The sequence below is a fragment of the Mesorhizobium sp. KACC 23794 genome (assembly GCF_052180275.1).
In the GTDB taxonomy this organism is placed as follows: Bacteria; Pseudomonadota; Alphaproteobacteria; order Rhizobiales; family Rhizobiaceae; genus Kumtagia.
The window spans coordinates 4,411,039-4,466,966 of the sequence record NZ_CP197465.1 but is presented as its reverse complement, the minus strand read 5'-3'; the positions used below and the strand labels follow the sequence as shown (position 1 = coordinate 4,466,966).

At 64.2% G+C, this 55,928-nt stretch carries 53 protein-coding genes and 1 tRNA gene (1 of these 54 running past the window's edge); 29 read left to right on the top strand and 25 right to left on the bottom strand.

Features of this window, described 5'->3' with window-relative positions:
* Positions 1–93 precede the first annotated feature (93 nt).
* The 8 genes from ACSBOB_RS21920 to ACSBOB_RS21885 form a co-directional block, all read right to left on the bottom strand.
* Positions 94–339, bottom strand: a complete 246-nt coding sequence (locus tag ACSBOB_RS21920) for a hypothetical protein (protein WP_442583794.1) — start codon at positions 337–339, stop codon at positions 94–96.
* Between the two features lie 109 nt (positions 340–448).
* On the bottom strand, positions 449–826 hold the full coding sequence (locus ACSBOB_RS21915; RefSeq protein ID WP_442578191.1) for an enolase C-terminal domain-like protein: 378 nt from the start codon (positions 824–826) through the stop codon (positions 449–451).
* Positions 827–999: 173 nt separating this feature from the next.
* Complete coding sequence (locus tag ACSBOB_RS21910) at positions 1,000–1,467, bottom strand: cupin domain-containing protein (protein WP_442578190.1); 468 nt, start codon at positions 1,465–1,467, stop codon at positions 1,000–1,002.
* 27 nt (positions 1,468–1,494) lie between these two features.
* The gene (locus tag ACSBOB_RS21905; RefSeq protein ID WP_442578189.1) at positions 1,495–1,920 is read right to left on the bottom strand and encodes an OsmC family protein; all 426 of its coding nucleotides are present in this window, start codon (positions 1,918–1,920) and stop codon (positions 1,495–1,497) included.
* A 39-nt stretch (positions 1,921–1,959) separates the two neighbouring features.
* Positions 1,960–4,122, bottom strand: coding sequence for a molybdopterin cofactor-binding domain-containing protein (locus ACSBOB_RS21900; RefSeq protein ID WP_442578188.1), 2,163 nt, complete (start codon positions 4,120–4,122; stop codon positions 1,960–1,962).
* Between the two features lie 2 nt (positions 4,123–4,124).
* Positions 4,125–4,589 (bottom strand): (2Fe-2S)-binding protein, encoded by a 465-nt coding sequence (locus tag ACSBOB_RS21895; protein WP_396646021.1) that lies wholly within the window; start codon positions 4,587–4,589, stop codon positions 4,125–4,127.
* Between the two features lie 109 nt (positions 4,590–4,698).
* The gene (locus tag ACSBOB_RS21890; RefSeq protein WP_442578187.1) at positions 4,699–6,030 is read right to left on the bottom strand and encodes an epoxide hydrolase family protein; all 1,332 of its coding nucleotides are present in this window, start codon (positions 6,028–6,030) and stop codon (positions 4,699–4,701) included.
* 33 nt (positions 6,031–6,063) lie between these two features.
* Positions 6,064–7,119 carry an alpha/beta fold hydrolase gene (locus ACSBOB_RS21885; RefSeq protein WP_442578186.1) on the bottom strand — a complete coding sequence of 352 codons (1,056 nt, stop codon included), beginning with the start codon at positions 7,117–7,119 and terminating at the stop codon, positions 6,064–6,066.
* Between the two features lie 293 nt (positions 7,120–7,412).
* Between ACSBOB_RS21885 and ACSBOB_RS21880 the strand changes: the two genes are divergently transcribed.
* The 6 genes from ACSBOB_RS21880 to ACSBOB_RS21855 all read left to right on the top strand — a co-directional run bounded on the left by ACSBOB_RS21880 (position 7,413) and on the right by ACSBOB_RS21855 (position 14,945).
* Positions 7,413–8,126, top strand: coding sequence for a type 1 glutamine amidotransferase domain-containing protein (locus ACSBOB_RS21880; RefSeq protein WP_442578185.1), 714 nt, complete (start codon positions 7,413–7,415; stop codon positions 8,124–8,126).
* 155 nt (positions 8,127–8,281) lie between these two features.
* A complete protein-coding gene (locus ACSBOB_RS21875; protein WP_442578184.1) occupies positions 8,282–8,701 on the top strand; it encodes a GlcG/HbpS family heme-binding protein in 420 nt (139 codons plus the stop codon).
* A 26-nt stretch (positions 8,702–8,727) separates the two neighbouring features.
* Positions 8,728–9,297, top strand: a complete 570-nt coding sequence (locus tag ACSBOB_RS21870) for a VOC family protein (protein WP_442578183.1) — start codon at positions 8,728–8,730, stop codon at positions 9,295–9,297.
* A 49-nt stretch (positions 9,298–9,346) separates the two neighbouring features.
* Positions 9,347–10,303: an alpha/beta fold hydrolase gene (locus ACSBOB_RS21865; RefSeq protein ID WP_442578182.1), complete on the top strand. Its 957-nt coding sequence runs from the start codon at positions 9,347–9,349 to the stop codon at positions 10,301–10,303.
* Between the two features lie 393 nt (positions 10,304–10,696).
* Positions 10,697–12,430 carry a ubiquinone-dependent pyruvate dehydrogenase gene (poxB, locus tag ACSBOB_RS21860; RefSeq protein ID WP_442578181.1) on the top strand — a complete coding sequence of 578 codons (1,734 nt, stop codon included), beginning with the start codon at positions 10,697–10,699 and terminating at the stop codon, positions 12,428–12,430.
* Between the two features lie 403 nt (positions 12,431–12,833).
* Positions 12,834–14,945 carry a catalase gene (locus ACSBOB_RS21855; protein ID WP_442578180.1) on the top strand — a complete coding sequence of 704 codons (2,112 nt, stop codon included), beginning with the start codon at positions 12,834–12,836 and terminating at the stop codon, positions 14,943–14,945.
* Positions 14,946–15,020: 75 nt separating this feature from the next.
* Here ACSBOB_RS21855 and ACSBOB_RS21850 read toward each other — a convergent pair whose 3' ends face one another.
* From ACSBOB_RS21850 to ACSBOB_RS21835, 4 genes are all read right to left on the bottom strand, one after another.
* On the bottom strand, positions 15,021–16,178 hold the full coding sequence (locus ACSBOB_RS21850) for an extracellular catalytic domain type 1 short-chain-length polyhydroxyalkanoate depolymerase (protein WP_442578179.1): 1,158 nt from the start codon (positions 16,176–16,178) through the stop codon (positions 15,021–15,023).
* A 416-nt stretch (positions 16,179–16,594) separates the two neighbouring features.
* Positions 16,595–16,669 (bottom strand) — tRNA-Glu (locus tag ACSBOB_RS21845).
* Between the two features lie 74 nt (positions 16,670–16,743).
* Positions 16,744–17,934: a YcbK family protein gene (locus ACSBOB_RS21840; RefSeq protein ID WP_442578178.1), complete on the bottom strand. Its 1,191-nt coding sequence runs from the start codon at positions 17,932–17,934 to the stop codon at positions 16,744–16,746.
* A gap of 320 nt (positions 17,935–18,254) precedes the next feature.
* Positions 18,255–20,081, bottom strand: coding sequence for a PHA/PHB synthase family protein (locus ACSBOB_RS21835; protein WP_442578177.1), 1,827 nt, complete (start codon positions 20,079–20,081; stop codon positions 18,255–18,257).
* Positions 20,082–20,307: 226 nt separating this feature from the next.
* Here ACSBOB_RS21835 and ACSBOB_RS21830 point away from each other — a divergent pair, with 226 nt between their 5' ends.
* The 6 genes from ACSBOB_RS21830 to recJ all read left to right on the top strand — a co-directional run bounded on the left by ACSBOB_RS21830 (position 20,308) and on the right by recJ (position 26,448).
* The gene (locus ACSBOB_RS21830; protein ID WP_442578176.1) at positions 20,308–20,556 is read left to right on the top strand and encodes a hypothetical protein; all 249 of its coding nucleotides are present in this window, start codon (positions 20,308–20,310) and stop codon (positions 20,554–20,556) included.
* A gap of 69 nt (positions 20,557–20,625) precedes the next feature.
* Positions 20,626–21,843: an LL-diaminopimelate aminotransferase gene (locus ACSBOB_RS21825; protein WP_442578175.1), complete on the top strand. Its 1,218-nt coding sequence runs from the start codon at positions 20,626–20,628 to the stop codon at positions 21,841–21,843.
* Between the two features lie 44 nt (positions 21,844–21,887).
* The gene (locus ACSBOB_RS21820; RefSeq protein ID WP_442578174.1) at positions 21,888–23,201 is read left to right on the top strand and encodes a homoserine dehydrogenase; all 1,314 of its coding nucleotides are present in this window, start codon (positions 21,888–21,890) and stop codon (positions 23,199–23,201) included.
* Between the two features lie 117 nt (positions 23,202–23,318).
* The gene (gene glpX / locus ACSBOB_RS21815; protein WP_442578173.1) at positions 23,319–24,293 is read left to right on the top strand and encodes a class II fructose-bisphosphatase; all 975 of its coding nucleotides are present in this window, start codon (positions 23,319–23,321) and stop codon (positions 24,291–24,293) included.
* A gap of 79 nt (positions 24,294–24,372) precedes the next feature.
* Complete coding sequence (locus tag ACSBOB_RS21810; RefSeq protein ID WP_442578172.1) at positions 24,373–24,597, top strand: DUF6434 domain-containing protein; 225 nt, start codon at positions 24,373–24,375, stop codon at positions 24,595–24,597.
* Between the two features lie 39 nt (positions 24,598–24,636).
* Positions 24,637–26,448: a single-stranded-DNA-specific exonuclease RecJ gene (gene recJ, locus ACSBOB_RS21805; RefSeq protein ID WP_442578171.1), complete on the top strand. Its 1,812-nt coding sequence runs from the start codon at positions 24,637–24,639 to the stop codon at positions 26,446–26,448.
* Positions 26,449–26,536: 88 nt separating this feature from the next.
* Here recJ and ACSBOB_RS21800 read toward each other — a convergent pair whose 3' ends face one another.
* The 4 genes from ACSBOB_RS21800 to folE form a co-directional block, all read right to left on the bottom strand.
* Positions 26,537–26,980, bottom strand: a complete 444-nt coding sequence (locus ACSBOB_RS21800) for a hypothetical protein (RefSeq protein ID WP_442578170.1) — start codon at positions 26,978–26,980, stop codon at positions 26,537–26,539.
* Positions 26,981–27,159: 179 nt separating this feature from the next.
* The gene (locus ACSBOB_RS21795) at positions 27,160–28,134 is read right to left on the bottom strand and encodes a patatin family protein (RefSeq protein ID WP_442578169.1); all 975 of its coding nucleotides are present in this window, start codon (positions 28,132–28,134) and stop codon (positions 27,160–27,162) included.
* A 94-nt stretch (positions 28,135–28,228) separates the two neighbouring features.
* Positions 28,229–28,612: a phosphoribosyl-AMP cyclohydrolase gene (gene hisI, locus ACSBOB_RS21790; protein WP_442578168.1), complete on the bottom strand. Its 384-nt coding sequence runs from the start codon at positions 28,610–28,612 to the stop codon at positions 28,229–28,231.
* A 100-nt stretch (positions 28,613–28,712) separates the two neighbouring features.
* Positions 28,713–29,351: a GTP cyclohydrolase I FolE gene (folE, locus tag ACSBOB_RS21785; protein ID WP_442578167.1), complete on the bottom strand. Its 639-nt coding sequence runs from the start codon at positions 29,349–29,351 to the stop codon at positions 28,713–28,715.
* Positions 29,352–29,821: 470 nt separating this feature from the next.
* On the opposite strand from folE, the gene ACSBOB_RS21780 reads away from it, so the two are divergent.
* On the top strand, positions 29,822–30,268 hold the full coding sequence (locus tag ACSBOB_RS21780) for an iron-sulfur cluster assembly scaffold protein (RefSeq protein WP_442578166.1): 447 nt from the start codon (positions 29,822–29,824) through the stop codon (positions 30,266–30,268).
* Positions 30,269–30,299: 31 nt separating this feature from the next.
* Here ACSBOB_RS21780 and ACSBOB_RS21775 read toward each other — a convergent pair whose 3' ends face one another.
* Both ACSBOB_RS21775 and ACSBOB_RS21770 read right to left on the bottom strand, forming a co-directional pair.
* Positions 30,300–32,615, bottom strand: a complete 2,316-nt coding sequence (locus tag ACSBOB_RS21775) for an NADP-dependent malic enzyme (RefSeq protein WP_442583793.1) — start codon at positions 32,613–32,615, stop codon at positions 30,300–30,302.
* A gap of 104 nt (positions 32,616–32,719) precedes the next feature.
* Positions 32,720–33,499 carry an SDR family oxidoreductase gene (locus tag ACSBOB_RS21770; RefSeq protein ID WP_442578165.1) on the bottom strand — a complete coding sequence of 260 codons (780 nt, stop codon included), beginning with the start codon at positions 33,497–33,499 and terminating at the stop codon, positions 32,720–32,722.
* Positions 33,500–33,623: 124 nt separating this feature from the next.
* Between ACSBOB_RS21770 and ACSBOB_RS21765 the strand changes: the two genes are divergently transcribed.
* Positions 33,624–34,442, top strand: coding sequence for a UDP-2,3-diacylglucosamine diphosphatase (locus ACSBOB_RS21765; RefSeq protein WP_442578164.1), 819 nt, complete (start codon positions 33,624–33,626; stop codon positions 34,440–34,442).
* Positions 34,443–34,966: 524 nt separating this feature from the next.
* Positions 34,967–36,172 (top strand): MFS transporter, encoded by a 1,206-nt coding sequence (locus ACSBOB_RS21760; protein ID WP_442578163.1) that lies wholly within the window; start codon positions 34,967–34,969, stop codon positions 36,170–36,172.
* Between the two features lie 51 nt (positions 36,173–36,223).
* Here ACSBOB_RS21760 and ACSBOB_RS21755 read toward each other — a convergent pair whose 3' ends face one another.
* On the bottom strand, positions 36,224–36,520 hold the full coding sequence (locus tag ACSBOB_RS21755) for a GIY-YIG nuclease family protein (RefSeq protein ID WP_442578162.1): 297 nt from the start codon (positions 36,518–36,520) through the stop codon (positions 36,224–36,226).
* Between the two features lie 176 nt (positions 36,521–36,696).
* The gene (gene dgcA / locus ACSBOB_RS21750; protein ID WP_442578161.1) at positions 36,697–37,680 is read right to left on the bottom strand and encodes an N-acetyl-D-Glu racemase DgcA; all 984 of its coding nucleotides are present in this window, start codon (positions 37,678–37,680) and stop codon (positions 36,697–36,699) included.
* A gap of 77 nt (positions 37,681–37,757) precedes the next feature.
* On the opposite strand from dgcA, the gene ACSBOB_RS21745 reads away from it, so the two are divergent.
* The 4 genes from ACSBOB_RS21745 (at position 37,758) to ACSBOB_RS21730 (ending at position 41,843) form a co-directional block, all read left to right on the top strand.
* The gene (locus tag ACSBOB_RS21745; RefSeq protein WP_442578160.1) at positions 37,758–38,927 is read left to right on the top strand and encodes an ABC transporter permease; all 1,170 of its coding nucleotides are present in this window, start codon (positions 37,758–37,760) and stop codon (positions 38,925–38,927) included.
* Positions 38,928–38,951: 24 nt separating this feature from the next.
* Positions 38,952–39,767 carry an ABC transporter ATP-binding protein gene (locus ACSBOB_RS21740; protein WP_442578159.1) on the top strand — a complete coding sequence of 272 codons (816 nt, stop codon included), beginning with the start codon at positions 38,952–38,954 and terminating at the stop codon, positions 39,765–39,767.
* Positions 39,768–39,781: 14 nt separating this feature from the next.
* Positions 39,782–41,155, top strand: a complete 1,374-nt coding sequence (locus tag ACSBOB_RS21735) for an MlaD family protein (RefSeq protein ID WP_442578158.1) — start codon at positions 39,782–39,784, stop codon at positions 41,153–41,155.
* Positions 41,156–41,246: 91 nt separating this feature from the next.
* Positions 41,247–41,843 (top strand): ABC-type transport auxiliary lipoprotein family protein, encoded by a 597-nt coding sequence (locus ACSBOB_RS21730; protein ID WP_442578157.1) that lies wholly within the window; start codon positions 41,247–41,249, stop codon positions 41,841–41,843.
* 85 nt (positions 41,844–41,928) lie between these two features.
* Here the strand turns inward: ACSBOB_RS21730 and ACSBOB_RS21725 are convergent, their stop codons facing one another.
* Together ACSBOB_RS21725 and ACSBOB_RS21720 are read right to left on the bottom strand one after the other, a co-directional pair.
* Positions 41,929–43,290: an MATE family efflux transporter gene (locus tag ACSBOB_RS21725; protein ID WP_442578156.1), complete on the bottom strand. Its 1,362-nt coding sequence runs from the start codon at positions 43,288–43,290 to the stop codon at positions 41,929–41,931.
* A 30-nt stretch (positions 43,291–43,320) separates the two neighbouring features.
* Positions 43,321–43,737 carry a VOC family protein gene (locus ACSBOB_RS21720; RefSeq protein ID WP_442578155.1) on the bottom strand — a complete coding sequence of 139 codons (417 nt, stop codon included), beginning with the start codon at positions 43,735–43,737 and terminating at the stop codon, positions 43,321–43,323.
* 121 nt (positions 43,738–43,858) lie between these two features.
* On the opposite strand from ACSBOB_RS21720, the gene ACSBOB_RS21715 reads away from it, so the two are divergent.
* The 6 genes from ACSBOB_RS21715 to lpxK all read left to right on the top strand — a co-directional run bounded on the left by ACSBOB_RS21715 (position 43,859) and on the right by lpxK (position 49,481).
* Positions 43,859–45,202: a TldD/PmbA family protein gene (locus tag ACSBOB_RS21715; protein WP_442578154.1), complete on the top strand. Its 1,344-nt coding sequence runs from the start codon at positions 43,859–43,861 to the stop codon at positions 45,200–45,202.
* Positions 45,189–46,013, top strand: coding sequence for a 3'(2'),5'-bisphosphate nucleotidase CysQ (locus tag ACSBOB_RS21710; RefSeq protein WP_442578153.1), 825 nt, complete (start codon positions 45,189–45,191; stop codon positions 46,011–46,013). Before ACSBOB_RS21715 ends, ACSBOB_RS21710 begins: the two co-directional genes overlap by 14 nt.
* 86 nt (positions 46,014–46,099) lie before the next feature.
* The gene (locus tag ACSBOB_RS21705) at positions 46,100–46,354 is read left to right on the top strand and encodes a DUF4170 domain-containing protein (RefSeq protein WP_442578152.1); all 255 of its coding nucleotides are present in this window, start codon (positions 46,100–46,102) and stop codon (positions 46,352–46,354) included.
* Complete coding sequence (locus ACSBOB_RS21700; protein WP_442578151.1) at positions 46,354–47,142, top strand: lysophospholipid acyltransferase family protein; 789 nt, start codon at positions 46,354–46,356, stop codon at positions 47,140–47,142. The genes ACSBOB_RS21705 and ACSBOB_RS21700 overlap by 1 nt, the downstream gene beginning before the upstream one ends.
* The gene (gene waaA, locus ACSBOB_RS21695; RefSeq protein ID WP_442578150.1) at positions 47,139–48,455 is read left to right on the top strand and encodes a lipid IV(A) 3-deoxy-D-manno-octulosonic acid transferase; all 1,317 of its coding nucleotides are present in this window, start codon (positions 47,139–47,141) and stop codon (positions 48,453–48,455) included. Before ACSBOB_RS21700 ends, waaA begins: the two co-directional genes overlap by 4 nt.
* Entirely contained in the window at positions 48,456–49,481 is a 1,026-nt protein-coding gene (gene lpxK / locus ACSBOB_RS21690; RefSeq protein ID WP_442578149.1) for a tetraacyldisaccharide 4'-kinase, read from the top strand.
* On the opposite strand, the gene ACSBOB_RS21685 is transcribed toward lpxK, so the two are convergent.
* The gene (locus tag ACSBOB_RS21685; protein WP_442578148.1) at positions 49,474–49,713 is read right to left on the bottom strand and encodes a DUF2093 domain-containing protein; all 240 of its coding nucleotides are present in this window, start codon (positions 49,711–49,713) and stop codon (positions 49,474–49,476) included. The two genes, lpxK and ACSBOB_RS21685, sit on opposite strands and share 8 nt — an antisense overlap.
* 91 nt (positions 49,714–49,804) lie before the next feature.
* On the bottom strand, positions 49,805–51,634 hold the full coding sequence (gene mutL / locus ACSBOB_RS21680; RefSeq protein WP_442578147.1) for a DNA mismatch repair endonuclease MutL: 1,830 nt from the start codon (positions 51,632–51,634) through the stop codon (positions 49,805–49,807).
* Between the two features lie 229 nt (positions 51,635–51,863).
* Between mutL and ACSBOB_RS21675 the strand changes: the two genes are divergently transcribed.
* Positions 51,864–52,178, top strand: a complete 315-nt coding sequence (locus ACSBOB_RS21675) for a hypothetical protein (protein ID WP_442578146.1) — start codon at positions 51,864–51,866, stop codon at positions 52,176–52,178.
* A 69-nt stretch (positions 52,179–52,247) separates the two neighbouring features.
* On the opposite strand, the gene ACSBOB_RS21670 is transcribed toward ACSBOB_RS21675, so the two are convergent.
* Entirely contained in the window at positions 52,248–53,144 is an 897-nt protein-coding gene (locus tag ACSBOB_RS21670; protein ID WP_442578145.1) for a LysR family transcriptional regulator, read from the bottom strand.
* 86 nt (positions 53,145–53,230) lie between these two features.
* Here ACSBOB_RS21670 and ACSBOB_RS21665 point away from each other — a divergent pair, with 86 nt between their 5' ends.
* The 3 genes from ACSBOB_RS21665 to ACSBOB_RS21655 all read left to right on the top strand — a co-directional run.
* On the top strand, positions 53,231–54,208 hold the full coding sequence (locus tag ACSBOB_RS21665) for an NAD(P)H-binding protein (protein WP_442578144.1): 978 nt from the start codon (positions 53,231–53,233) through the stop codon (positions 54,206–54,208).
* Positions 54,209–54,297: 89 nt separating this feature from the next.
* Positions 54,298–55,860: a trimethylamine methyltransferase family protein gene (locus ACSBOB_RS21660; RefSeq protein ID WP_442578143.1), complete on the top strand. Its 1,563-nt coding sequence runs from the start codon at positions 54,298–54,300 to the stop codon at positions 55,858–55,860.
* 24 nt (positions 55,861–55,884) lie between these two features.
* Positions 55,885–55,928 carry the 5' portion of a DUF3828 domain-containing protein gene (locus ACSBOB_RS21655; RefSeq protein ID WP_442578142.1) on the top strand. 421 nt of this gene lie beyond the right edge of the window, so only the first 44 of its 465 coding nucleotides appear in the window; the start codon lies at positions 55,885–55,887; its stop codon lies beyond the right edge, outside the window.

Below are 55,928 nucleotides of genomic sequence, written 5' to 3'. Positions count from 1 at the left end.
GGTTGTCCTCCAACGTTATCCATTTGGTGCGGCCGAGCCCTGCTGCCTTCGGCTTTCATACCAATATGGGCGTTCCCGCGGCGAGAGTCTTCGCTACCTCCTCGTCAGCGGCCTTAAATGCTCCAGCCGGTAGTCGAGGCGGCTCTTTCCGTCGGCATCGCGCCAGGAAAGTGAGTGCCTCAGCCAGATATTGTCATCCCGTTTCGGAAAATCCCCTCGCGCATCTGAACCATGGCTTCGGTCCGCCCGATCGCCGATCGCTTGTTGAGCGGCGCGGTCGTGCCACCTGCGCGGCGACCGTATTGCTGCGCGTCGGAACACGTTTGCGACACAAGCCATTCGCAGTCTCGAATCGGTTATCCCGGACACGGCGCCCCGACAGGCTTCGCGGCACCGACGATGATGACGTCATGGCTGTGATCGACGATCCCGTGGGCTTGGGCATGCTTTATGCCCGGCGGTAGACCTTGATGAAATCAGGATCCGGATCAAGACCCAATCCCGGTCCATGTGGAACAGCAATGCCGCCGCCCTCGGTGCTCAGTTCGCCACTGTAGATCGTCGCCTCCAGATCGAACCACCGCCACTCGATCATCGAGTCGGCCGTGCCCAGCGCAGCTGTCGCATGGACGGCAGCGAGCAGGCCCGGGCCGTCGTAGAAGGTGTGAGGCATGACCGTGGTGTGTGGACGGCTGCAAGCGCAAACACTTTGCGCGTTCAGCGTCCCAATTTGCGTCGCGTCCTTACCGATGCAAAGCGGTGTGATCAGTTGGTCGACTGCGAGCGCTGCCGATGCAACCGCTCGAAAGCCGAAGGCTCGCCCCATCCCACCAATCCCTCGTCAGTTGTCACCTTCACGAGCAGCGCGTCTGCTGCCGGCAGATTGCTGTCACCCCACGCGGATGCATCAGAACTCGTTCCCGTCTTGAACGGGACCCGGAGCGGAATGGTCTCGATGCGTGAAATGATCATGGTTCGACGGCCTTTTTTCGTGTGGCTCTAGTGGGCAGTTCGCCGGCTGACGGGGTCGATGGCGACATTGGCGTGCTGATGACGCGGGTCATCCTGCAGATCGTGATATTCGAGGCCGAGCGGACCGATCGCTGTCACCTGCGTGACGTATTCGCCGGATTTCGCCCAATGGAAATGCCAGGTGTCACCAGGGAGAACGATGACGCTTCCTGGCGGATAAGCGTTCACCTTGTCCCCATTGAAGGTGTCGCCAAGACCAATGTAGAACACGCCTGACATCACGGTGTAGATTCGGTCTTCCGGATGTTTGTGGGGCATCAATTTCGTGCCGCCGGGCACCTTGACCCTGACGACGTAAGGGCCGGCTTGTGCTGGATGGCCGACAACTACAGCGAGACGAGCTCCGGATGGAAACGCGGGGAATGGCTTCCAAACGATCTCTTCAGGGAGGATCGCTCTGAACTCGGCCTGGTCGGGTTGATGATCGCGGGCCATGGGTTTGGACCTTTCCTCTTGAAGCATTCACGCGATCAAATTTGCGTCCAGCGTGATGGTGGCGTTGAGAACCTTCGACACCGGGCAATTCTTCTCGGCGTCGCCGGCGATGCGAGCGAATCCCGCTTGATCCAGGTCTGGCACCTTGGCGTGCAAAGTCAGAGCCGAACTGCCGATTTTGAATCCCTTGCCATCCGGCTCGAGGGCGACCGCGGCTTCCGTGACAAGCTCGGTGGGGGTGAAGCCGGCAAGCTGAAGGCCGAAGGCCAGCGCCATCGTGAAGCAACCGGCGTGCGCGGCAGCGATCAACTCTTCCGGGTTGGTCCCCTTCTCATTCTCGAAGCGAGTCTTGAACGAATACGGCGTATTGGCAAGCACACCGGATTCGCTCGATAGATGACCATCGCCCTCGCGGCCGGTTCCATGCCAAACAGCCTTTGCCTTGCGGATCATATCTTTGTCCTCTCATTGGTTCTGTTGCTCGTTACGGGGTCACGTCTTCAGAGCGTCGGGATCGATCGGCATTTCCCGCAATCGCTTCCCGGTGGCGGCGAACACCGCGTTGGCTATCGCCGGCACGATCCCCGACGTGCCAGCCTCGCCCATTCCACCCGGCAGCTCCGAGCTCTTGACGACGTAAACCTCGATGGCCGGCGCCTCGTTGATCCGCAGCATTTGATATGTGTCGAAATTGCTCTGTTCGACACGCCCATTCTTCAGGGTGATCTTGCCGTACAGCGCCGCGGTCACGCCGAACATGACCCCGCTCTGGATCTGCGCCTCGACCGTATTGGGATTGATAACCGTGCCACAATCTATCGCGCAGACGACGCGATGGACCCGCACCAATCCATCGTTGGCGACCTCCACTTCGGCGACCTGTGCGAGGTAGCTTCCGAATACGTTCTGCAACGCGACGCCACGCCCACGCCCCTCAGGCAGTTGCGCACCCCACCCCGCCTTCTCGGCGGCGAGGTTCAGCACGGCCTTCGCGCGCGGATTGTGCTCAAGCAGTGCCCGTCGATAGGCAACCGCGTCCTGTCCAGCGGCGACAGCCAATTCGTCGATGAAGCTCTCGGTGACGAAGACGTTATGCGACGGTCCGACACTCCGCCAGAACGCCGTCCGAATGCCAGGCGGCTCGACTTGCAGATATTCGACGTGGAGATTCGGCAGCGCATAGACCAGATCGATCGCGCCTTCCGTCGTATCCGGGTCGAGACCGTTCTTGAACGCGGGGGGCAGCCAACGTGCGATCACCGACGATCCGGCGAAGCAGTTGATCCAGGCGATTGGCTTCCCGTCCTTGTCGAGGCCCCCGGTGACACGATCGACCCAAAAGGGCCTATACATATCTTGCTGGATATCTTCTTCGCGCGTCCACACCACCTTCACGGGTCCATCGACCTGCATCGCGATCTGTACGGCTCGCACCGCGCCGTCAGCTTCCAGCCGCCGTCCAAAGCCGCCCCCGCTGAGATGATTATGTACGAGGACCTTATCGACTGGCAGACCGGCGGCCTTCGCCGCCATCTGCTGCACGCGCGCGATCGCCTGGGTGCCGATCCATATCTCGCACTCATCGCCCCGGAAATGCGCTGTGCAATTCATCGGCTCCATGGCGGCGTGCGCGAGGAATGGCAATCGATACGTAGCCTCCACTCTTGTCGCTGCGGTCGCGATCGCCTTCTCCGCATCGCCAATATTCTGCGCGACTGATCCTGTCTTGAGGGTGGCCTGCTCCAGCTCACGCGCAACATCTTGCGTGTCCACGGCAGCATGGATCCCGTCGTCCCACTCGATGCTGAGCGCCTCCAGCCCCTTTTTGGCCGCTCCCATGTGATCGGCCACGACCGCCACCGCGTCCTCGAGCTGGACGATCTGGCGCACGCCTTTCACGGCCTTCGCTGCGCTGTCGTCCACGCTCTTCAGCCGACCGCCGAAGACAGGCGATTGCGCCAGCGTCGCGATCTTCACGCCCGCTGGCCGCGCGTCGATCCCGTACACGGTGGAGCCATCGACCTTGCCCGCCGCGTCCAGCCGCTTTGCCGGCGTGCCGATCAACTTGTATGCGTCCGGCTCCTTCAGCGCCACGTTTTCCGGCACCGGTATGCGCGACGCATCCTCGGCAAGGTCGCCATAGTTAAAACGTCGCCCGCTTGAGGTGTGGATAATCTCGCCCGCTTCGGCACGGCACTCTGTTGCTTCGACGCCCCAACGCCTGGCGGCCGCCTCGGTCAGAACAATGCGCGCGGCCGCACCAGCTTCACGCAGCGGCTTCCAGGCGCCGCGGATGGCGTTCGAATTGCCGGTGGCCTGTACGCCCAGCATTGGATTGGCGTAGAGCTTTTCATTCGGAGGCGCATGTTCGAGCTGGATCTGGGTCAGGCTGACTTCGAGCTCCTCCGCGATCAGCATCGGGATCGAGGTGTAGGTTCCTTGTCCCATTTCAACGTAGGGCATCGTCAGCACGATCTGCCCGTCAGTGGTGATTTTGACGAACGCGTTCGGCGTAAAACCCTCGGACGCGGCTGCATGGCTGGTGCCGAGCGGCAAACTGAGACTCAACATAAAACCGCCACCGGCGGCGGCGCTGTTGATAAGGAAGCTGCGACGAGAGAGATTTTCCCGCTTTTGGCTGTGATCTATATTCACGATCAGCCTCCATTAACCTGAGCGGCGAGCTTTATCGCCTCACGAATGCGGACATAGGTGCCGCAGCGGCAGATATTTCCACCCATGGCATCGTCGATGTCTGCATCGGTGGGCTCCGGAGTCTCCGCAAGCAGTGCAGAAGCCGACATGATCTGTCCGGATTGGCAGTACCCGCACTGGGCGACTTCATGATCGAGCCACGCTTTCTGGATCCTGGCGCCTGCGGGCGTTGCACCGATCGCTTCAATCGTCGTGACCTTCGAATCCCCGATGCTGTCGATGGTGGTGATGCAAGAACGAACCGCCGTTCCGTCGAGATGAACGGTGCACGCACCGCACAACGCCATGCCGCAACCGAACTTGGTGCCGGTCATGCCCAGGACGTCCCTCAACACCCATAACAGGGGCGTGTCGCTATCGACGTCGACGCTTCTCTGACTTCCATTGATGTTGATCGAAAAGGCCATCGTGCAATTCCTTGTGTTCCGAAGGGATCAAAGTGACCGGGGATGTGACGGCGGGCAGAGTTCACCCGCCCAAAGCGTACTGCGTCCGCGCAAGGGGCGGTGATCCACCTCAGATCGACTGACGCAGCAAACGGAACGCCGCCCGCATTTCCGCACTGAACAGCGCAGGCTGCTCCCAGGCGGCGAAGTGGCCGCCCACCGCGAGCTTGTTGAAGTAGATCAGTTTTGGATACGCCCGCTCGGTCCAACTGCGCGGTGCAGCGTAGATCTCGTCCGGGAACACGCTGACTGCAACCGGGATCGAGACGTGTTTCGGCTCGAAGAAATTCAGCTTGTTCTCCCAGTACAGGCGCGCCGACGAGATCGCCGTGTTGGTCAGCCAGTAGAGCGTGATGTTGTCGAGGATATCGTCTCGCGTCAGCCCTGCCGGCTGGCCGTCGAAGACGTGGGCGATGAGCTCCAGGCTGCGGGCGTCGTGGTCGAGGATCCATCCCGCCAGGCCCGATGGTGAATCGACGATTCCCTGCAGGGTCTGCGGGCGGTTTGCCATCTCGATGGCGTAGCCGAGGCCATGCTTGTAGAAATCATCCAACTGGTCGAAGGCATGCTGCTCATCCGCCGACAGACCGGAAGGCCGCAAACCGCCGGGCTGGAGCGCTTTGGCAATATCGTCCGGGACTGTGGCCGGCATATTGGTATGAATGCCAAGCAGACCGGGAGGCGCCTGAAGCGCCATCTGTTCGGTTATGGCATTGCCCCAGTCGCCGCCCTGCGCCACATAGCGTGCGTATCCGAGCCGCTTTATGAGCACGATCCACGCGCGCGCGATGCGGATCGGATCCCAGCCCGTCGTGGTCGGCTTGCCCGAAAACCCGTAGCCGGGGATCGAAGGGATCACGATGTCGAACGCGTCCGACGCGCTTGCACCATGCGCCGTCGGATTGGTCAGCGGCTCGATGATCTTCAACTGCTCGATGATCGAGCCTGGCCAGCCGTGCGTCACGATCAGCGGCAACGCATTCTGATGCTTCGAGCGGACGTGGATGAAATGAATGTCCACACCGTCGATCTCGGTGACGAACTGCGGCAACCCGTTGAGCCGCGTCTCTATCGTCCTCCAGTCGTACTCCGTCTGCCAATATTGTACGAGCTTCTGCACCGTCGCCAGTCGCACACCCTGCGACTGATCTTTGACCAGTTCGCGATCCGGCCAGCGCGTCTCCTTCAAGCGGTCGCGCAGGTCGACGAGCGCGTCTTGGGGAAAATCGATGTGGAAAGGGCGAATGTCATCTGCCTTGGCCGCAAGTGCAGGGTCTCCGGACAGCACACTTGCCCCGCTTGCGAGTGCGAGACCGATCGCGGCCGTGGCGAGAAATTCGCGGCGGTCCTGACGGGTCCCGAGGGTCGTTGACCCCTGGGCCAATTGATCGAGATTGGTCATGGCTGTTGCTCCTGTCGTGAATTGGCTTGTGTATTAGGCTTTGCTGACGTCGATCACGGCTTGCGAAAAAGCCTCCGGAGCCTCCTGGGGCAGGTTGTGGCCGATGCCACCCCTCACGAGGCGATGCGCATATTTGCCGGAGAACTTGCTCGCATAAGCTGCCGGGTCCGGGTGTGGCGCGCCGTTCGCATCGCCTTCGAGCGTGATGGCCGGCACGTTGATTTCGGGTGCGGCAGCGAGTTTCGCTTCCAGCGGATCCAGCGCCGGATCGCCGCCGGCCAGGCCGAGCCGCCATCGATAGTTGTGGATCACAATGGCGACATGATCCGGATTGTCGAAAGCCGCCGCGCTTCGCGCAAAAGTAGCGTCGTCGAATTTCCATTTCGGGGACGCCAGCTTCCAGATCAACTCGGCGAACTCGCGTCGATACTTGTCGTATCCCTCGCGGCCTCGCTCCGTCGCGAAGTAGAATTGATACCACCATTGCAACTCGGCCTTCGGCGGTAGGGGTGCCTTACCCGCAGCCTGGCTTCCGATGAGGTAGCCGCTGACAGAGACGATGCCCTTGACGCGATTCGGCCACAGCGCACCAAGGATGTCCGCGGTGCGAGCGCCCCAATCGAATCCTGCGACGATCGCGTCTTTGATGCCAAGTGCATCCATCAATGCGATGGTGTCGACAGCCAAAGCCGATGGTTGCCCAGTCCTCATCGTTTCATTCGATAGGAACCCCGTCGTGCCATAGCCTCTGGTAAACGGCACGATTACGCGAAAACCTGCCGACGCCAGTCGCGGCGTAACCTCGTCGAAGCTGTGAATGTCGTAAGGCCAGCCGTGCAGCAGAATGACTGCCGGTCCGTCGAGAGAACCCGCTTCGACGTATCCGACGTTAAGCAAGCCGGCATCGATCTGCTTCAGGGACCGAATGGCCGCAGCCGCCTCGGTTTTCTCGACCTCGGCGGACTTGCCGATGATCTGACTTGCATTCGCAGCTTGGGCCGGCACGACCTGCGTCGCCACGAGTGCTCCGGCAGCAACCTCGAAGAATCTCCTCCGACCGAAGAGGTTTGGGCTGTTGTTCCCAGTCATGTGCATCATCCGTTGTTTGCCCGTATCGGAAGAGCTTTCGCGATACGAGCGTCGATCGGCTGATGATGGCCGCCTGCCGAGTTCCGAACCATTCAACGATGGGAAGACATCCCTCATCTTCACGTATTAGGGACCCGCAATCACTGGATAAGTGCGCTGCGCGCTCGGGCCGCTGAAGATGAAACATCGCTCACCTTCGCCATGTCGGAGAGCGAAATAACCAACCGCGCCGAAACATCCCCCGTCATGGAGTCTGTGGCGCTTCATCAACGACTGCACAACAGGAGACATACATGAACGTGCTGATGGTGATTACGTCACACGACCAGCTAGGCAACACCGGACGGAAGACCGGCTTCTGGCTGGAAGAGCTCGCGGCGCCCTACTACACGTTCAAGGACGCCGGCGTTGAGGTCACGCTCGCCTCGCCGAAGGGCGGACGCCCGCCGCTCGATCCCAAAAGCAACGAACCCGACTTCCTCACCGACCTGACACTGCGCTTCGAGAAAGACGCCGCAGCGGAAGCGCAGCTGGACAAGACAGTTCGCCTTGACAGCATCAGGCAGGAGGACTTCGACACGGTCTTCTACCCAGGTGGTCATGGCCCGATGTGGGACCTTGCCGAAGACAAAATCTCGATCAAGCTGATCGAGTCCTTCATTGCGGCCGGCAAGCCGATCGGCATAGTCTGCCACTCCACCGGCGCGCTGCGTCACGTCAGGACGCAGGACGGCAAGCTCCTGGTTCAGGGCAAGGAAGTGACCGGCTTCACCAACGGCGAGGAAGAGGAAGTCGGACTCACCAAGGTGGAGCCTTTCCTCGTCGAGGACGAGATGTTGAAGCTCGGCGCCGTCTTCTCGAAGACGGCGAATTGGACGTCACACGTGGTCAGCGACGGATTGCTCATCACCGGACAGAATCCGCACTCCTCCGGTCCGGCCGCAAAGACCCTGATGGCGGCGGTGATGCAGCAGACGAAGCCGGCCGTCATCGCGCGGGCTTCTTAGCTCGAATATCGACGAAACGTCGACTGCTGCGTAGCGGTCGCAACATCATTGGAGGCGCGCAGTCAGGCGCGCTTCTCCCGTCGTCTCTCATTGAAGCACTTCGCGGACTTCGGCGGCGTCGGTGGTCGATTCCAACACTCGGAGAGGACAACATCATGGATCTGCTAGCCTTTGCGAAAATCATCGCGAATCGTATCGAAACAGAGTCGGCGCGAGCCGACGTACCGGTCACGGTTTGCGTCATCGACGTTCACGGCAACAGCGTACTCATGCACCGCATGACCGGCGCACCGGCCTTCTCGATGGAGATCGCAGAGCGGAAAGCTTACACGTCCGCACTTGTGGGACTTCGCACGGCCGAGCTCTCCGCGCTCGTTCAGCCTGGGAAGGATCTCTTCCCCTTGATGGGACTGGCGGGTGGACGATTTTGCTCAATGGGAGGCGGCGCGCCACTTACGACCGATGGCCAGAGGGTCGCCGGCGTCGGTATCAGCGGCGGCACCGTCGAGCAAGACGTCTCCATTCTTGAAGGGGCCCTTCGAGAGACTCCCTCCACCCTCAACGCAGCATCGTGACCGCAGCACGCTTTAGGAGACCGAACATGAACATCACCGGATTGCCAATAGAAGCCGCAGGCGAAGCATCACTCGCAGGCGCAATCGACATGAAGCTCGAAGTCGTCGTCATCCCTGTGTCGGACGTCGATCGGGCCAAGCATTTCTATCGCGACCTCGGCTGGAGGCTCGACATCGATTACTCGGATGAGGTCGACTATCGGGTGGTTCAGTTCACGCCGCCGGGCTCCGGATGCTCGATCATCTTCGGCAGGAACGTCACCACTGCCTTCCCGGGCTCGGTGCAGGGACTGCATTTGATCGTATCCGACATCCAGGCAGCGCGCGCCGACCTGCTCGGCCGCGGCGTCGCGATTGGCGACCTGTTTCATGATGTGGATGGCATCTTCCACCATGCCAACGGTAACCGCCTGGTCGATGGCGCAAATCCGCAGCGCAAGAGCTATGCCTCATACGCCTCGTTCAGCGATCCGGACGGCAACGGCTGGGTGTTCCAGGAGATCACCGCGCGGCTGAGCGGACACATCGCGCCGGACGACACCAGTTTCACGCCCGAGCTCACCGATTTTGTCCGGCGCGCGGAGGCCGGGGCATAGCGCCCTGACGGGAACATCTTTATTCACCATGTCGAAAACGAGCGATGACATGAAATCTCTGCCCGCTTTTGCCCTGTCAGCCGCCATCGCCTGCATGAGCGTTCAAGCATCGGCGCAAGACCTGCGATCGAACCGGCGGTCGATCTCGTATCATACCGTCGAGATCGATGGGCTGAAGATTTTCTACCGCGAAGCGGGGCCGGCGGATGCGCCGACTGTGCTCCTGCTTCACGGCTTTCCGTCGTCTTCTCGCATGTGGGATTCCCTGCTGCCGCTTCTCGCCGACAGGTACCATCTCGTCGCACCCGACTATCCCGGCTTCGGCAACAGCAGCGCACCCTCGCCGGACGATTTTGCCTACACCTTCGACAATCTCGCGAACACGATGAACGCACTGACCTCGAAGCTTGGGATAACCGACTATGTGCTCTTCATGCAGGACTACGGGGGCCCGGTCGGCTTCCGCATGGCGCTCGCACATCCCGAGCGGGTCCGGGCCATCATCGTCCAGAACGCGGTCTCCCACGAACAGGGACTGAGCCCACTCTGGGAGGCTCGCCGGAAGTATTGGGCGGATCCGTCCCACGAGCTCGAGAATCTCAAGGCCAACTTCACCTCGCTCGAAGCGACTCGCCAGCGGCACATCGGATCGAGTCCAAATCCCGATCGTTACGATCCGGATGCGTGGATGGACGAGTACGCCTTCCTCACCCGTCCAGGTCAGGCCAACATCCAGGCGAAACTTTTCCTGGACTACCGGACCAACGTCGCGTCCTACCCTCGCTGGCAAAAGTGGCTGCGCGAGGGGCAGCCGAAGATGTTGGTCGTGTGGGGAAAATACGACCTTTCATTCACTGTCGCCGGCGCGACCGCCTATGGTGAAGATGTCCCCGGTGCCGAAGTACATCTTCTGGAAGCCGGACATTTTGCCCTTGATGAGGCGGCCGACGAGATCGCATCACTTGTTCTCGATTTCCTTGACCGTCTAACCAGGCACACGGAATAGTTCTACGCCCCGCGACAATGCCCCGCCGGAGCGAAAATTCTTACTTCTGGCAAAAGAATGCCGGCGGGCCTTTTCAATGAGAAGGCCACCCTCATCGGAGCGAGCGATCCTGTTGGACTTGGCCCAGGGTAAAATGCCACCAGTGCCTGCTGCCGTCCTGCACCGCCATAGGAGATGCAAGCGACCTCAACGCCGCAATAGCACGGTCCTGCCCGATAAGTTTAGTCGTTGCAGCATTGCGTGCCGGAGCACTACCTTCAAAAGGTAGCATGCAAAGTCGTGTTGGGGCGTTCGTCGAGGGTTGAATGGACTCGATTGCCGACGACGGGGTTTATGCCGAGCCAAACCGGGAAACCTGCACCGGGTGGCCGATGAGCAAGTGGAGTAAGAACGATGGTCAGGACGGTTGCGGCGCTCATAGTGGATACGCTGGGACAAGCAGGCGTAAAGCGCATCTATGGCGTGGTCGGCGACAGCCTTAATGGACTGACCGACGCTTTAAGGCAGCAAGACGATATTGACTGGGTCCATGTTCGTCACGAGGAGGTCGCGGCATTCGCGGCGGCTGGTGAATCACAAGTAACCGGGCAACTGGCAGTCTGCGCGGGATCCTGCGGTCCGGGCAATTTGCATCTGATAAACGGTCTATTCGACGCTCATCGCAGCCGCACGCCGGTTTTGGCGATTGCGGCGCAGATTCCCACCGCCGAGATCGGCGGCGGATATTTTCAGGAAACCCATCCGCAGAACCTCTTCGCGGAATGCAGTCACTATTGCGAGTTGGTGTCGGACCCGGCCCAACTTCCTTTCGTATTGGAGAATGCGATCCGGGCGGCGGTCGGCCTGCGCGGCGTGGCAGTGGTGGTGATTCCCGGTGACATCGCGCTGCGACCCGCGCCGGCCCGCGAAATATCCTCCAAGCAAAGTCTTTTGCCAGCGGCACCCATGGTGCGTCCAGCAAAGGCACTGGTCGATGCGATGGCAAAGCTGCTCGCCGATGCGTCGAAGGTAACACTGTTTTGCGGACGGGGCTGTGCCGGTGCGCATTCCCAGGTGATGGCGCTGGCCGAGGCGCTGAAAGCCCCGATCGTACATGCGCTGGGCGGCAAGGAGCATGTCGAATACGACAACCCCTACGATGTCGGGATGACCGGTTTCATCGGCTATTCATCCGGCTACGCGGCAATGCACTCCTGCGACGTGCTTGTCATGCTGGGCACCGACTTTCCGTACAAGCAATTCCTGCCCACCGATTGCAAGATCGTCCAGGTCGACATCCGGCCGGAAAATCTGGGTCGGCGCGCACGCCTCGAATTGGGGCTCGTTGGCGATGTCGGGCTTACGATCGACGCCTTGCTGCCGAAGCTGGCGAAGAAATCGGATACCGCCCATCTCGACGCGGCCTTGGCCAACTATCAGAAATCGCGCGAAGGTTTGGACAATCTCGCCAAGGGTACGCCAGGGCGACCGCCCATCCATCCGCAGTATCTGACCAAGCTGATTAGCGAGGCAGCGGTCGACGACGCCGTATTCACGTTCGATGTCGGCACCCCGACCATTTGGGCCGCACGATATCTGACCATGAACGGCAAGCGGCGCATGATTGGCTCGCTGGTTCACGGCTCGATGGCCAACGCAATGGCGCAGGCGATTGGCGTTCAGGCCGCTCAGCCGGGGAGGCAGGTCATATCGCTGTCCGGGGACGGGGGGTTCACCATGCTTATGGGCGACCTGATCACGCTGAAGCAGGAAAACCTGCCCGTGAAGGTCGTCATCCTCAACAACGGCGTGCTTGGTTTCGTCGCCATGGAGATGAAGGCTGGCGGCTTCCTGGAGACCGGCGTTTCTCTGGACAATCCCGACTTTGCCGCGATGGCCCGAGCCATGGGGATTCATGCTGTCCGGGTCGAGGACCCTGGCGACCTACCCGATGCCGTCGCTGACATCCTCGCCCACAACGGTCCGGCGGTCCTCGATGTGGTAGCGGCGAAGCAGGAATTGTCTATGCCGCCGACCATCGAGATCGCACAGGTCAAGGGGTTCGGCCTCTGGATGTTGCGCGCGGTCATGAGCGGCCGAGGTGATGAGGTGGTCGACCTTGCGAAGACCAACCTGTTACCGCGGTGAAATCTGTGGGGCTTCAAGTCCGCGGTCGCGCGGCCAACAGTAGCCGAAAAGCAAGCTTTCGAACGCTCGCCGTTAGGATCTTTCTATTGGCCTTGAGCGGGCGATAGACCGAGGATTCCGGGACGAAGAGCCCGTGATGTCGGTGAGGGTGGCCGCCAGCCCGCGGTCGCACCTCCGGCTCGCTCAGCCAGTTCGATGATCGAGTGCCGCATTCCATGGCAACCTGAACTTCAATATCACCAAATCTACAAATCTTTTTGGATCCACAGCACGCATCAGGAAGGACCACCGGGCGCCTAACGCATTTCAACGTAAGCAGCCTTGGGGCGGATGGAACGGAATGACTGGCCATCGATTGAGGGAAGAGGCGCAAGGCGCACCTCTCTTCTTTTGAGGAACTTCAATGGCCAAGAGCGCTAAACATTCTGTGGGCGCGTCCGCGACGATCCACGACCAGAAGCTAATCCGCGGCAATGGCGGGGAGCTGCACCAGGTCTCCGAGAGCAACGTGCCGGTGCTGACGACAACGCAAGGCGGTCCTGTTGGCGACGACCAGAACACGCTGAAGATCGGCGACAGAGGCCCAACTCTAATTGAGGACTTCCACTTCCGCGAGAAGATTTTCCACTTCGACCACGAGCGTATTCCCGAGCGCGTGGTCCATGCTCGTGGATACGGGGCTCACGGCTATTTCGAAACCTACGAGTCACTTGCTAAATACACCCGAGCTGACATTTTCCAGCGCGCCGGCGAGAAGACCCCGGCCTTTGTGCGTTTTTCAACGGTTGCCGGCAGCGAAGGGTCCGCTGATCTCGCCCGTGACGTTCGAGGCTTCGCCGTCAAGCTCTATACGCAGGAAGGTAACTGGGACATCGTTGGCAACAACATCCCGGTTTTCTTCATCCAGGACGCGATAAAATTTCCCGACATCATCCATTCGGTGAAGCCGGAGCCCGACAGGGGTTTTCCTCAGGCCGCGTCGGCCCATGACACCTTTTGGGACTTCATCTCGCTCACGCCAGAATCCATGCACATGGTCATGTGGGTCATGTCCGATCGGGCGATACCGCGCTCCTTCCGCTTTATGGAAGGATTCGGGGTTCACACCTTCCGGTTCCTCAATGCGAACGATGAGTCCACCTTCGTCAAATTCCATTGGAAACCAAAACTCGGCCTGCAATCGGTCGTGTGGAACGAGGCGGCCAAGATCAACGGGGCCGATCCGGATTTCCACCGCCGCGACCTTTGGGATGCGATCCAGTCGGGCAATTTTCCGGAATGGGAATTGCAGGTCCAACTCTTCGATCAGGACTTCGCCGACAGTTTCGACTTCGACGTGCTCGATCCAACCAAACTCATCCCCGAGGAGATGATCGAGCCGATCGCGGTGGGCCGCCTCGTTCTGGACCGCATGCCGGAGAATTTCTTCGCCGAGACCGAGCAGGCCGCATTCATGACGCAGAATGTGCCGCCCGGCGTGGACTTCTCCAACGACCCATTGCTGCAGGGCCGCAACTTCTCCTATCTCGATACGCAGATCAAACGGCTCGGCTCGCCCAACTTCACCCACATCCCGATCAACGCGCCAAAATGCCCGTTCCACCATTTCCAGCAGGACGGACACATGGCGATGCGCAACCCCGTCGGCCGCGTGAACTACCAGCCTAACTCGTTCGGCGAAGGCCCGCGGGAATCTCCGCAGCGCGGCTTCCGGTCGTTTTCCGATGCCGGGGGAGGCCAGAAAGTCCGGCTGCGTGCGGAAAGTTTTGCCGACCACTACAGCCAGGCGCGCCAGTTCTTCACCAGCCAGACCCCGCCAGAGCAGAAGCACATCGCCATGGCGCTGACCTTCGAATTGAGCAAGGTCGAGACTCCCGTCATTCGCGAACGGATGATTTCGCATCTCCTCAACATCGACGATGGGTTGGCCGAAATGATCGCCGACAAGCTCGGTATCAAGGAATTGCCCAAGCCGGCGGACGCGGCAGTTGCGCCACGCGACGATCTCAAACCCTCGCCGGCGCTCAGCATCGTCAAGAACAGACCGGAGAGTTTTGCCGGCCGTAAGGTCGGGGTGCTCGTCAGCCCCGGCGCGGATGCGTCATTTCTGAAGAAGCTCCGCACCGCGATTGAGCAGGAAGGAGCGGCGATGGAGGTCATCGCCCCCAAGGTGGGCGGCGTCGAGGCAGCGGATGGAACCGTCATTGCCGCGAAGCACATGATCGACGGCGGGCCCTCGGTCCTGTTCGACGCCGTGGCGCTTGTCCTTTCCGAGGAAGGTGGGGAGCGCCTCACAGGCGAAGCCGCCGCGCGCGACTTCGTTGCCGACGCCTTCGCCCACTGCAAGTTCATCGGGTTTACGCCTGGCGCCGCCCCGCTGTTGCAGAAGGCCGGCGTCGATCCGGAAGCCGATGAAGGGCTGATCGGTCTTAGCGATCCGAAGGCGATCGCCGGATTCATCGAGTCCTGCCGAAAGCTCCGCCTCTGGGCGCGCGAGATGGCTGTCAAGCTGTAGCAGGGTACCGAACGGGAACGAAGGACCCATCGGCCGCCGGCTCCTTCGTTAGCGCGTCTTCCGATACGGTAGGCGTCAGCGCATCAGCCCCGCTGCCCGAAGAGCATCCTCGATCACTTTCTCCACGCCTGACGCTGGAGACGCTTCCCGCATCCGTTTCGTGGCCGCTGACGGCTCAAGAGGCGTTGCTGTAGGCTTTGATCCGGTTTGCGCTCGGGTGGGTGGCGGAGAGTGTACAACTATGGTCCGCCTCGAACCGGCGGAAGCCGTCTTTTCCTCATCTGCGATCCCCCAACACCGCGCGATCTCCTGCGTTGAGGAAATGCCGACGTCGAGCATGTACGGCCCCGGCGCACCGAGACGATTCTTGTCGATCGGCGTGCCATGGCCCATTCCGGCGATCATGTTGACTTCCAGTACAACCTCTCCGCTGGCATCGTGCCAGGACTGCCGTGTCCTCGTGCCATCGGTGAGGGAACGCGGTGGCACGCTGAAAATTTGATGGACACCCCACCATTGGCTGGCGATCGCAGAGGCATTCGAAGCGTCGACGGTCTGGTCGCTGGTTCCCTGCCAGATCGAAATCGTGGGCCATGGCCCACGATGCTCAGACGCATCACGCAGCATACGCCGCAAATCCTCGTTCGAGGGACCGCCATGGCCCCGCATGCGGTCAAAGGCTTCCGGCACCGTCGCTGCGCTGCCGTAGGCGAGGCCGGCAATGATTGCGCCACCGGCGAAAACATCAGGGTAACAGGCAAGCATGGCGGCAGCCATGGCACCCCCGGCAGAAAGGCCCGTGACGAAGATGCGTCTCCGGTCGAGCCCATGAGCGCTCACCATCGCCTCAATCATCTGGCGTATTGAAAGAGCCTCGCCGGCGTCGCGCTTCACATCCGCGGGTTGAAACCAGTTGAAGCAGAGATTTGGATTGTTGCTTCGCTGCTGCTCCGGATAGAGCAGCGCGAAGCGAGCTTCGTCGGCAAGTTGCGACCAGCCTGAATGATGGTCGTAGCCTGCAGCGCTCTGGGTGCAGCCATGGAGCACAACTACAAGAGGCGCACCTTCCGGCAGGCTGTCAGGCAGATAGCATTTCGCTTGCAAGGCCCCGGGATTGGAGCCGAATGCGGTTAGCGCTGAGAGATGGTGAGCCGCGCCGATGTCACCGGGAGAGGCGGCGTGGCGTGCATGAAGCGTGGCAAGCCGCGCCATCGTGTCTGAGATTTTTCGCAAGGGAGCCGTCCTTGTTGTGACGCCCGGAATTGGACGGCAGTCTGTGCAACGCAACCGCGGCAATATCGTTGCTGCACTGCACAATAACAAGTGATGTGCTCGGAAAGGTGAAACGCATGGGCTGATGCCCGGAGGTCATGCAATGAGTTTGCCTCCGCGAAAGGCCGCATGTGTCCGACTGGCAGATGCTTTTGAGGCGTCACGGACATTATGGCCATCGGTGGTCATCGCAACCTGGCAGAAGTGCAAACCTGCGTTACGGCTGCGAACCGCAAACGTGCGGCTTTGGCGGCGATGGCGTCTGTCGCTCATCCGGTCCCAGAAGACGAAGAGCGAACGAACACTGTCTAACAGGCGGACACCGTTAGACAATCGGCCCGCCAAGCCGTTGAATTCCCTACACGTCTGAAGAGTGTTGGTACGCCCAAGGGGAATCGAACCCCTCTTTGCGCCGTGAAAGGGCGCCGTCCTAACCGATAGACGATGGGCGCAGACAGCGGGCTTATAGTCAGTTTGAAGCGTACGGGCAACCCGCCAATGACCACGAAATTACGCTTTTTCCACACTACTTGCGGCGGCGGCAGCGCCAGTTCCAGTCTCGCTCGGGTCCGACGTCCACATGCACCGAATCGGTGTGGCAATAGGTGCCGACGCCGCCGCGGCCGGGCATGGCGCGTGCGAAAGTGGCAAGCTCCCATTTGCTGACGCCAGGCACCTGGACGTCGGCCGCCGCGCAATACATGTGCAGCGAGTTCTTGGCGCCGCGGGCGCGGATGTTGCGCAGCCGGCTGCGGTAGCCCGACGTCACGATCAGCTTCTTGCCGTAACGCTGTTCGATGGTTTTCAGCACGCGCACCAGCGACGGCTTCAGGCAGGCGACATCGACGCTCTCGGTCTGCTTGAGCAGCCCGTTGGGGGCCAGCCGGGCCATTCCGGCAGCCGAGGCGAGCCGGACCGGGCTTTCGTCGTCCTCTTCGTGGATGTCCACGTCGCTGTCGTCGTCGATGCCGGATTTTCGCTTGATCTCGAAAAGCGCCGACTGGCGCACGCCGGGCAGGCCGTTGTCGTCGCCGCCGTAAGACGCCAGCTCGACCGGCTTGCGCAACTTTTCGGGATCAAGATCGATGATCGCCTTGGCTGGAGTTTCCTCGATCACCCGCTTGCCTGGACGATTCTCGATGAAGGCCGACGGCGTGCTGTTTTCGATGACGGCCTTGGCCGGCTGCGGCCGTTTCGCGACAGCCGCGGTGCTGCGCTCCTGATTGGCCATCGGCGCGGGCGCGGCGGAGGCCGAACCGGTGCCGAACAGCGATCCGAACAAGGTTTTCTTCTTGGGTGCGGGCTGTTCGGCCTGCGGATAGGGCGCGGCGGTAGCGATGACCTCGCCGGCGGCCGGCCGGTCATTCAGGCTGTCAGCGGCATCCGATGCGGGTTTTGCCGCCGGCGTCGGAGCGGCGGCCTGTACGGTGTCGCCGGGCTTGGTTTCCGCTCCGGCTGTCGCAGCGGCGTTCGCCGTTTCGCCGGGCTTGGTTGCCTCGGTCTGCGCAGCTTCGGCCGCCTGAGGCGCGGCGGACAACGCCGCGGCGGGATTGGCGGTTGGAAGATAGGCGACCTGTTCAGGAAGCTGTCCGTTTTCGCCCGCGGGCGTTGCCGAAGCCGTCGCGGCGGCGGAGACCTGCTCGCCCGCCTGTGCAAAGCCGGCACCCGTCTGGGCCGGGGAGGCGGCCGTCATCGCCGGTGAATTGTAACCCGGCATGCCCGCTTCGAAGTCCGGCGTTCCGGATGACGTGCAGGATGCAAGCAATATGGAAACCAACGCCCCGAGAACGCCAATGCCGACACTTGATGCGCTACGCGTTCCCCTAACTCGCAAACCGCTTCCTTCCCTCGCATCCGGCAGCGTGAACTGCTGTTACAATATCAGTCCAGACCCAAAAGCCACGCCTCCTGACGCGAGAGAGACGAAATAGGCGAATCTTAAAACCCGAAGCCCAATGTCGGGCTATGAAGGAAATAAGGCAACATCAAGGTGGATCGCCATGATTTTGCCCGCTTTCCTAACGCCGGCCGCTGTCGTCACACCCTTATCCTGACATAAGTTCCGGGCGCTTCGCCGAGCACTGTCCCGCGTTCGCCCGGCTTGCGCGCCGGCACCTTGTTGTCATCCTTGTCCTCGATCCATCGCTGCCAGTGCGGCCACCACGAGCCCGGATTTTCGGTCGCATGGGCAATCCAGTCCTCGAAAGTGCCGACCGGCTTGCCGCCCGTCCAGTGCTGGTACTTCATCTGCGCCGGCGGGTTGACGACGCCAGCGATATGGCCCGAACCGGCCATGACGAACTCCACCGGCCCGCCGAAGAAGCGGCAGCCGAGGAATACCGAACGCGCCGGCGCGATGTGGTCCTCCTTGGCAGAGAGATTGTAGACCGGGATGGTGATATCCGACAGCGACAGGCTGCGCCCGGCGATCTCCATTTTTCCCTTGGTGAGGTTGTTCTCGAGATAGCAGTTGCGCAGGTAGAACGAGTGGTTCGCCGCCGCCATGCGGGTCGAATCGGCGTTCCAGTAGAGCAGGTCGAAGGGCAGGGGCTCCTTGCCGCGCATGTAATTGTTCACGACATAGGGCCAGATCAGGTCGCCCGACCGCAGCATGTTGAAGGCGGTCGCCATCTTGGTGCCGTCGAGATAGCCCTTCTCGCCCATCGTGCGTTCGACAGCGGCGACCTGATCCTCGTCGACGAACACTTTGAGGTCGCCGGCATAGGTGAAATCGACCTGCGTGGTGAAGAAGGTGACGGACCGGATACGGTCGTCGCCTTCCTGCGCCAGGAGGGCCAGTGCGGCCGCCAGGAGCGTGCCGCCGACACAGTAGCCGATGGCGTTGACCTCGCGCTCGCCTGTCGTCGCCTCGACCGTGTCCAGCGCATATTGCAGGCCCTCGCGGATATAGGCTTCCCAGCCCTTCAGGCCGTGGCGCTCGTCCGGGTTTATCCAGGAGATGACAAACACGGTGTGCCCCTGTTCGATCGCCCAGCGGATAAAACTCTTCTGGGGATTGAGGTCGAGGATGTAGAACTTGTTGATCCAGGGCGGGCAGATCAGCAGCGGCCGTTTCAGCACCTTTTCCGTGCTCGGCGCATATTGCAGGATCTCGGCGACATCGCTGCGCCCGACTACCTTGCCGGGCGTGACGGCCAGATTCTTGCCGATCTCGAAGGGTTTGTAGTCGGCCTGCCGCAGCTTGAGGTCGCCGCCGCCGGCGGTGATGTCTTCCGCCAGCATCTTCATGCCTCGCACCAGATTTTCGCCGTTGCTGGCGACGGTCTCGCGGAAAAGCTCCGGATTGGTCAGGATGAAGTTGGAGGGCGAGATCGCGTTGGATATCTGCTTGACGTAGAACGACGCCTTGTGGCGCGTGTGGTCATCCAGCCCGTCCGCATGCTCCACCAGGTCGCCGGCCCAGCGCGAGGTGACGAGATAGGCCTGCTTCAGGAAATCGAAGAAGGCGTTGCGGCCCCATTCCGGGTCCTGGAAGCGCTTGTCGCCCTTGTCGGGCGTCACTCCGCCTTCCGTCGTCTCGCCGCCGGCGCGCTGCACGGCATTGGCCCAGACGCCCATGTAGCCGGAAAACAGCCGCGTCTGCGCCTCCAGCGCCCGCTGCGGATCCGACAGCCAGTATTCCGTCAGTTTTGAGAAGGTCTTCACCATGTCGACGACGGGCTCGGCGACGCTGTCGCGCAACTCGCCCTTCTCGCGCGGCTCGGCCCAGGCGGATGCCGCCTTTCCAGCCTGCTCGACCATGCGCGCCATGTTGAGGGCGAAGCGCTCGGGGTCCTTGACGATGTAATGCTCGACCGCGGAAGGATCGGGGCTGGTCTTGTCCGAATCGGAAGCTTTCGTCATGCTCTCCGCGATCTTCCCAAGGCTTTTTGTTGACATCTTAACATGACACGGTCGAAAGGGTCCAATACCGGCTGATCGCGGTGTTTAACGGAGCCTTGGCGGAAAGAACATGACAATCCGACACAAATCCCGGCTACCCGCCTTCGCCCGAAGAGGGTTCGCCGCTCTTGCGCTGGCCGGATGCGCGGCGGTGGCCGGATGCGCCTCGAACTCGACGGATACGGCGATGTCCGTGGGTCCCCAGTCCGGCGCCATCGACACCGGCACCTATCCCAATCTCAACGTGCCGCCTCAGGTCGCAGCCAAGCCGCTGAGCGAGGACGACAAGGCCAGGCTGACCAGCCGGATCGCTTCGGCCAAGTCGCGCCAGTCGGCCTCGGGACGGGGCGCGGGGACGAAGGGTGACCCGGCGCGGATCCAGAAACTGGCCGAAGAGCACGGCGCCGACACGCTTGAGGCCATCCAGGCCCAGTGACGCCTCGACCTCGCCTCGCATTGGGTATATACGCGCCGCCAGTCCAGCCCCCCGCTTCGTGGATCGACAATGGAAGAGTTTCATAAGGTTCGCCGGCTTCCGCCTTACGTGTTCGAGCAGGTCAACCGGCTGAAGGCGTCAGCCCGTTCGAAGGGCGCCGACATCATCGACCTCGGCATGGGCAATCCCGACCTGCCGACCCCGAAATCCATCGTCGACAAACTGTGCGAAGTGGTGCGCGACCCGCGCACGCATCGCTATTCCTCGTCGCGCGGCATTCCCGGCTTGCGCCGCGCCCAGGCCAGTTATTATGCCCGCCGCTTCGGCGTGAAGCTCGACCCGGAGACCCAGGTCGTCGCGACTCTCGGCTCCAAGGAAGGTTTCGCCAACATGGCGCAGGCGATCACCGCTCCCGGCGACGTGATCATGTGCCCGAACCCGACCTATCCGATCCATGCCTTCGGCTTCATCATGTCGGGCGGCGTCATCCGCTCGCTGCAGGTCGAGCCGGACGATGGTTTCATTCCGGCGCTGGAGCGCGGTATCCGCCATTCGATCCCGAAGCCGCTGGCGCTGATCCTCAACTACCCGTCGAACCCGACGGCGCTGGTGGCGAGCCTCGACTTCTACAAGGACGTGGTCGCCTTCGCGAAGAAGAACGACATCATCATCCTGTCGGATCTCGCTTATTCCGAGATCTATTTCGACGGCAACCCGCCGCCTTCCGTGCTGCAGGTTCCGGGCGCGATCGACGTCACCGTCGAGTTCACCTCGATGTCGAAGACATTTTCCATGCCGGGCTGGCGCATGGGTTTTGCCGTCGGCAACGAGCGTCTCATTTCCGCGCTGACACGGGTAAAGTCCTATCTGGACTACGGTGCGTTCACGCCGATCCAGGTGGCGGCGGCGCATGCCCTCAACGGCGACGGCTCGGACATCGAGGAGGTCCGCGACATCTATCACAAGCGCCGCGACGTGATGATCGACACGTTCGGACGCGCCGGCTGGACCGTTCCGGCGCCGGCCGCATCGATGTTCGCCTGGGCGCCCATTCCCGAGCCGTTCCGGCATCTGGGATCGCTCGAATTCTCCAAGCTGCTGATCGAACATGCCGATGTGGCGGTGGCGCCGGGCGTCGGCTTCGGCGAGCATGGCGACGACCATGTGCGCATCGCGCTGGTGGAGAACGAGCATCGTATCCGTCAGGCGGCGCGCAGCATCAAGCGGTTCCTCGCCTCCGCGGCGCGGCCTGCCGACAACGTCGTGCCGCTCGCCGCGCGGCGCTGACGCAATTCTCCAGTCGATTTTCGAGTTTTGAGGGCGGACCAGTCATGGCGGAAGCTTTGCGTGTCGGGATAGCCGGGCTGGGCACGGTGGGTGCGTCGGTGGCGCGCGTCATCGCGTCCAAGGGTGTGGAACTCACCCGCCAGTGCGGCCGCGACATCGTCGTGACCGCCGTCTCCGCCCGCGACCGGGCGCGCGACCGTGGCGTCGATCTTTCCGGCGCCGCGTGGTTCGCCGATCCGGTTGAGCTTGCCGCCAAGGCCGACATCGACGTGTTCGTCGAATTGATCGGCGGCGACGAAGGGCCTTCGCGTGCCAGCGTCAAGGCCGCGCTCGAGGCCGGGCGGCATGTGGTGACCGCCAACAAGGCGCTGCTTGCGAAGCACGGCGTCTCGCTGGCCGAGATCGCCGAGCGCAAGGGCGTGCTGCTCAACTACGAGGCGGCGGTGGCTGGCGGCATTCCGGTCATCAAGACGATGCGCGAGGCGCTGGCCGGCAATACGGTGAGCCGCGTCTTCGGCATCCTCAACGGCACCTGCAATTACATCCTGACCCGCATGGAGAAGGAAGGCATCTCCTTCGACGCCTGCCTTCAGGATGCGCAGCGGCTGGGTTATGCGGAAGCCGATCCGACCTTCGACATCGAGGGCCACGACACCGCGCACAAGCTCTCGATCCTGACCAGCCTTGCCTTCGGCACGAAAATCGCGGCCGACGATATCTATCTAGAAGGCATCTCCAACATCACTCAGGCCGATATTCGCGCCGCCGCCGAACTCGGCTACCGCATAAAGCTCCTGGGCGTCGCGCAGCGCACCGACAGCGGTATCGAGCAGCGCGTGCACCCGACCATGGTGCCGACCGCTTCGGTGATTGCACAGGTGCATGGCGTCACCAACGCAGTGGCGATCGAGACCGATATTCTGGGCGAACTGCTGCTCTCCGGCCCCGGCGCCGGTGGCAATGCGACGGCCTCGGCGGTGGTGGGCGACATCGCCGACATCGCCAAGAGCCGGCCGGGTTTCCAGCACGGCCCCGTGTTCGGGCGTCCCGCCAAGGAACTGAAGCCTTACAAGCAGGCGAAGATGCGTTCGCACGAAGGCGGCTATTTCATCCGCCTGACGGTGCATGACCGCGTCGGCGTCTTCGCGGCGGTTGCCAAGCGCATGGCCGACAACCAGATCTCGCTGGAATCGATCGTCCAGCGGGCCGCCGAACCCAATGGCGAGGCGATCAAGACCGTCATCCTCGTCACCCACGAGACGACGGAGGCGGCGGTGCGAAAGGCGGTCGACGGCATCATGAAGGATGGCCATCTGACCGACAAGCCGCAGGTCATCCGCATCGAGCGGGCGGATTAGGATCACTCCGATCGCCAACTGTTCGGAGTAGCGATATTCGGATGGCGACCTCCGGCCTTGCCGGGCTTCGGCTACTTTGCCACAAGTGCGATACATGCCCGCAGGGGGGAATAGCTGATGGTCAAGGGTGCCGGCGGCCTCGACCGCATCCTCGCAATGGAGATCGTGCGCGTCACCGAACGCGCGGCGATCGCGGCGGCGCGGTTTCGCGGGCGCGGCGACGAGAAGGCGGCCGACGAGGCGGCGGCCGGCGCGATGCATGCCGAACTGGACAAGCTGCCGATCAAGGGCACGGTGGTGATTGGCGAGGGCGAACAGGACGAGACCGCCAAGCTCCATATCGGCGAGGCCCTTGGCAAGGGCGGCGGCCCGGACGTCGACATCGCCCTCGACTCTCTGGAGGGCACGACGGTCTGCGCCAAGAACCTTCCCAACGCTCTGTCGGTCATCGCCGTGGCGGCCAAGGGCAGCCTGCTGTTTGCGCCCAACGTCTACATGCAGAAGATCGCCATCGGTCCCGGCTTCGCCGCCGGCACGGTCGACATCGACGCTTCGCCGCGCGACAACATCGAAAACCTCGCCAAGGCCAAGGGCGTGCCGGTCGGCGAGATCACCGCCTGCATCCTCGACCGCCCGCGCCACGCCAGGCTGATCGAGGCGGTGCGCGAGGCGGGCGCGGCGATCCGGCTGATCGGTGACGGCGACGTCGCCGCGATCATGCACACCACGGAGCCGGGCGAGACCGGCATCGACATCTATCTGGGCTCGGGCGGCGGACCGGAGGGCGTGCTTGCGGCCGCCGCATTGCGCTGCATCGGTGGCCAGATGCAGGGAAGGCTGATGATCGACACGCCGGAGAAGCGGGCGCGCGCCTCCAAGATGGGCATTAGCGATTTCGACAAGGTCTATTCGGCGGAGGACATGGCGAAGGGCGACGTGATCTTCGCCGCCACCGGCGTCACCGACGGCAACCTGCTTGCCGGCGTGCGTTTCGGCCGCGACGTGATCACCACGCATACGATCGTGCTGCGTTCATCGTCGCGCACGGTGCGCGAGATCAAGGCCAGGCACCAGGACCTTGAAAAGATGTAGGCAATGATCGGGCGCGACGTGCTCCAGCCGAATCGTCATGGGCTGCGGCTGCCCGGGCGCCTGGCGAAAGGAACGCGAGATGACGGTCTTCGACTGGCATGCTGATGAAATCTCGCGCGCCACGCCGATCACGAAATCCTATCGCAACACCCAGAACGTGCGGCGCTTTTTCCAATCAGAGTGTGGCGATGATTTCAAGTTCGACAGGCCCTTCATGACCTGGCTTAAGGACGGAGCGCAGAAGACGATGGGCGATGCGGCCGACGAATGGCATCGTCGCAATGCGGCGACGCGACATGCCTGAGCGGCTTGGTATTCCCCGGCTTTGGCTTATCCTGCGACAATGAGTGAAGCAGCAAAACGGTTCGGCGCCGACAAGCGCCTGTTTCTCGGCGTGCGCCGCTCCGCGACAGGCGTCGCCTGGGTGCATAGGCTGAGCGAGCGGCAGGAAATGTCGGCGCTTGCCATCGCGCAGGGGCACGGCGTGCCGGACATCGTGGCGCGGGTGCTGGCCGGGCGTAACGTCCAGGCCGAAGCAGTCGAAAAATTCCTCGATCCGACCATCCGCGACCTGCTGCCCGATCCCGCGACGCTCACGGACATGGAGGCTGCGGCGGCACGGCTGGCGGATGCCGTCATACGGCGGGAGAAGGTCGCGATCTTCGGCGACTACGATGTCGATGGCGCCGCTTCGTCGGCGCTGCTGAAGCGGTTTCTCGCGCATTTCGGCGTTGAGGCCGAGATCTACATCCCGGACCGCATTTTCGAGGGCTACGGCCCGAACCCAGACGCCATGCGCGAGCTCGCCGGCCGTGGCGCCAGTCTCATCGTCACCGTCGACTGCGGCACCAACAGTGCCGCGTCGATCGCGGCGGCACGGCAGGCGGGCGCCGATGTCGTGGTGCTCGATCACCATCAGGTCGGCGGCGCGTTGCCGGAGGGCGTGCCGATCGTCAATCCGAATCGCGAGGACGATCTTTCGGGGCAGGGGCATCTCTGCGCCGCCGGCGTGGTCTTCATGGCACTGGTGCAGACGGCGCGGCTGCTGCGCGCCAGCCGTCCCGACCTGGCGCAGCCGGATCTGTTGTCGATGCTCGACCTCGTAGGGCTGGCGACGGTCTGCGACGTGGTGCCGCTCACCGGTGTCAACCGCGCTTTCGTGGTCAAGGGCCTGCTCGCCATCTGCCAGCAGCGCAATGTGGGTCTGGCCGCGCTGGCCCGTGCCTCGCGCATCGGCGAGCCGGTCAACGCCTTCCACCTGGGCTTCGTGATCGGTCCGCGCATCAATGCCGGTGGCCGCATAGGCGATGCCGCGCTCGGCAGCCGGCTGCTGGCGACCGACGATCCGGTCGAGGCGGAAAAGATCGCCGCCGTGCTCGACCGGCTGAACCAGGAGCGCCAGGCGCTGGAACAGGCGATGCTGCAGGAGGCGCGCGCCGAGGCCGACGCCGAGCTTGCCGGCGGTGCGGGGCCGGCGGTGCTGGTCACCGGCAGCGACCGCTGGCATCCGGGCATCGTCGGGCTGCTGGCTTCGCGGCTGAAGGACCACGCCCGCCGCCCTGCCTTCGCCATCGCCTTCAATCCCAACGGCACCGGCACCGGCTCCGGCCGCTCCGTGCCGGGACTGGACCTCGGCAAGCTGGTGCGCGACGCCTTCGCGCTCGGGCTGATCGACAAGGGCGGCGGCCACGCCATGGCGGCGGGCATAACCGTGCGGCGCGAAAAGCTCGGCGAACTGCGCGCTTTCTTCGAGGAGCGCGCCGCGAGCGAGGTGACGCGGCTGCGCGACGAGGAAAGCCTGCTGATCGACGCCGCGCTTTCGGCCGAAGGCGCGACGCAGAACCTGCTCGACGCGCTGGAACAGGCTGGTCCGTTCGGCTCGGGTTATCCCGCGCCGATGTTCGTCCTGCCGCGGCACCAGTTGCGCGATATCAGGTCGGTCGGCAGCACGCATCTCAAGCTCGACCTGCGCTCCGACGCCGGCGGCTCGATCCAGGCGATGGCGTTTCGCGCCGCAGGGAGCGATCTCGGCGAATTCCTGGGCAGGAACCGGGGCAATCGCATCCACGTCGCCGGCCAGGTTCAGGCCAACCACTGGAACGGGTCGCGCAGCGTGCAGTTCAGGGTCGTCGACGCCGCTGTGAGTCCGGTTTGACTGATAACACCAACGCCTGTGCCGCCAAGCGCACCATGCGGATGGCGTTCGAATTCTCAACGTATCAACCCGGCATGCCGTCCGGCCGTCACGACGTGTCGATGCGCCCGGCCCCAAGAGAGGTCATCGTACGCCGCGCTTTCAATGCGTGATCCCGCCACGCCATCGCCAATACGCTTTGCGCAAGACGCCGGTCCGGTCCGCCGCGAAACAGCCGCCGTCCGAAAAACCCCTGCAAGCCGCCGAAGACCAGGGCCAGTGCGCGGAAACAGCAGGCGAGCCGCAAAGCCTCGGCGCAGCCATCGCCATCCGCCCTGCCGACCACGGCCGGGGGCAAGGCAAGCGCGCCGCCGGCCTGCTCAGTGGCAAACGCCCGCGCAACAGCCTCGGTCGGCCGCAGTAGCGCCAGCACGGGAATGCGAAGCCAGAGCGGCAGGACGCAAAGGAAATCGGCCAGAACGGCGAGCTTGAGCAGTATCGTTGCGATGCGCTTCAACGTCTCCTGCTCAATTTCGCGTTCCGTGCAGTTCATTCCAGCCTCCGTTGGAGGCGCACAATAGCAGAGAGGCGGAAAAGATAAAGGATTATTTTCCTAAATCCTTCCCGCATCGCACCGCGTCAGCGCGAAAGACCCGGCAATGCCCGATACCGGCGGCGCCCAAATTCAAACGCCGTCGGTCCAAGGCAGGCCTGCCGGCCCGCCCGGCCTGCTCAGGAGTGGATTTCTTCGAGCACGCTTTGCAGCCGGACGAGTTCGCCCAGCCGCTCCTTCGTCGTCTCGTAACCGACACGGATCGATTCGTCGGCGCGGTGGAATTCCGACAGGCCGATATGGCCGAGCTTGGGCTGCAACGACAGGTCGGGCGGATCGCCGGCGAGTCGGGCCCGCGAGATGCGGTCCTGGATGATGTTGAAGGCCTCGACCATCACGCCGCTGATGCCGAGCCGGGATTCCCGTCCACCGCCGCGCATGCGCGAATGGCCGTCGGTTTCGACCACAAGCTCGCCGGCGCTGTGCTTGATGACAGCGGCGCGGCCGAACAGGTCGTAGTGCAGGTTGACCGCCACGACCAAGGGCTGCTCGTAGGCGCGGCAAACAGAGACCGGGACCGGATTGACCAGCGCGCCGTCGACCAGCACGCGTTTGTTTGCGGTCACCGGCTCGAAGACGCCGGGCAGCGCATAGGAGGCGCGCATCGCGGTGATCAACGCGCCGCTGGATAGCCATATTTCATGGCCTGTGCGGATTTCGGTGGCCACGCAGACCAGCGGTTTCGGCAAGTCCTCGAACCGCATGCCGTTGATATGCTGCTGCATGCGCGCGTCGAGCTTCATGCCCCCGAGCAGGCCGTTGCCACCGAAATGGAAGTCGAGCAGGCCGAAGATGCGTCGCTTGGTCAGGCTGCGGGCGAATTCTTCGAGCGCGTCGAGCTTGCCAGCCAGATAGCAGCCGCCAACCAGCGCGCCGATCGAGGTTCCGGCGATCATGTTGATCTCGATGCCGGCCTCGTCCAGCGCCCGGAGCACGCCGATATGGGCCCATCCGCGCGCTGCCCCGCCGCCCAGCGCCAGCGCTATCCCGGATTTTTTTGGCGGTGCGACACTCTTGTCAGGCGCATGCGCCACCGTGCCGCCGACCTCGCCGCTATCCAACAACCTGCTTCGACGCGACGCCCATTCGAGCATCTTCCACTCCCACATCTCCCCATCGCTTCTATACGGCCGACGCCGTATCGAAAGCGTGAAGAATGTCTATCCCAAGCGGAAAGAGGCGTGCCAGCTAACCATGCGCATGCGGCGTGGCGCCGAGCACAGCGCTGCCATCATCGCGGAGGCCAGGTTCCCCGTCCGCAAATTCCACAACCCTGTAGAAGCAGGAACGCCGGCCCGTGTGGCACGTCGCGCCGTCCCCCGCCACCTTCACCCGCAGCCAGACCGCGTCCTGATCGCAATCCGCCCGCATTTCCTTGACTTCCAGGAAATTGCCCGACGTTTCCCCTTTTTTCCAGAGCGACGCACGCGATCGTGACCAGAAATGGGCGATGCCGGTTTTGAGCGTCAGCGACAGCGCCTCGGCGTTCATGTGCGCCACCATCAGCAGCACGCCGTCGTCGGCGTCGGTGACGACGGCGGTGACGAGGCCAGCGGCGTCGAAGCGCGGCATCAAGATGGAACCGCTCTCAAGCAGGTGCTTGTCGGCGGAAGGTTTTGGAAAATAACCCGGCATCACCGGCTCCTCTGAAGCCGGCGGGTCACGGAAGGCTTCAGCCTCCGTGGCCTCCCCGGACCATAGTCAAGAACCGGATCTGTTCCTCGGGATTGTCCTTGAACACGCCGGTGAAAGTCGAGGTCAGGGTGGTCGAACCCTGCTTGCGGATGCCACGCATCGCCATGCACATATGCTCGGCTTCGATCATCACCGCAACCCCGCGCGGGTTTAGCACTTCCTGGATGACGCCGGCGATCTGCGCGGTCAGCGCCTCCTGCGTCTGCAGCCGGTGGGCGAAGATGTCGACGACCCGGGCGATCTTCGACAGGCCGACGACCTTGCCGTCCGGAAGATAGCCGACGTGCGCCTTCCCTATGATTGGCACCATGTGGTGCTCGCAATGCGAATGGAACTGAATGTCGCGCACGATCACCAGGTCGTCGTAGCCGGCGACCTCCTCGAAGGTGCGGCCAAGTTCCTCGGCCGGGCACATGTCGTAGCCATTGAACATTTCGAGATAGGCGTTGGCAACGCGCTTCGGCGTGTCCCGCAGCCCCTCTCGGTCCGGATTGTCGCCGGTCCAGCGCAGCAGCGTCAGCACGGCGGCCTCCACCTCGGCCTGGGTGGGGCGGTGCGTCTCCGGCTTGTCCATGAAGTCGGAGCGCGGCATGATCTTCTTGACGACGGCGTCCATGAAAGGGGGCTCCCGTAGTCGCCCGCTTGGCTGGCGACGAGTTGAACGGACCACAGCCTCTCGCGGCCACCTGACCCTGCGGTGCCCGAAAAATGGCGTGACGGCTTGCCCGGGCGCTGACGCGGTCAGACGCCTTACCCGGGCATGTCACTATATAAGGGTGGGCCGGGCGAATGAAAGACGCTCCCTTGGTACAGATCGTTCGACAACTGATATCAAAGCGCAAAAACGTATCCGGACTCCGCCGGGCGGACGGGAATTTGCAACCGGCGCGTTGCATCCGGATACGCGACAGATGCATTTCCGGGATGACGATGATCGTGCGCCGAAACGGACGGGTGGCATTCCCAGACTGAGGATCGATCGCCGAGCCTCACAAATTCCATGTGCAGGTATCGCGGTGAACACCTATATTGCCTTCTGACGAAGCTTGCGCCGTGCGGTCGCGCGGCCCGATGTGGGCGAAAACCATGATCGACGACGTCTACAACGCCAAAATCCTCGGCTTTGCCGGCAATATCGGCCGCATCGGCCGCCTGCCGCATCCCGACGCCTCGGCCCGGGCGCATTCGAAACTGTGCGGCTCGACGGTCACGGTCGATCTGGCGATGCAGGACGGTGTGGTCACTGATTTTGCCCATGATGTGAAAGCCTGCGCGCTGGGGCAGGCGTCCTCGGCGATCATGGCCGAGCATGTCGTCGGCGCAACGGCGGACGAGTTGCGCGCCGTGCGCGAGACGATGCTGAAAATGTTGAAGGAAAACGGCGCGCCGCCTGAAGGCCGCTTCGCCGACCTGAAATACCTCGAACCAGTGCGCGACTACAAGGCTCGCCATGCCTCGACCATGCTGACCTTCGATGCGGTGGTCGACGCGATCGGTCAGATCGAGCGCAAGCAGGCTGAAAAGGCGGCTTAGCGCTTCCGATCTGGATCGGCTGCGCCGCCTATCAAGCCCCGCTCGCCCGCTGCTGCGCCGCTTCGACGACGGCGAGCGCCGTCATGTTGACGATGCCGCGCGAGGTCACCGATGGCGTCAAAATATGCGCCGGCCGGTCAGTTCCGAGCAGGATCGGGCCGACATGCAGCGCGTCCAGCATCTGCTTCGCCGTGGTCAGCGCGATGTTGGCGGCGTCCAGATTCGGGAAGACCAGCAGATTGGCTTCGCCCTTCAGTTGCGAATGCGGATAGATGCGCTGCCGCAGTTCCTCCGACAGGGCCGAATCGGCGTGCATCTCGCCGTCGCATTCGAGGTCCGGCGCCTGTCGCCGCAGGATTTCCGCGGCGCGGCGCATTTTCAGCGAGGTCGGCGCGTCGCGCGAGCCGAAATTCGAGAACGACACCAGCGCCGCCTTCGGCTCGATGCCGAAGCGCCGGATTTCCTCGGCCGCCAGCATCGTCATCTCGGCGATCTCCTCGGCCGTCGGGTCGATGGTCACGTAGGTGTCGGTGAAGAACAGCACACCCTTGCTGGAAATCAGCATGGACAGCGCCGAAAGGTCGCGGTCGCGCACGTTTGGCCGTGGGCCGATGATCAGCGATACGTGCCGGAGATGCCGCTCGAAACGGCCTTCCAGCCCGCAGATCATGGCGTCGGCATCGTTTCGGCGCAATGCAAGCGCGGCGATCACCGTCGTCTCGGTGCGCACCATTGTGCGCGCCGCCTCCTGGGTGACGCCGCGCCGGCCGGCGAGTTCGATCAGCAGGTCTACATAGGTGCGGTAGCGTGGGTCGTCCTCGGGGTTGATCAGTTCGAAATCCGTACCGGGGCGGATGCGCAGACCGTAGCGCCTCAGCCGTACGTCGACGACGGCCGGGCGCCCGATCAGGATCGGATGGGCGATCTGCTCGTCGATCACCACCTGCGCGGCGCGCAGCACGCGCTCGTCCTCGCCGTCGGCATAGATGACGCGCTTGGCCGTCGAGTTCTTGGCCGCGGAAAATACCGGCTTCATCACTAGGCCGGAGCGGAAGACGAAACGATTCAGCCGGTCGACATAGGCCGGAAAATCGGTGATCGGACGGGACGCAACGCCAGTTTCGCAAGCCGCCTTCGCCACCGCCGGCGCGATGCGCAGGATCAGCCGCGGGTCGAAAGGCGAGGGGATCAGAAAATCCGGGCCGAAGATCGGCGTCTCGCCGGAATAGGCGCGTGCCGCCACATCCGACGGTTCCTCGCGGGCGAGGGCCGCGATGGCGCGCACCGCCGCCATCTTCATTTCCTCATTGATGGCGCGCGCGCCGCAGTCCAGCGCGCCGCGGAAAATATAGGGAAAGCACAGGACGTTGTTGACCTGGTTGGGGAAATCCGATCGGCCGGTGCAGATCATGGCGTCCGGCCGGGCGGCGCGTGCCACTTCCGGCATGATTTCCGGCGTCGGGTTGGCCAGCGCCAGGATCAGCGGTTTCGGCGCCATGCCCGCCAGCAGTTCCGGCTTCAGCACGCCGGCCGCCGACAGGCCGAGGAACACGTCGGCGCCGGGGATCACCTCGGCCAGCGTGCGCGCCTCGGTGTCCTTGACATAGGGATCCTTCCAGCGGTCCATCTCTTCGACGCGGCCCTTGTGGGCGACGCCGAAACGGTCGGTGACCCAGATGTTCTCGACCTTGGCGCCGAGCGAGACCAAGAGGTTGAGGCAGGCGAGTGCGGCCGCGCCAGCGCCGGACGTGACGATCTTCACATCGGCGATGGACTTGCCGGCGAACTCCAGGCCGTTGAGCACGGCCGCCCCGACGATGATCGCGGTTCCATGCTGGTCGTCATGGAACACCGGGATGCCCATGCGTTTCTTCAGCCGTTCCTCGACTTCAAAGCATTCCGGCGCCTTGATATCTTCGAGGTTGATGCCGCCGAAGGTCGGCTCCAGCGCGGCGACGGTTTCGACCATCCGCTCGATCTCGGGTGCGTCGATTTCGATATCGAAGACGTCTATGCCCGCGAATTTCTTGAACAAAACCGCCTTGCCTTCCATCACCGGTTTGGAGGCGAGGGGGCCTATATTACCAAGTCCCAGTACAGCGCTGCCGTTGGAGATCACACCGACGAGGTTGGCGCGTCCGGTGTAGTCGGCTGCGGTCGCCGGGTCGTCGCGGATGGCCAGGCAGGGTGCCGCAACGCCGGGCGAATAAGCGAGCGCGAGGTCACGCTGGTTGCCGAGCGGCTTTGTCGCCTGGATCTCGAGTTTGCCCGGCCTCGGGTACTTGTGAAAGAAAAGCGCCGCCTCGTCGAGTTCCGCCTTGCCCGACTCTCTGTTTTCGCTGTCCATCACGCGACCATCATTTCTTCTTGCAGGATTCTCACCGCCGCCGATGACGGCATCACGACATTCGCCCGGCCATCACGGTGCGCTCCGGCGTATTTCCCGGCCGTTCAGAAGGCGCTGACGTAGAGCCCGCCATCGACCGGGATGTTCTGGCCAGTCAGGTAGCCGGCATGCACGGAGCACAGGAAGGCGCAGATCTGGCCAAACTCCTCCAGTGTTCCCAGCCGCTTGGCGGGAATATTTGAAGCGAGCTGCTCTTTCCGGGCGCGCGCTGCTTCCGGGTCTTCCGGCACGTTCGGGTCGTGCGGGCCGCGCAGCCGGTCTGTGTCAAGTTTTCCCGGCAACATGTTGTTTATTGTGACGTTCTTGTCCGCGACCGTGCGCGCCACGCCGGACAGGAACGAGGTCAGGCCGGCGCGCGCCGCCGAGGACAGGTCGAGCCCGGGGATCGGCATGTAGACCGACAGCGAGGTGATGTTGACGATACGGCCGAAATTCCGCGCCGCCATGCCGTCGACCACCGCCTGGATCAGTTCGAACGGCGTGACCATGTTGTTGGTTACACCCTTGAGGATCGCCGCGCGGTCCAGTTCGCGGAAATCGCGGAAGGGCGGGCCGGCATTGTTGTTGACGAGGATATCCGGATCGGGACAGGCCGACAGCAGCGTCTTCTGCACAGCCGGATCGGCCACGTCGCCGGCGATCTCGATGATGTCCACGCCGAATTTTGCTCTGATTTCCTCGGCCGTGCGCGCCAGGACGGCTGCGTCGCGGCCGTTCACCACGAGATTCACGCCGGCTTCGGCGAGCGCCAGCGCACAGCCTTTTCCGAGGCCCTTGCTCGATGCGCAGACGATCGCCTTGCGTCCCCGAATGCCCAAATCCATTCAGTAGTCCCTCCGTTTCGAAAGCGGCGCACCCTATAGCGCGGCAAGGCGGAACTGCAACCGTCATACGCATGTAGCATGAATCTGGGCATTGGCGCGCATGCAGCAACAGGATCAGGCTGTTATGTCCGAAACAGCACCAAGCAGGTACAAGACGCTTTTCATCTCCGACCTGCACCTCGGCTCGAAGGCGGCCAAGGCCGAATTCCTCATCGACTTCCTGCGTTACCACGAAGCCGACACGATCTATCTCGTCGGCGATATCGTCGATGGCTGGCGGCTGCGCCGGTCGTGGCACTGGCCGCAGGCGCATAACGACGTGGTGCAGAAGCTGCTCAGGCAGGCGCGCAAGGGCGTGAATATCTTCTATATCGCTGGAAATCATGACGAATTTCTGCGCATGTTCCAGGGAACGCACTTCGGCGGCATCGTCGTCAGCGATCGGGCGATCCACGAGACGGCCGACGGAAAACGCTTCCTGGTGATCCATGGCGACCAGTTCGACACCATCGTCCACAACGTTCGTTGGTTGGCCTATCTCGGTGATCGCGCTTATGATTTTGCCATTTCAGTCAATCGGGTGGTGTTCCGCATCCGCCGGGTGCTTGGGCTGCCTTACTGGTCGTTCTCGTCCTGGGCCAAAGTGAAGGTGAAGAAGGCGGTGAATTTCATCGGCGCCTTCCAGAAGGTCTTGAGCGAAGAAGCGCGGCGGTCGGAAGTCGATGGCGTCATATGCGGCCACATACACCATGCGGTCATCGAGCAGTTCGATGAGATCACCTATGTGAATACCGGAGACTGGGTGGAAAGCTGCACTGCGGTGGTCGAGAATTTCGACGGCTCGCTGGAGATACTGTACTGGCCGAAGGTACTGTCGGTCGCGCCGAAGGAGACCGGTTTCAAGCCGCGCCTGATCGAAGGATCGGTCGGTGAGGCCGCCTGACATTTTCGCAGGCTGAAAAATGCTTGTAAATCAATGTGGCTATAGTCCCTGCGGACGTAAATGAAGTCCTGAAGTTTGTGTGATTTCAAGCGCTTGCCCAGTAAGCTGCGCCAGCGTCGCGTGGATCGCTTCATTCCCATGCCGTTTTTGCGGTTCTGCACCCGCTTTTTCGACTTTTCGTTGGTCTGGGCGCGTGTTTGCGTTGTCGCGCGGTGCGCTGTCGCGAGGCAAACAAGGCCGCCGATTGTCGTCGCAGACGTGCGCGCCGCCCCGGTCGCTGATCACCTTCCAAAGAAGCCCCCGGCGGTCGCGATTTCACAGTCCGGCGGTGCGGATCGCACGCGTGAACGAACCGGCGGAAGGGAAGGCCGGCGGGCTCGTTCGAGCTGCCGCCGTGTCGATTCCGCAACAGCGGTTGCGGAGTTGGTTGTAACACCGATCATCGGTTAGGCGGCTTGCGGCGGGCGTGATATTGCCGGCGAAGCGGAGCGTCCGCTCGGCCCGACTCTCCCGCCGGAACGTCCATGCCCCTACCGTCGCTTTCGCCCGAACAACGCATCAAGCCCAGAAATTTCGAGCTTCGGATTTCATTGATCTTCGCGGCGATCTTCGTGCCGCAGGCGATCCACCTGCCGTATTTCCCGCTCTGGCTGGAAGGCAACGGTTTCGGCGCCGAGCAGATCGCAGTGATCCTGTCCGCGCCGATGTTCCTGCGGGTGCTGACGACGCCGTTCATCACCGCCATGGCCGACGAGGCGAGCGACCGGGCGAACGTGCTGATCCTGCTGGCGGCGGCGGCGCTGCTGGTGTCGCTGGGTTTTTTCCTGACGCCCACCTATCTCGTGGTGCTCACCGTCTCGCTGGGGCTGGCCGTTGCCTGGACGCCGCATTCTCCGCTGTCCGATTCGCTGGCGCTGTCGGGCGTGCGGCGTTTCGGCTCGAACTACCCGCGCATGCGGATCTGGGGTTCGATCGCCTTCCTCTCCGGCAATCTCGGCGGCGGCATCATCCTGTCGCTGACCAGCGAAAAATCGGTTCCCGCCATCATCAGCTGCGCGCTGGTGGTCACGCTGCTGGTGTCCCTCTTCGCGCCGCGGCTCGGCCGGCCCCGCAAGGCATCGCCGCTTTCGGCGGTGGAGATCCAGGATGCCGGGCCAAAGCTGCTCAACCGCTATTTCGTGCTGTTCGTCGCCGGTGCCGGCCTGATCAACGGCAGCCACGCCTTCCTCTACAGCTTCGTCTCCATCTACTGGAAGTCGATCGGCATCGGCGACACCACGGTCGGCCTGCTGTGGGCCTGGGCGGTGGTCGCCGAGGTCTTCATGTTCCTGTCCTTCACCCGGGTGTTTTCGAGGCTTCCGGCGACGGTCCTGATGGCGCTGGCCGGCATCGGCGCGATCCTGCGCTGGCTGGCATTTCCGCTGGTCTGGCCTTCCGGCATTGGCGTCATCGGCTTCTTCGCCGTCCAGTCTCTGCACGCCTTCTCGACGGCGCTGATCCTGATCGGCGTACAGAAGCTGATCGTGGAGACCGTGCCCGAGGAACGCACCGGCGCCGCGCAAGGCATCGCCTTCTTCGCCAACGGCTTTTCGATGGCGGCGTTCACGCTGGTTTCAGGCCCGCTCTACGCGGCCTTAGGCGTGCACGGGTTCCTGCCGATGATCGCGGTGGCGGTCGCCGGCATGGGGCTGGTCTGGATGGCGCACGGGTCGCGGCCGCATCCGGGATGACTTGGCTGATGATGCTTTGCAACCTTCGGATGCCTGTGCCTGCTGGTCGGTTCACAGTGACAGGAGATGCCAGGCCATGTCTTGCCAGTGAGGATTGTTTTCCTCGATCATCTTGATTTTCCACTTGCGCGGCCACTTCGTAATCGCTTTCTCCCGCGCGATTGCGTCGATGATCCACTCGAATTCTTCAAACCAGACAAGTCGCACTGCGCCGTAACGAGCGACAAATTTGGAGCCTGTCCCGGGCCTATGCTGCTCTATTCGACCGGCAATATCCGACGTCACGCCCGTATACAGAGTGCCGTTTTTCTGGGACGCCAGAATATAGACATAGCCGCGCCTGCCCATCCGCGAAGTTTATCGGCGAAGCTGGTCGACACAAGCAGCTTCTGGATCGATTTTGTCCGTCGACGCCTCAACGGCGGTGATATCAAAATCGATCCAGACGACATCCTTGCAATTATCCGCCGGCCGTCACCAAGAAAAATTCCGTGTCTTACGCGGACAAATGTCCGGCAATCGTGTCACCCCCACAACTCCGCGCGAGGCGGGGAGACCAGCGATCCGGAATAGGCCAACGCCGGCTCCCGGTCCCTCGCCAGCAGCAGCGGCCCATCGAGGTCGACGAAGTCGGCGCCTTGCGCGAGCAGCACGGCCGGAGCCATGCCGAGGGAGGTGCCGACCATGCAGCCGACCATGATCGAAAAACCCAGTTCGCGGGCCCGGTCGCGAAGCAGCAGCCCGGCGGTCAAACCGCCGGCCTTGTCGAGCTTGATGTTCACTGCATCGTACAGGCCGGCCAGCTTTTCGAGGTCGCCGGCCGTGTGAAGGCTCTCGTCGGCGCACACCGGCACCGGCCGATGGATACGCCCGAGAGCGGCATCCTGGCCGGCGGGCAGCGGCTGCTCGACCAGCGCGATGCCGAGGCGGGCGGCGGCATCGAGATTTTCGGCGAGGTTCGTCTCCGTCCATCCCTCGTTGGCGTCGAGGATGATACGGCTCTTCGGCGCCGCTTGAACGACCGCCGCGATGCGGTCGAGATCGCCGTCGCCGCCGATCTTGACCTTGAGCAGCGGCCGGTTCGCGTTGGCGCCAGCCTGCGCCGCCATCTTCTCCGGCGTATCCAGCGACAGGGTGTAGGCCGTGGTCAGCGGGGCGGGGCGGTGGATGCCAAGCGCCGCCGCGACGCTGACGCCGCTTGTCTTCGCCTCCAGATCCCACAGGGCGCAATCGACCGCGTTGCGCGCAGCGCCTGCCGGCATCAGCCGCGCCAGCGCTTGCCGGTCGATGCCGGCCTCGATCTCGCCGCGTACCGATTCGATCGCGGCGAGCACGCCTTCGATGGTTTCGCCGTAGCGGCGGTACGGCACGCATTCGCCGCGGCCGGCATGTCCGCCGTCGGTGAGGGTGCAGCAGACGACCTCGGCTTCGGTCTTGGAGCCGCGCGAGATGGTGAAGGTGCCGGCGATCGGAAAGCGCTCCACCTCGGCCAAAAGGACACGCGCCATGTTTTTCTGCTCCAGATGTCCGCCACGATGATCCCCTCAAAGTGACAGGCTTCGATTCCGCCGCTAAGAGTCTGGCAATGTTGATCAACCGTTCCAGGGAAACAAGCCACCCGCCCGGCCATCCGGCGGTCGAGCAAGCCGAGGAGGCCGGCCGCCTGGTGCTGCGGCTGTCCGGCCGCTGGACGACGCGCACCATCGCCGAGGTGGATCAGGCGATGAACCGCATCGGCGACGAGATCGGCAGCCGGCAAATCGTGCTCGACCTGAAGAATGTCGAGCGCATGGATACCGCCGGCGCCTGGATCATCGACCGGCTCGTCCAGCGCGCCAAGGCGGGCGGCGTCGACGTTGCGGTCGAAGGCCAGACCCAGTCGATGGACGTGCTGATGGCGGCGATTCGCGACGCGGCGGCCACAAAGCGCCCGGAGAAACCCGCGGAGCAGAATATTGTGCTGCGCGGGCTGGAATCCGTCGGACGCGCCGTCTTTGGCGCGCGCAACGATTTCCTCGCCGCCATGAACATTCTGGGCGCCACCATTCGCGGCGGTCAGATGAAGCTCGGCCGCGGCCATGGCGTCAACCTGGCGGCGATCTTCAGCCAGATCGACAAGATGGGCGTCGGCGCGATCCCGGTGATCATTCTGATGTCGACGATCGTCGGCGCCATCGTTGCGCAGCAGGGCGCGTTCCAACTGCGCTATTTCGGCGCCGACATTTTCGTCGTCGACCTCGTCGGCATCCTGGTGCTGCGCGAGCTTGGCGTGCTGATGACGGCGATCATGATCGCCGGCCGCTCCGGCAGCGCCATAACCGCCGAGATCGGCTCGATGAAGATGCGCGAGGAGGTCGACGCGCTGACCGTCATCGGCCTCAATCCGATCGGCGTGCTGGTGTTTCCGCGCCTTGTCGCGCTGGTGATCGCGCTGCCTTGCCTCACCATCCTCGCCAATTTCGCGGCGATCGGCGGTGCCATCGCCATCACCTGGGCCTATTCCGACATCCCGCCGGCCGCCTTCGTCGACCGGCTGCGCGGCGCCATCGATGTCGGCACCATCTTCGCCGGGCTGATCAAGGCGCCGTTCATGGCGATGATCATCGGCATCATCGCCTCGGTCGAGGGCATGAAGGTCGGCGGCAGCGCCGAATCGCTCGGCCTGCATGTCACCGCTTCCGTGGTGAAGTCCATCTTCGTCGTCGTCATCCTGGACGGCATGTTCGCCATCTTCTTTGCCCAGATCAATTTCTAGATGCACGACGAAGCACCGCCCGGAATGGACGAACACGCGGCGCCGAACGGCACGGCGCCGGCCGGCGGGGCGCGGGAGATCATCCTGTCGGCACGCGACGTGACGGTGGGTTTCAACGACAAGATCGTGCTGGAAAAGCTCGATCTCGACATCAGGCGAGGCGAGATCCTCGGCTTCGTCGGCGCGTCGGGCGCCGGCAAGTCGGTGCTGCTGCGCACGGTGCTCGGCCTCACCAAGAAGCGCTCCGGCGTGATCAAGCTGTTCGGCCTCGACGTCGACAAGGTGAGCGAGGAGGACCGGCTGCGCATCGACATGCGCATGGGGGTGCTGTTCCAGCAGGGGGCGCTGTTCTCGGCGCTCACGGTGCTGGAGAACATCCAGGTGCCGATGCGCGAATATCTCGACCTGCCGCAATCGCTGATGGACGAACTCGCCTATCTGAAGATCGAGCTGGTCGGCCTGCCGCCGGACGCGGCGCCGAAATTCCCGTCGGAACTGTCGGGCGGCATGATCAAGCGCGCCGCCCTTGCCAGGGCGCTGTCGCTCGATCCGGACCTCGTCTTCCTGGACGAGCCGACCTCCGGCCTCGACCCGATCGGCGCCGCGGATTTCGACGAACTCGTCGCCAAGCTGCGCGACACGATGGGACTGACCGTCTACATGGTGACGCACGACCTCGACAGCCTGTTCTCGGTTTGCGACCGTGTCGCGGTGCTCGGCAAGAAGAAAGTCCTCGTCGAAGGCACGATCGCGGATATGCTGGCCAGCGAGGAGCCGTGGGTGAAATCCTATTTTCGCGGCAAACGTGCACGGCAACTTGATCTTGCCGCACGAAAATAGAATTACGGACATCGATGGAAACCAGAGCAAATTACATTGTCGTCGGCGTCTTCACCCTGGTGGCGATCCTCGCCGCCTTCGCCTTCATCTATTGGACGGCGGCGATTGGCGACCGGGGCGAGACGGCGCAATTGCGCATCCGCATTCCGGGGTCCGCATCGGGCCTGACGCGGGGCAGCGCGGTGCTTTTCAACGGCGTCAAGGTCGGCGACGTCACCCGCGTCTACATCGACACCAGCAATCCGACGGTTGCGATTGCCGACACCGAGGTGGGCCGCCTGACGCCGATCACCCGGTCGACCACCGCCGTCATCGGCATTGCCGGGTTGACCGGACAGGCCAACATCGAGATCAAGGGCTCGGACGCGGACGAGCAGAACCTGCTCGACGAGGCGGAGGCCAACGGCACCATCGCGGAGATCAACGCCGATCCCTCGGCGGTGACCAACCTTCTGGAAAAGGCGCAGGACATCTTCAAGCGCGCCGACAATGTGCTCGGCGAACTGGAAGGCTTTACCAAGGAAGCAAGGGGACCGCTGACCCAGACGGTGCAGAATGTCGAGAAATTCTCTGGCGCGCTGGCGCGCAATTCGGACGGGGTCGACAAGTTCCTGGACAGCGTCTCGAAGCTCTCCGGCGAACTGGCCGGCGTTTCGGGAAAACTGGACGGAACGCTGAAGGCGGCCGAGGACATCTTGAAGGCGGTCGACCCGAAGAAGGTGCAGACGGTGGTCGAGAACGTCGACAAGTTCACCGCCGATCTCGCCAAGACCAGCGCCCAGTTCGACGACACGGTGCGCGAGGTGCGCCAGACTGTGGCGACGATCAACGATTTCGCCAAGGGGGCGCAGGTGACGCTCGGCAAGGTGGACGGCGTGCTGGACGGCGTCGATCCGGCCAAGGTGCGCAGCGCGCTTTCCAATATCGAGCAGGCGAGCCGCTCGGCCAACAGCGCGGCCGCCGACATCGCCAAGGTTACGGAAAAATTCTCCAACAAATCCGAGCAGATCGACCAGATGATCAGCGATGCGTCGGAACTGATGCGCCGGCTGAACCAGGCCTCGGTGCGGGTCGACGGCGTGCTCGCCAAGGTCGATGCGCTGCTGGGGTCGGACAATGCGTCCAGCCTGATCACCAACGCCAACGACACGCTGAAGGGCTTCAAGCAGGTGGCCGACACGCTGAATTCGAAGCTCGGCGTGATCACCGACGGGCTGGCGCGGTTCTCGGGGCAGGGGCTGCGCGACGCCGAGGCGCTGATCCAGGACGGGCGGCGCTCGATCAACCGCATCGAGCGGGCGGTCACCGACCTCGAGCGCAACCCGCAGCGCATCATTACCGGTGGAGATGGCACGGTTCGCCAGTATGACGGGCGTGCGCGGCGTTGACTCCTGTGCGGCGGCACCGCAAGAAAGTTGAGGGCGCCTGGGGATCGCCCGAGGTTTCATCGAGCATTCAAGCGAGCGGGTTGCGTTTTCCGTGAAGCATCTCAGCCTGTCATCAGCGTGTCTGCTGCTCGCCCTGTCGCTCGGCGGCTGCGCCCTGCTTGGCGGCGGAACGCCGGCGCTCGACACCTATGACCTCTCCGCACCCGATGCGCCGGCGGCGCGCGGCCGCCATGGCGGGCAGATCCTGATCGCCGAGCCGGGGGCGCTGAAGGCGCTGGACGGTCAGAACATCGTCATCAAGACCGGCCCCGGCGCCATCCAGTTCCTCAAGGGCGCGCAATGGGCCGACCGCCTGCCGCTGGTCGTGCAGGCGAAACTCGCACAATCGTTCCAGACGGCCGGCGGCTTCGGCGGCGTCGGCACACCGGGCGAGGGGCTCGCCATCGATTACCAGGTCGTCACCGAGATCCGCGCCTTCGAGGTGCGGGTCGGCGGCGGCACGCATGCCGAGGTCGAATTCTACGTCCGCCTGCTCAACGACCGCAACGGCACGGTGCGCGCCTCGAAAGTGTTCCGCGCCTCCTCGCCCATATCCGGCGAAGGCAACGACGCCTATGTGCGCGGCCTCGACCGGGCCTTCGGGCAGGTCGGCGCCGATGTCGTCGAATGGGTCGAAGCCCAGGTCTGAGGCCGACGGTTCCAGGCTCGACTTGCTGTCCCACCGCAAGCGTCCGCTATCGTATTCGGGCCGCCTCACAGGATGGGTGCATCCCTTAACTGGAAGCGGGAGCCTTCGCGGCGAGCTTTCTCAATACGCGGAAGCAGACGATCACCGACGCGATGCCAAACACCACGGCGCCGAGGCCCCAGCCCGCCACCACGCCATGCGCGCCATAATACCACGCGCCGACCCAGACGAAGGGGATGACCCCCAGCGTCGAGCGGCCCCAGTTGAAGACGGTGGAATAGGTCGGGTAGCCGAGATTGTTGAAGGCCGCGCTCGCCACGAACAGCGCGCCGTTGAACAGGAAGCTGCCGGCGGCGATGTGGCAGAAGAAGACGATCAGTTCGCGCGACAAGCCCCTGGCCTGGAACAGCCCGGCGATCGGTTCGGCGAAAATGGCCAGCAGCGCCCACATCACGGCGACGTAGACGATGGTGACGAGAAGGCTGTCGCGCATGGTCGTGAAGAGCCGGTCGTATTTTCGCGCGCCGAAGTTCTGGCCGAGGATCGGCCCGACCGCACCCGATAGGGCGAAGACGACGCCAAACGCGACCGGCAGGATGCGGCCGATGATCGCCCAGCCTGCGACCGCCTGGTCGCCGAAGGCCGCCATCTCGACGGTGACGAAGGTGTTGCCGACCGGCGTGGCGATCTGGGTGAGCACGGCGGGCAGGCCGATCGCGAAGAACGGCCGCGAGGCCTCCCTGAGCCGCGCCCAGTCCGGCAGGCGCACCAGGCGGTGGACATGGTGCGCGCCGTGGATGCCGATCGCCAGCATGACGAAGCGCACCAGCACCGTCGAGATCGCCGCGCCGTCGAGGCCGAGGTCGAAACCGAAGATGAAGATCGGGTCGAGCACCGCTGCCGCAAGGCCGCTGCCCAGCGTGACATACATGGCGCGGCGCGCGTCGCCGCAGCCGCGCAGGATGCCGGTGGTGCACATGCCGAGCGCGAGGATCGGCGTCGACGGGAAGACGATTTGCAGGAAGCGCGTCGAGAGGTCCAGCGTCTCGCCGCGTGCGCCCATGAGCGCCACCAAATTGCCGAGGAAGGGCCAAACGGCGATCATCAGCAGCGTCGTCGTGGCCGCCATGAAGACCAGCGAGGCACCGCCCATGCGCGCCGCTTCCTCCCGGCTGCCGCGGCCGAGACAGCGCGACACGACGGCGCTGCAGGCGATGGTGAAACCGATGGCGACGGAGATGGTGAAGAACAGCAGCGTCGACGCGAAGCCGATCGCCGCCGCCAGTTCCTCCACCCCGAGCAGGGAGATGTAGAAGAGGTTGAGCGCATCGACAACGAAGATGGAGACAAGGCCGACGGAGCCAGTCGCGGTCATGACAATGACGTGACGCAGCGTCGAGCCGGTCGTGAATTTCGCGACAGGCGCCGGCTTGGATTGGACGGTCATGGCATCACGCCGATTGTCGTGACGGTTCGCTCAGTGCGCGAACACCTGCTCGAGCGAGGCAAAACCCTTGAATTCGAGCGCGTTGCCCGAGGGGTCGCGGATGAACAGCGTCGCCTGCTCGCCGGGTTCGCCGGCGAAGCGGATCATCGGCCGTTCCAGCCAGTCGATGCCGGGCTCGGCCTGCAGGCGTTCGGCGAGCTTCTTCCAGTCGTCCATCAGCAGCACCGCGCCGAAATGCGGGATGGGAACGAGCTTTCCGTCGACCTTGCCGTCGGCATCGGCGGCGGTGAGCGTCGGCCGCAGATGCGCCGACATCTGATGGCCGAACAGATCGAAATCCACCCACGTCTCGGAGGAGCGGCCGATCGCGCAGCCGAGGACTTCGCCATAGAAGGCGCGGGTCTCGTCGAGGTCGCGGACGGGAAAGGCGAGATGGAAAGGGGTCATGATGTCATTCTCGAATGCTTCGGGAACCGCCAAAGGGGCGGCGTGCTGCCGCAAGCCATTGCACAAGCCGGGCCGGAACAATAGATGGTGCAGCGTATAACAGAGAAAGCCTGATCGCCGCATGGACGCTACCCCTGAAGCCGCCAGCCTGGTCGACCGCGTCTCGGCCCTGGTCGATGCCGCCAAGGCGGCCGGCGCGGATGCGGCTGACGCAGTGGCGGTGCGCGGCCGCTCGACCAGCGTCTCGGTGCGCCTCGGCAAGGTCGAATCGACCGAGTCCTCGGAAGGCGACGACGTGTCGCTGCGCGTCTTCGTCGGCCAGCGCGTGGCCAGCGTGTCGGCGACAGCCGCTTCCGATCCAAAGGTGCTTGCCGAACGCGCGGTGGCGATGGCCAGGGTTTCGCCGGAAGACCCGTACCAGGGGCTGGCGGACCCTGCGCTGCTGGCGAAGACGGTGCGCGATCTCGACCTTTACGACCCCACGGTCATCTCCGCCGACAAGCTGAGGGAACACGCGCTGGCCGCCGAGGAAGCTGCGCTGGCTGTGCCGGGAGTTGCCAATTCCGCCGGCAGCGGCGCGAGCGCCGGACTGGGTGGCATGGTGCTGGCGACCTCGCACGGATTCCTCGGCCAGTATGTCGGCTCGCGCTTCTCGCGCTCGGCAAGCGTGATTGCCGGCGAGGGCACCGGCATGGAGCGCGACTACGACTATTCCTCGCGCTTGCATTTCGCCGATCTCGATTCGCCCGAAGCGATCGGCAGGAGCGCCGGCGAACGGGCGGTGCGCCGCCTCAATCCGCGCAAGGCGCAGACTGGCGAGGTGACGGTGATTTTCGATCCGCGCGTGGCGCGCGGCATTGCCGGCCATCTGGCCGGCGCGATCAACGGCGCCTCGGTGGCGCGCAAGACCAGCTTCCTGCGCGACATGATGGGCAAGCAGGTGGCGTCGGCGGCGATCACCGTCATTGACGAGCCGGCACGCCGACGCGGCCAGGCCTCGCGGCCCTTCGACGGCGAAGGCGTCGGCGGGCAGACGCTGACGATGGTCGACAAGGGTGTGCTGAACCACTGGTTCCTGTCGACTTCCGCCGCCCGCGAACTGGGGCTGACCACCAACGGGCGCGGCTCGCGCAGCGGCTCTTCCGTGTCGCCAAGCTCGACCAATTTGTCGATCGAGCCCGGCGACCAATCGCCGGAGGCGCTGATTGGCGGCCTGAAGTCGGGTTTCTACGTGACCGAGGTTTTCGGCCAGGGCGTCAACATGATTACCGGCGAATACAGCCGCGGGGCTTCCGGCTTCTGGATCGAGAATGGCGAACTGACCTATCCGGTCTCGGAGGTGACGATCGCCTCGAACCTCAAGGACATGTTCCTGCGCCTGGTTCCGGCCGACGATGTCGACCGCAACTACGGCACGGCCGCGCCGACGCTGCTCATCGAAGGCATGACCCTTGCCGGAAGCTGAAATCCGCGAAGCAGATACCGGCCTGCGGGCCGACCTGGACCTTTTGCGCGATGCCGCGGCCGAGGGCGGGCGAATCGCCATGCGTTACTTCCGCAAGGATCCGGAAGTCTGGATGAAGGCCGGCAGTTCGCCGGTCAGCGAGGCCGACTATGCGGTCGACCGCTATCTGCGCGAGACCTTGCTGGCGGCGCGGCCGGACTATGGCTGGCTGTCGGAGGAGACCGCCGATTCGGCGGCGCGGCTGGATGCGCGCAGAACCTTCGTGGTCGATCCGATCGACGGCACGCGCGCCTTCCTCGAAGGCCAGGATATCTGGTGCGTCAGCGTCGCCGTCGTGGACAATGGCGTGTCGGTTGCCGGCGTTCTCGACTGCCCGGCGCGTGGCCAGGTCTATTGGGCGCTGCAGGGGCAGGGGGCCTGGCGCAACGGTGTGAGGCTGCGCGTGCGCCGGCCCGGTGAACGGCCGGAGATCGGCGGACCGAAGACGCTGATCGACGCGATGCCGCAGCGCTGGCGCGACGTGCTTGAGCGGCGGAGCTACATACCCTCGCTCGCCTATCGCATCGCCATGATCGCCGACGGCAGCCTGGACGCCACCTTCGTTAAGCCCAACGCCCATGACTGGGATCTTGCCGCCGCCGACCTGATCCTGCGCGAGGCGGGCGGCACGCTGCTGAACGACAGGCGCGAGCAGCCGCCTTATGCGGGCAGGATCGTCAGCCACGGCGCGCTTGCCGCCGGTAGCGGCGCGTTGCTGGGCGTCATGGCGGACGTGATCGCGTCGCAGGCCGGTCCGGCTTCCGGTGCGTAGCCCGGCGGACATATTCGTATCAGTTTAAAATTCCGACGAATTCCTCTAGACAATGCGCACCCTCGCTCACGACTCAGGAACATCGCATGGCTGAAGAAGGCGGCAAGAAGCAGCTGTTGCACCTCGTCTTCGGGGGCGAGCTGAAATCGCTCAAATCCACCGATTTCCGCGATCTCGACAAGCTCGACATCGTCGGCATTTTTCCCGACTACGCCTCGGCCCTTGCCGCCTGGAAAAGCAAGGCGCAGGCCAGCGTCGACAATGCGCATATGCGTTACTACGTCGTCCACCTGCATCGCCTGCTCGATCCGCAAGACGGCGCCAAGGGTGGCCAAGACTGATGAGCGACGCACGGCTCGCGCCGCTGGCGGCTAACACGGTGAAGAAAAAGCGGCGCCGCGCCGGGGGCATGAAAGGCTTCTGGCAAAGGATTCGCAAGCCGCTGGCGCAGTCCGATCTCGCCAAGTCCATGCTTGCGACGCTTCTGGCCGGCGGGTTGCGTTTCGTCCGCGCGACCAACCGTTATGCGCAGGGATCGAGTGATGCCGCGCAATCCTATGAGAAGGTGACCCCAGCCATACTGGCGATCTGGCATGGGCAGCATCTCCTGGCGCCGGTGCTTTATCCCCGCGGCAAGCCGCTGGCGGCTATGGTGTCGCGCAGCGCCGACGCAGAGCTCAACGCGCTCGTGGTGGAGAAATTCGGGTTCGAGGCGGTGCGCGGTTCGGGCGGGCGTGGCGGCAAGAGCAAGGGCGACAAGGGTGGCGCCCAGGCGCTCATTGCCCTGAAAAAGACGCTGGATGCCGGTAGCAACGTCTGCATGATCGCCGATATTCCGCATGGGACGCCGCGCCAGGCCGGCATGGGCATCGTGACGCTGGCGCGGCTTTCCGGCCGCCCCGTCGTGCCGATCGCCATGACCACCAGCCGCCGCAAGGTGCTGGAGAAGACCTGGGACAAGACCACCATCAACCTGCCTTTCGGCCGCTGTGCGATGATCGTCGGCGAGCCGATCATGGTGCCCGCCGACGCCGACGACGCCGAGCTTGAGCGCAAGCGGCAGGAGATCACGGACGGGCTGAACGAAGCGACGGAACGGGTCTACCGCATCGTCGATCGCCGCGCATGAGCGAACGCTGGGCGCGAACCACGCTGCGGGCCTACCGCCTCGCCGGCGCGGCTGTCTATCCGCTGATCGGCACCTATGTCGCCTGGCGCACCAGCCGCGGCAAGGAGGATCGCGCCCGCCGGCGCGAGCGCTACGGCCATGCCAGCAAGCCGCGCCCGCCAGGCCCGATCATCTGGGTGCATGCCGCGAGTGTCGGCGAAACCAATGCCGTCGCTCCGCTGGTTCAGCGCATCCTGGGATACGGCGTCAACGTCGTGCTGACCACCGGCACGGTGACGTCGGCACAGGTCGCCGAAGAGGTGTTCGGCGCGACCGTCATCCACCAATATGTGCCGCTCGACCTGAAGCCGGCGGTGGACCGCTTCCTCGACTATTGGGAGCCGGACCTGGCGATCATCGCCGAGTCCGAGATCTGGCCGATGACCATCCTCGAACTCGGTGAACGGCGGGTTCCGCAGGTGCTGGTCAATGGAAGGCTCTCCGACCGGTCGTTCAAGTCGTGGAAGAAGCGGCCGTTCCTGGCCGAGGCGCTGTTCGAGAACCTGGCGCATGTCGTCGCCCAGTCCGATCTCGACGGCGAGCGCTTCCAGGCGCTGGGCGCCCGGCCCGTCACCGTGTCGGGCAACCTCAAGGTCGACGTGATACCGCCCACCGCCGACGAGGCGGTGCTGACGGCCCTGAAAACCCAGATCGGCAAGCGGCCGACCTGGGCAGCCGTCTCGACACATGAAGGCGAGGAGAAATTCGCCTGCGAGGTGCATCTGGCGCTGCGCGCCCGTCATCCGGGGCTGCTGACGATCGTCGTGCCGCGCCATCCCGATCGGGCGCAGGCCCTGCTGGCGGAGTTTTCGGCGCTGGGGCTGAAGACGGTGCGGCGCACCCGCGGCGACAAGATCGCACCCGACACCGACATATTGCTCGGCGACACGATCGGCGAGATGGGGCTCTATCTCAGGCTCACCGAGATCGCCTTCGTCGGCCGCTCGCTGACCTCGGAGGGCGGGCAGAACCCGATCGAGCCGGCGATGCTGGAAACGGCGGTATTGGCCGGCCGCAACGTCCAGAACTTTCGCGATGCCTATCAGCGGCTGATCGACAGCGGCGGGGCGCGGCTGGTGCGCGACAAGGACATGCTGGCCGGCGCGGTCAACTACCTGCTGACCAACGACGATGCACGCCGCGAGATGATCACGGCCGGCGCGACCACGGTGGACGACATGCGCGGCGCGCTCGACAAGACGCTGAAGGCGCTCGACCCGTTCATCCATCCGCTGGTGGTCAAGTCGCGGCTGGAAAAGCCGAACGGGGCCTGAATGCCCCTCGGCGCTCCCGCGTTCTGGTGGCGTCGTCCGGGCTGGCGCGCCATGGCGCTGTCGCCCGTGTCGGCGATCTATGGCGCCGCCGCCCGCAACCGGTTGCTCAACGCACCGCGCGAGCCGATCGACCTGCCGGTGCTCTGCGTCGGCAATTTCACGGTCGGCGGCTCGGGCAAGACGCCGGTGGCGATCGCGCTGGCGGCCAGGGCGAAGGAGATGGGGCTGAAGCCCGGCTTCCTGTCGCGCGGCCATGGCGGCAGTTCATCCGCGCCGCGTATCGTTGATTCGGCTGCCGACAGTGCCCGCGATGTCGGCGACGAGCCGCTGCTGCTTGCCGCGCACGCGCCGGTCGCCGTCTCGCCGGACCGGGCGGCGGCGGCGCGCCTGCTGGGTGAGCGCGGCTGCGACTTCATCGTCATGGACGACGGCTTCCAGAGCGCCCGCATCCGGATCGACTATGCGCTGCTCGTCGTCGATGCGCGCCACGGCATCGGCAATGGCAAGGTGCTTCCCGCCGGCCCGTTGCGGGCGGAAGTCGAGGACCAGTTGCGCCATGCCGACGGCGTCTTGCGCATGGGCGAGGGCGCCGGCGCCGGTCCCGTGCTGGACGTGGCATCCAGAGCGGGCAAGCCGGTTTTCAGCGCGATCTCGCGGCCGCGCGATCCGGCGCGGTTTGCCGGGCGCAGGGTGCTGGCCTTCGCCGGCATCGGCCACCCCGACAAATTCTTCGAGACGCTGCGTCAGGCCGGCGCGCAAGTGGTCTTGGAGTGGCCATTCGCCGACCATCATGTCTATGCCGAAGCCGAATTGCGGGAACTCGCCGCTGCGGCGCGGGCGCGGAATCTCGGACTGGTGACCACCGCCAAGGACGCCGCCCGCCTCGGGGCCACCGGATTTTCAGCGGACGTTTCCGGCATGATCGAGGTTTTGGAGATCGACGCCGTGTTCGAAGCGGAGGGAGCGGCGGAGCGGATTGTCAGGGATACGCTGGCTGCTTGGCGGAAGCGTCGCGCCTTTACCTGACTCCGCGCCGGCGCAGCGACGGATCGGCCTCGATTTCGCGCCGGAGCGACGTCGCGGCATCGATATAGGGCTCCTGCCGCGCGACGCTCCAGTATTTCAGTTCGTCCAGCGCGATGCGCTCGCCGGTGACGGCGCAGCGCACGAAAGACCCAGGGCTGGTGACCTGGAAATCTCCATCGAGGTAGCGGATCCCGGCTTCTCGCGCGCCCGGACCCTCGAAGCGGTTCATCATCTGTTGCTCTGACCGGAGGGCTTGACCCGCATCCGCCACAAAACGCACGGGAAATCAAGCGCGCGACGCCCCCGACTTTGGATTGGGCGGTTCACCGCCGCCCGAACAGCCTTTCGATGTCGGTGAGTTTGAGCTCGATATAGGTTGGGCGGCCGTGGTTGCAGGTGCCGGAGCCGGGTGTGGATTCCATCTGGCGCAGCAGGGCGTTCATCTCGTCCGGCAGCAGGCGGCGGCCGGAGCGAACGGAGCCGTGGCAGGCCATGGTGGCGGCGATGGCGTCGAGCCGCTGCTTCAGCGTGTCGACCGTGTCGTTGTCGGCCAACTCGTCGGCGAGGTCGCGCACCAACTGCTCGATGTTGGTTTCGCCGAGCATCGCCGGCGTCTCGCGCACCGCCACCGCGCCCGGGCCGAAGCGCTCGATGCCGAGCCCGAAGCGGCGCAGCGTGTCGGCATGCAGGCAAAGCCGCTCGGCGTCGTCCTCCGGCAGGTCGACGATCGTCGGCAGCAGCAGCAGTTGCGCCGGCATGGGCCGGCTGTTGAGCGCGTTCTTCAGCGCCTCGTAGACCAGCCGCTCATGCGCGGCGTGCTGGTCGACGATGACCAGCGAATCGCCGGTCTGGGCGACAATGTAGTTCTCATGCACCTGCGCCCGCGCCGCGCCGAGCCTCAGGCCGCTCGCGTCCTGAGCGATGTCTTCCGCGGTCGCGCGCATGTCGGCGCTGTCGAGTGGGCCGGTGTCGAAGGCCGCCTGGCTTTCTTCGCCGAAGCCGGCGTCCAGCGGCCGGTGGAAGGAGTGCGCGGCGTCGAAGGGGCCGCTCGCGGCGCTGCGGAAATTCGGGTTGTAGCTGCGATGTCCGCCGGCCGGGCCGGGATGACCGTAGCTGGTCGGCCCGGATCGGAAGGCGCCCATCATCGCCGACGCGCCGGTCGAGGCGGGCCGGATGCCGGCGCCGGCCAGCGCCTCGCGGATCGCGCCGACGATCAGCCCGCGCACCAGGCCGGGGTCGCGGAAACGCACGTCGGCCTTGGCCGGATGCACGTTGACGTCGACAAGCGCCGGGTCGAGCGTGACGAACAGGGCCGCCACCGCATGCCGGTCGCGCGCCAGCGTGTCGGCGAAGGCGCCGCGGATGGCGCTGGCGATCAACCGGTCGCGCACCGGGCGGCCGTTGACATAGACATATTGCTGCAGCGCGTTGGCGCGTGAGAAGGAGGGTATGGAGACGTGCCCGTCCAGCCGCACGCCCTCGCGCACCGCGTCGATGGCGATCGAATTGTCCGGGAATTCCGCGCCCATGACCTGGGCGATGCGTTTCAGCCGGTCGTCGGTGGCCGCGAAATCGAGAGTCGAGCGGTCGGAGCCCGAGAGCGTGAAGCGCACCGCGGGGAAGGCGATGGCGATGCGCCTGACGACATCGGAAATGGCGCTGGATTCGGCGCGTTCGCCCTTCATGAATTTGAGCCGCGCCGGCGTGGCGAAGAACAGGTCGCGCACCTCGACCGCGGTGCCGCGGTTTGCGCCGGCGGGCCGTACGGCCGAAACGCGCCCGCCCTCGATCGAAATCTCGGCGGCCTCGCCGGTTGCGGTGCGCGAGCGGATCGAAAGCCGCGACACCGCGCCGATCGACGGCAGCGCCTCTCCCCGGAACCCCAGCGTGCGGATGTCGTCTATGCCGTTGGCGAGTTTTGACGTGCAGTGACGCGACACCGCGAGCTCAAGCTCGTCCGCAGGAATGCCCGAGCCGTCGTCGCCGACCCGGATCAGCGACAGCCCACCGCCGGCTGTGGCGATCTCGACGCGGGTGGCACCGGCGTCGACGGCGTTCTCCACCAGTTCCTTGACGACGCTCGCCGGCCGCTCGATCACCTCGCCGGCGGCGATCTGGTTGATCATGGTTTCGGTGAGGTGGCGGATCGTCATCTTCGCATCATACCGGGATTCGGCGGGTCGCGAACAGGGCATGCGCACCGGCCTTGCCGGTTTTGCATGATTTGATCATGGGTGCGGCGTCGCCGGCGCGGCCAAAGTCCCTGCCGATGGCGACGCCGAATTTCGTTGGGGGATTGGCAACACATCCGCTTTTGCCGGGCGGACGGGGTATGCCTGGTCGGCATTTCGGCGCTACGGTGCGGTTCAACGGAGCGCTGCGATGCATGTGACCAGAGTTGGACTGTCCTCCTGCGTGCTTCTCGTCGTCGGCCTGTCCGCAGCGGACGCCGCCGACCGGCGCGCGGCGCTGTTCGAGGATCCGCTGTTTCGCAGTTGCATCAACTGGATGCTGGACGGCAGCGGCGGCGCTATGATCGAAAACCGTTGCATCGCCGATTTCGCCATTCCGCCGCCGTCGATCTTTTCCTGCGCGCGCAAGGTGATGACCGGCTTTCAGTCGGCGGCCGACCAGGAAGGCTGCGCGCTGATTTTCGAGGAGCAGGCGAAAAGGGTGCGTTCGGGATATGTGAAGTGATGTTGGGGGCGCGAACGGTTGAAGCAAACAGCGGACGGCATGGCATCTCGTCGTTGGGATGTCGCCTTCCTACCTCTCCGCGCAATAGGCCGTCAGACTGGTCACCAGATGGTCGAAGGTCGCGCGGATGCGTGGCACGCGGGCAAGGTCTTCGTGCATGACCAGCCAGGTGTCGAGCGCGTGGTCGAAGTCGGCTTCCAGCAGCCTGACAAGGACCGGCTGGCGGCGCGCCAGCGCCACCTGGCAGATGCCGATGCCGACGCCGGCGCGGATCGCCGCAAGCTGGCCGAGATGGCTGTCGGTGCGGAAGGACAGCAGCTTCGGCGCCGGCATGGAGAAGGCGGCGGTGATCGCACGCAACTCGTCGGCGGTGCGGTCCGGGCCGATGATCGTGAAGTTGCGGAGGTCAGCGCCGGATGCCGGGGTGCCATGCGCGGCGACATAGGCTAGCGTGGCGAACAGGCCGAGTTTCACCCTGCCGACATGTTTCATCACCAGCGCAGCCTGTGCCGGGCGCACCATGCGCACCGCGATGTCGGCTTCCTGCCGGAGCAGGTCCTGCGTGTGGTTGCTGAGGTGGATCTCGAAGCGCAGCCCGGGATGTCTTTCGCGCAGCGCCGCCAGCATGGCCGGCAGCACTTCCGCGCCGACGACCTCGCTGGCGGTGATGCGCACCGTGCCGGCGATATCGGCGGGACCCGCCGTGGAGGCACGCTGGAAAGCCGCGGCCGCCGCCGCCATCGCCTCGGCATGCGGCCCGAGTTCGCGCGCCGCGTCGGTCGGTGCGAGGCCGGACGGCGAGCGGGTGAACAGGGCGGTGCCGAGCGATCGCTCCAGTGCTTCCAGCCGCCGCCGCACCGTCGGCTGCGCCACGCCGAGCGCGCGAGACGCCGCCGACAGGCTGCCGCCGCGCAGGACGGCCAGGAAAGCGCGCTGGTTCTCCCAGTCGGAGAGATCGAGGCTCATCTGTTTTATACTAGCTGATAGGACAGGTTTGACAATTCCATTCGAACAGAACGAGGACCATCTTCGTCCCCAACAAGGAGACGACGATGACTGGCATGGAAAGAACCGTTCTGGTGCTCGGCGCCAATGGCGGCGTCGGCGGCGAGATCGTGGCGGCGCTGCTGCGGCGCGGCTGGACGGTGAGGGCGCTGGTGCGCGATCCGGTAGCCGCGGCGAAGCGCTGGCCGGCGGAAGGGGCGATGCCCAGCTGGATCAAGGGCGACGCGATGGAGGGCGCGAGCGTGATGGCGGCGGCTGAAGGCGTGTCGCTGATCGTGCATGCGGTGAACCCGCCGGGCTACCGCGACTGGGACAGGCTGGTGCTGCCGATGCTCGACAACACGATCGCAGCGGCGAAGGCGGTCGGCGCCCGCATCGTGCTGCCCGGCACGGTGTATAATTTCGGGCCGGAGGCATTCCGCAATCCGACGGAGGACGCACCGCAGAACCCGAAGACCCGCAAGGGTGCGATCCGCGTCGAGATGGAGAAACGGCTGCGCGAGGCTTCGACGGCCGGCGCGCCTTGCCTGATCGTCCGCTGCGGCGACTTCTTCGGGCCGCGCGCCGCCAACAACTGGTTCTCGCAAGGACTGGTCAAGCCCGGCCGACGAGTGGCGGCGATCAGCTATCCCGGCGCAAAGGGCGTCGGCCACCAATGGGCCTACCTGCCGGATGTCGGCGAGACGGTGGCGCGGCTGGCCGAGAGCCGGGCTGAACTGGCGCCGTTCGAGGTGTTCCACATGGAAGGCCACTGGGACCCGGACGGGACACGCATGATCGCCGCGATCCGCGCTGCCGCTGGCGACGCGGACATTCCTGTCCGGCGGTTTCCGTGGTGGCTGCTGACGCTGGCCTCACCCTTCGTCAGGCTGTTCCGCGAAATGTCCGAGATGCGCTATCTCTGGAAGGTGCCGTTGCACATGACCAATCGCAAGCTCGTGGCGGCGCTCGGGGAAGAGCCGCACACGGACTGGGAGGACGCCGTGCGGGCGACGCTGAAGGGCATCGGCAGCCTGCCGGCTTAGGGCCATGATGATTTGCGCCCACCGGAAGTCGGATTTTGACCGTTGCGGGACCGCGGCTACCTTGTAGACTCGCCTCCCCGGAGGATGTCATGAGCCAGGTCGCAGAAACCACCGCCGAAACTGCGAAGCGCCCGGCGCGCGGCGGGCGCAATGCGCGGCGCGAGCAGCGCTCGCATGGATCGGAGGGGCTGGGCCGGCCCTACATTGTCCGCAACATCCCGACCTACGACATATTGTCCGAGGAAAATCTCGTCCGCATTGAAGAGGCGGCCGATCGCATCCTGGCGGAGATCGGCATCGAGTTCCGCGACGATCCGGTCGCGCTCGACCATTGGAAGCGGGCAGGGGCGAACATTGACGGCGTGTTGGTGAAATTCGAGCCGGGCATGCTGCGGGAACTGCTGAAGACCGCGCCGTCGAGCTTTACGCAACATGCCCGCAACCCGGCCAATTCGGTAGAAATCGGCGGAAAAAGCGTCGTGTTCTCGCCCGCCTATGGCTCGCCCTTCGTCATGGATATCGACAAGGGCCGCCGCTACGGCACGATCGAGGATTTCCGCAATTTCGTGAAGCTGGCGCAGTCTTCGCCCTGGCTGCACCATTCCGGCGGCACGATCTGCGAGCCGGTCGACGTGCCGGTCAACAAGCGCCATCTCGACATGGTCTACAGCCACATCAAATATTCCGATCGCGGCTTCATGGGCTCGGTGACGGCGGAAAGCCGCGCGGAAGATTCGATCGACATGGCGCGCATCGTCTTCGGCGACGATTTTGCCGACCGCAACTGCGTGATCCTCGGCAATGTCAACGTCAATTCGCCGCTGGTCTGGGACGCGACGATGACGACGGCGCTGCGCGCCTATGCCCGCGCCAACCAGGCGGCGGTGATCGTGCCGTTCATCCTCGGCGGCGCCATGGGCCCGGTGACCAATGCCGGGGCGATTGCCCAGTCACTGGCCGAGACCATGGCCGGCTGCGCGCTGACGCAGCTCGAGCGGCCCGGCGCGCCGGTGATCTTCGGCAATTTTTTGTCGTCCATGTCGCTGCGTTCCGGATCACCAACTTTCGGCACGCCGGAGCCGGCGATCGGTTCGATGGTGATCGGGCAACTGGCGCGGCGGCTGAATTTGCCGCTGCGCTGCTCGGGCAACTTCACCACGTCGAAGCTGCCGGACGCGCATGCGATGAACGAGGCGACGATGTCGATGCTGGCGGCCGTGCATTGCGGCGCCAACTTCATCCTGCATTCGGCGGGTTTCCTCGACGGGCTGCTGTCCATGTCCTACGAGAAATTCATCATGGACGCCGATTTCTGCGGCGCGTTGCACACCTATCTCGACGGGGTGAAGATCGACGACAACCAGTTGGCGCTCGACGCCTTTCGCGAGGTCGGGCCGGGCAGCCATTTCTTCGGCTGCGCCCATACGATGCAGAACTACGAGACAGCGTTCTGGGATTCCGAGATCGCCGACAACGAGCCTTATGAGAAGTGGGAGGCGGCGGGTTCGGAGGACGCCGCCTTGCGCGCCAACCGGCGGTGGAAGAAGGCGCTTGCCGAATACCAGGCGCCGCCGCTCGACCCCGGCATCGACGAGGCGCTGCAGGATTTCATCGCCCGGAAAAAAGCCGCGGTTGCAGATGCTTGGTACTGATCGCCATCATTCGAGAGGACACTCATGATCAGGATTGCATTCGCGGCTTTCGCTTTCTCCCTTGCCGC

Excerpts from the sequence above, each read along its gene's own strand:
- ACSBOB_RS21920 (WP_442583794.1), bottom strand. The coding sequence starts at position 339 with ATGGCTTGTGTCGCAAACGTGTTCCGACGCGCAGCAATACGGTCGCCG.
- ACSBOB_RS21915 (WP_442578191.1), bottom strand. The coding sequence starts at position 826 with ATGGGGCGAGCCTTCGGCTTTCGAGCGGTTGCATCGGCAGCGCTCGCA.
- ACSBOB_RS21910 (WP_442578190.1), bottom strand. The coding sequence starts at position 1,467 with ATGGCCCGCGATCATCAACCCGACCAGGCCGAGTTCAGAGCGATCCTC.
- ACSBOB_RS21905 (WP_442578189.1), bottom strand. The coding sequence starts at position 1,920 with ATGATCCGCAAGGCAAAGGCTGTTTGGCATGGAACCGGCCGCGAGGGC.
- ACSBOB_RS21895 (WP_396646021.1), bottom strand. The coding sequence starts at position 4,589 with ATGGCCTTTTCGATCAACATCAATGGAAGTCAGAGAAGCGTCGACGTC.
- ACSBOB_RS21890 (WP_442578187.1), bottom strand. The coding sequence starts at position 6,030 with ATGACCAATCTCGATCAATTGGCCCAGGGGTCAACGACCCTCGGGACC.
- ACSBOB_RS21885 (WP_442578186.1), bottom strand. The coding sequence starts at position 7,119 with ATGACTGGGAACAACAGCCCAAACCTCTTCGGTCGGAGGAGATTCTTC.
- ACSBOB_RS21880 (WP_442578185.1), top strand. The coding sequence starts at position 7,413 with ATGAACGTGCTGATGGTGATTACGTCACACGACCAGCTAGGCAACACC.
- ACSBOB_RS21875 (WP_442578184.1), top strand. The coding sequence starts at position 8,282 with ATGGATCTGCTAGCCTTTGCGAAAATCATCGCGAATCGTATCGAAACA.
- ACSBOB_RS21870 (WP_442578183.1), top strand. The coding sequence starts at position 8,728 with ATGAACATCACCGGATTGCCAATAGAAGCCGCAGGCGAAGCATCACTC.
- ACSBOB_RS21865 (WP_442578182.1), top strand. The coding sequence starts at position 9,347 with ATGAAATCTCTGCCCGCTTTTGCCCTGTCAGCCGCCATCGCCTGCATG.
- poxB (WP_442578181.1), top strand. The coding sequence starts at position 10,697 with ATGGTCAGGACGGTTGCGGCGCTCATAGTGGATACGCTGGGACAAGCA.
- ACSBOB_RS21855 (WP_442578180.1), top strand. The coding sequence starts at position 12,834 with ATGGCCAAGAGCGCTAAACATTCTGTGGGCGCGTCCGCGACGATCCAC.
- ACSBOB_RS21840 (WP_442578178.1), bottom strand. The coding sequence starts at position 17,934 with ATGCCGGGTTACAATTCACCGGCGATGACGGCCGCCTCCCCGGCCCAG.
- ACSBOB_RS21835 (WP_442578177.1), bottom strand. The coding sequence starts at position 20,081 with ATGACGAAAGCTTCCGATTCGGACAAGACCAGCCCCGATCCTTCCGCG.
- ACSBOB_RS21830 (WP_442578176.1), top strand. The coding sequence starts at position 20,308 with ATGTCCGTGGGTCCCCAGTCCGGCGCCATCGACACCGGCACCTATCCC.
- ACSBOB_RS21825 (WP_442578175.1), top strand. The coding sequence starts at position 20,626 with ATGGAAGAGTTTCATAAGGTTCGCCGGCTTCCGCCTTACGTGTTCGAG.
- ACSBOB_RS21820 (WP_442578174.1), top strand. The coding sequence starts at position 21,888 with ATGGCGGAAGCTTTGCGTGTCGGGATAGCCGGGCTGGGCACGGTGGGT.
- glpX (WP_442578173.1), top strand. The coding sequence starts at position 23,319 with ATGGTCAAGGGTGCCGGCGGCCTCGACCGCATCCTCGCAATGGAGATC.
- ACSBOB_RS21810 (WP_442578172.1), top strand. The coding sequence starts at position 24,373 with ATGACGGTCTTCGACTGGCATGCTGATGAAATCTCGCGCGCCACGCCG.
- recJ (WP_442578171.1), top strand. The coding sequence starts at position 24,637 with ATGAGTGAAGCAGCAAAACGGTTCGGCGCCGACAAGCGCCTGTTTCTC.
- ACSBOB_RS21800 (WP_442578170.1), bottom strand. The coding sequence starts at position 26,980 with ATGAACTGCACGGAACGCGAAATTGAGCAGGAGACGTTGAAGCGCATC.
- ACSBOB_RS21795 (WP_442578169.1), bottom strand. The coding sequence starts at position 28,134 with ATGCTCGAATGGGCGTCGCGTCGAAGCAGGTTGTTGGATAGCGGCGAG.
- hisI (WP_442578168.1), bottom strand. The coding sequence starts at position 28,612 with ATGCCGCGCTTCGACGCCGCTGGCCTCGTCACCGCCGTCGTCACCGAC.
- folE (WP_442578167.1), bottom strand. The coding sequence starts at position 29,351 with ATGGACGCCGTCGTCAAGAAGATCATGCCGCGCTCCGACTTCATGGAC.
- ACSBOB_RS21780 (WP_442578166.1), top strand. The coding sequence starts at position 29,822 with ATGATCGACGACGTCTACAACGCCAAAATCCTCGGCTTTGCCGGCAAT.
- ACSBOB_RS21775 (WP_442583793.1), bottom strand. The coding sequence starts at position 32,615 with ATGGACAGCGAAAACAGAGAGTCGGGCAAGGCGGAACTCGACGAGGCG.
- ACSBOB_RS21770 (WP_442578165.1), bottom strand. The coding sequence starts at position 33,499 with ATGGATTTGGGCATTCGGGGACGCAAGGCGATCGTCTGCGCATCGAGC.
- ACSBOB_RS21765 (WP_442578164.1), top strand. The coding sequence starts at position 33,624 with ATGTCCGAAACAGCACCAAGCAGGTACAAGACGCTTTTCATCTCCGAC.
- ACSBOB_RS21760 (WP_442578163.1), top strand. The coding sequence starts at position 34,967 with ATGCCCCTACCGTCGCTTTCGCCCGAACAACGCATCAAGCCCAGAAAT.
- ACSBOB_RS21755 (WP_442578162.1), bottom strand. The coding sequence starts at position 36,520 with ATGGGCAGGCGCGGCTATGTCTATATTCTGGCGTCCCAGAAAAACGGC.
- dgcA (WP_442578161.1), bottom strand. The coding sequence starts at position 37,680 with ATGGCGCGTGTCCTTTTGGCCGAGGTGGAGCGCTTTCCGATCGCCGGC.
- ACSBOB_RS21745 (WP_442578160.1), top strand. The coding sequence starts at position 37,758 with ATGTTGATCAACCGTTCCAGGGAAACAAGCCACCCGCCCGGCCATCCG.
- ACSBOB_RS21740 (WP_442578159.1), top strand. The coding sequence starts at position 38,952 with ATGGACGAACACGCGGCGCCGAACGGCACGGCGCCGGCCGGCGGGGCG.
- ACSBOB_RS21735 (WP_442578158.1), top strand. The coding sequence starts at position 39,782 with ATGGAAACCAGAGCAAATTACATTGTCGTCGGCGTCTTCACCCTGGTG.
- ACSBOB_RS21725 (WP_442578156.1), bottom strand. The coding sequence starts at position 43,290 with ATGACCGTCCAATCCAAGCCGGCGCCTGTCGCGAAATTCACGACCGGC.
- ACSBOB_RS21720 (WP_442578155.1), bottom strand. The coding sequence starts at position 43,737 with ATGACCCCTTTCCATCTCGCCTTTCCCGTCCGCGACCTCGACGAGACC.
- ACSBOB_RS21715 (WP_442578154.1), top strand. The coding sequence starts at position 43,859 with ATGGACGCTACCCCTGAAGCCGCCAGCCTGGTCGACCGCGTCTCGGCC.
- ACSBOB_RS21705 (WP_442578152.1), top strand. The coding sequence starts at position 46,100 with ATGGCTGAAGAAGGCGGCAAGAAGCAGCTGTTGCACCTCGTCTTCGGG.
- ACSBOB_RS21700 (WP_442578151.1), top strand. The coding sequence starts at position 46,354 with ATGAGCGACGCACGGCTCGCGCCGCTGGCGGCTAACACGGTGAAGAAA.
- waaA (WP_442578150.1), top strand. The coding sequence starts at position 47,139 with ATGAGCGAACGCTGGGCGCGAACCACGCTGCGGGCCTACCGCCTCGCC.
- lpxK (WP_442578149.1), top strand. The coding sequence starts at position 48,456 with ATGCCCCTCGGCGCTCCCGCGTTCTGGTGGCGTCGTCCGGGCTGGCGC.
- ACSBOB_RS21685 (WP_442578148.1), bottom strand. The coding sequence starts at position 49,713 with ATGATGAACCGCTTCGAGGGTCCGGGCGCGCGAGAAGCCGGGATCCGC.
- mutL (WP_442578147.1), bottom strand. The coding sequence starts at position 51,634 with ATGACGATCCGCCACCTCACCGAAACCATGATCAACCAGATCGCCGCC.
- ACSBOB_RS21675 (WP_442578146.1), top strand. The coding sequence starts at position 51,864 with ATGCATGTGACCAGAGTTGGACTGTCCTCCTGCGTGCTTCTCGTCGTC.
- ACSBOB_RS21670 (WP_442578145.1), bottom strand. The coding sequence starts at position 53,144 with ATGAGCCTCGATCTCTCCGACTGGGAGAACCAGCGCGCTTTCCTGGCC.
- ACSBOB_RS21665 (WP_442578144.1), top strand. The coding sequence starts at position 53,231 with ATGACTGGCATGGAAAGAACCGTTCTGGTGCTCGGCGCCAATGGCGGC.
- ACSBOB_RS21660 (WP_442578143.1), top strand. The coding sequence starts at position 54,298 with ATGAGCCAGGTCGCAGAAACCACCGCCGAAACTGCGAAGCGCCCGGCG.